This is a genomic window from Paenibacillus sp. LHD-38 (assembly GCF_031157315.1).
Taxonomy (GTDB): domain Bacteria; phylum Bacillota; class Bacilli; order Paenibacillales; family Paenibacillaceae; genus Pristimantibacillus.
The window spans coordinates 1-57,671 of sequence record NZ_JAVIFU010000010.1 but is presented as its reverse complement, the minus strand read 5'-3'; the positions used below and the strand labels follow the sequence as shown (position 1 = coordinate 57,671).

49 protein-coding genes and 4 pseudogenes (1 of these 53 running past the window's edge) are annotated in these 57,671 nt (G+C 48.8%); 26 read left to right on the top strand and 27 right to left on the bottom strand.

Annotation, left to right across the window (positions count from 1 at the left end; translation table 11 throughout):
• Both RCO25_RS10625 and RCO25_RS10620 read left to right on the top strand, forming a co-directional pair.
• Window positions 1-677, top strand: partial view of a FecCD family ABC transporter permease gene (locus RCO25_RS10625; protein WP_308996125.1) — the 3' portion only. It extends 352 nt beyond the left edge of the window; the window shows 677 of its 1,029 coding nt (coding positions 353-1,029); its start codon lies off the left edge, out of view; it ends in the stop codon at window positions 675-677.
• Window positions 670-1,650 carry a FecCD family ABC transporter permease gene (locus RCO25_RS10620; RefSeq protein WP_374992096.1) on the top strand — a complete coding sequence of 327 codons (981 nt, stop codon included), beginning with the start codon at window positions 670-672 and terminating at the stop codon, window positions 1,648-1,650. Before RCO25_RS10625 ends, RCO25_RS10620 begins: the two co-directional genes overlap by 8 nt.
• Before the next feature lie 29 nt (window positions 1,651-1,679).
• Here the strand turns inward: RCO25_RS10620 and RCO25_RS10615 are convergent, their stop codons facing one another.
• Window positions 1,680-2,105: a DUF4395 domain-containing protein gene (locus RCO25_RS10615; protein ID WP_308996123.1), complete on the bottom strand. Its 426-nt coding sequence runs from the start codon at window positions 2,103-2,105 to the stop codon at window positions 1,680-1,682.
• A 210-nt stretch (window positions 2,106-2,315) separates the two neighbouring features.
• Between RCO25_RS10615 and RCO25_RS10610 the strand changes: the two genes are divergently transcribed.
• Complete coding sequence (locus RCO25_RS10610) at window positions 2,316-3,137, top strand: class I SAM-dependent methyltransferase (RefSeq protein ID WP_308996122.1); 822 nt, start codon at window positions 2,316-2,318, stop codon at window positions 3,135-3,137.
• A 420-nt stretch (window positions 3,138-3,557) separates the two neighbouring features.
• Here the strand turns inward: RCO25_RS10610 and RCO25_RS10605 are convergent, their stop codons facing one another.
• Window positions 3,558-3,752, bottom strand: a complete 195-nt coding sequence (locus RCO25_RS10605) for a sporulation protein Cse60 (protein ID WP_308996121.1) — start codon at window positions 3,750-3,752, stop codon at window positions 3,558-3,560.
• A gap of 352 nt (window positions 3,753-4,104) precedes the next feature.
• On the opposite strand from RCO25_RS10605, the gene RCO25_RS10600 reads away from it, so the two are divergent.
• From RCO25_RS10600 to RCO25_RS10590, 3 genes and pseudogenes are all read left to right on the top strand, one after another.
• Complete coding sequence (locus RCO25_RS10600) at window positions 4,105-5,484, top strand: asparaginase (RefSeq protein WP_308996120.1); 1,380 nt, start codon at window positions 4,105-4,107, stop codon at window positions 5,482-5,484.
• A gap of 20 nt (window positions 5,485-5,504) precedes the next feature.
• Window positions 5,505-7,685, top strand: a complete 2,181-nt coding sequence (locus tag RCO25_RS10595; RefSeq protein WP_308996119.1) for an asparaginase domain-containing protein — start codon at window positions 5,505-5,507, stop codon at window positions 7,683-7,685.
• 191 nt (window positions 7,686-7,876) lie between these two features.
• Window positions 7,877-8,513 (top strand): annotated as a pseudogene (locus tag RCO25_RS10590) (transcriptional regulator).
• Window positions 8,514-8,877: 364 nt separating this feature from the next.
• Here the strand turns inward: RCO25_RS10590 and RCO25_RS10585 are convergent.
• The 3 genes from RCO25_RS10585 to RCO25_RS10575 are packed head-to-tail and all read right to left on the bottom strand — an operon-like array spanning window position 8,878 to window position 12,700.
• Complete coding sequence (locus tag RCO25_RS10585) at window positions 8,878-9,987, bottom strand: GerAB/ArcD/ProY family transporter (protein ID WP_308996118.1); 1,110 nt, start codon at window positions 9,985-9,987, stop codon at window positions 8,878-8,880.
• Window positions 9,984-11,174: a Ger(x)C family spore germination protein gene (locus RCO25_RS10580; RefSeq protein WP_308996117.1), complete on the bottom strand. Its 1,191-nt coding sequence runs from the start codon at window positions 11,172-11,174 to the stop codon at window positions 9,984-9,986. Before RCO25_RS10580 ends, RCO25_RS10585 begins: the two co-directional genes overlap by 4 nt.
• A 2-nt stretch (window positions 11,175-11,176) precedes the next feature.
• Window positions 11,177-12,700, bottom strand: a complete 1,524-nt coding sequence (locus tag RCO25_RS10575; protein WP_308996116.1) for a spore germination protein — start codon at window positions 12,698-12,700, stop codon at window positions 11,177-11,179.
• Window positions 12,701-12,797: 97 nt separating this feature from the next.
• On the opposite strand from RCO25_RS10575, the gene RCO25_RS10570 reads away from it, so the two are divergent.
• Both RCO25_RS10570 and RCO25_RS34835 read left to right on the top strand, forming a co-directional pair.
• Window positions 12,798-12,971: a hypothetical protein gene (locus RCO25_RS10570; RefSeq protein WP_308996115.1), complete on the top strand. Its 174-nt coding sequence runs from the start codon at window positions 12,798-12,800 to the stop codon at window positions 12,969-12,971.
• Between the two features lie 454 nt (window positions 12,972-13,425).
• Window positions 13,426-13,779 (top strand): annotated as a pseudogene (locus tag RCO25_RS34835) (transposase); the annotation flags it as partial.
• Window positions 13,780-13,844: 65 nt separating this feature from the next.
• Here RCO25_RS34835 and RCO25_RS10565 read toward each other — a convergent pair.
• The 5 genes and pseudogenes from RCO25_RS10565 to RCO25_RS10550 form a co-directional block, all read right to left on the bottom strand.
• The gene (locus RCO25_RS10565; protein WP_308996114.1) at window positions 13,845-14,117 is read right to left on the bottom strand and encodes a hypothetical protein; all 273 of its coding nucleotides are present in this window, start codon (window positions 14,115-14,117) and stop codon (window positions 13,845-13,847) included.
• 82 nt (window positions 14,118-14,199) lie between these two features.
• A pseudogene (locus tag RCO25_RS34830) lies at window positions 14,200-14,403 on the bottom strand (helix-turn-helix domain-containing protein); the annotation flags it as partial.
• A gap of 662 nt (window positions 14,404-15,065) precedes the next feature.
• Entirely contained in the window at window positions 15,066-15,599 is a 534-nt protein-coding gene (locus RCO25_RS10560) for a DUF6143 family protein (protein WP_308996113.1), read from the bottom strand.
• 105 nt (window positions 15,600-15,704) lie between these two features.
• Window positions 15,705-17,225: an arabinan endo-1,5-alpha-L-arabinosidase AbnB gene (abnB, locus tag RCO25_RS10555; protein ID WP_308996112.1), complete on the bottom strand. Its 1,521-nt coding sequence runs from the start codon at window positions 17,223-17,225 to the stop codon at window positions 15,705-15,707.
• Between the two features lie 113 nt (window positions 17,226-17,338).
• On the bottom strand, window positions 17,339-18,046 hold the full coding sequence (locus tag RCO25_RS10550; RefSeq protein ID WP_308996111.1) for a peptidylprolyl isomerase: 708 nt from the start codon (window positions 18,044-18,046) through the stop codon (window positions 17,339-17,341).
• A 607-nt stretch (window positions 18,047-18,653) separates the two neighbouring features.
• Here RCO25_RS10550 and RCO25_RS10545 point away from each other — a divergent pair.
• From RCO25_RS10545 to RCO25_RS10525, 5 genes are all read left to right on the top strand, one after another.
• Entirely contained in the window at window positions 18,654-22,790 is a 4,137-nt protein-coding gene (locus RCO25_RS10545; protein ID WP_308996110.1) for a glycosyl hydrolase, read from the top strand.
• A 208-nt stretch (window positions 22,791-22,998) separates the two neighbouring features.
• A complete protein-coding gene (locus RCO25_RS10540) occupies window positions 22,999-23,781 on the top strand; it encodes a CPBP family intramembrane glutamic endopeptidase (RefSeq protein ID WP_308996109.1) in 783 nt (260 codons plus the stop codon).
• A 272-nt stretch (window positions 23,782-24,053) separates the two neighbouring features.
• On the top strand, window positions 24,054-24,395 hold the full coding sequence (locus RCO25_RS10535; RefSeq protein ID WP_308996108.1) for a His/Gly/Thr/Pro-type tRNA ligase C-terminal domain-containing protein: 342 nt from the start codon (window positions 24,054-24,056) through the stop codon (window positions 24,393-24,395).
• Window positions 24,396-24,490: 95 nt separating this feature from the next.
• Window positions 24,491-24,835, top strand: a complete 345-nt coding sequence (locus RCO25_RS10530; protein ID WP_308996107.1) for a MerR family transcriptional regulator — start codon at window positions 24,491-24,493, stop codon at window positions 24,833-24,835.
• The gene (locus RCO25_RS10525; protein WP_308996106.1) at window positions 24,832-25,281 is read left to right on the top strand and encodes an SRPBCC family protein; all 450 of its coding nucleotides are present in this window, start codon (window positions 24,832-24,834) and stop codon (window positions 25,279-25,281) included. The genes RCO25_RS10530 and RCO25_RS10525 overlap by 4 nt, the downstream gene beginning before the upstream one ends.
• A gap of 99 nt (window positions 25,282-25,380) precedes the next feature.
• Here RCO25_RS10525 and RCO25_RS10520 read toward each other — a convergent pair whose 3' ends face one another.
• From RCO25_RS10520 to RCO25_RS10505, 4 genes and pseudogenes are all read right to left on the bottom strand, one after another.
• Window positions 25,381-25,875, bottom strand: a complete 495-nt coding sequence (locus tag RCO25_RS10520) for a glutathione peroxidase (protein WP_308996105.1) — start codon at window positions 25,873-25,875, stop codon at window positions 25,381-25,383.
• A gap of 135 nt (window positions 25,876-26,010) precedes the next feature.
• Window positions 26,011-26,502, bottom strand: a complete 492-nt coding sequence (locus tag RCO25_RS10515) for a hypothetical protein (RefSeq protein ID WP_308996104.1) — start codon at window positions 26,500-26,502, stop codon at window positions 26,011-26,013.
• Window positions 26,503-26,638: 136 nt separating this feature from the next.
• Window positions 26,639-26,821 (bottom strand): annotated as a pseudogene (locus RCO25_RS10510) (aldo/keto reductase); the annotation flags it as partial.
• A gap of 66 nt (window positions 26,822-26,887) precedes the next feature.
• Window positions 26,888-27,337 carry a MarR family winged helix-turn-helix transcriptional regulator gene (locus RCO25_RS10505; protein ID WP_308996103.1) on the bottom strand — a complete coding sequence of 150 codons (450 nt, stop codon included), beginning with the start codon at window positions 27,335-27,337 and terminating at the stop codon, window positions 26,888-26,890.
• Between the two features lie 199 nt (window positions 27,338-27,536).
• Here RCO25_RS10505 and RCO25_RS10500 point away from each other — a divergent pair, with 199 nt between their 5' ends.
• On the top strand, window positions 27,537-27,773 hold the full coding sequence (locus RCO25_RS10500; RefSeq protein ID WP_308996102.1) for a DUF6953 family protein: 237 nt from the start codon (window positions 27,537-27,539) through the stop codon (window positions 27,771-27,773).
• Between the two features lie 106 nt (window positions 27,774-27,879).
• Here the strand turns inward: RCO25_RS10500 and RCO25_RS10495 are convergent, their stop codons facing one another.
• Complete coding sequence (locus RCO25_RS10495) at window positions 27,880-28,287, bottom strand: DUF1761 domain-containing protein (RefSeq protein ID WP_308996101.1); 408 nt, start codon at window positions 28,285-28,287, stop codon at window positions 27,880-27,882.
• A gap of 259 nt (window positions 28,288-28,546) precedes the next feature.
• On the opposite strand from RCO25_RS10495, the gene RCO25_RS10490 reads away from it, so the two are divergent.
• Window positions 28,547-28,912: a hypothetical protein gene (locus RCO25_RS10490; protein ID WP_308996100.1), complete on the top strand. Its 366-nt coding sequence runs from the start codon at window positions 28,547-28,549 to the stop codon at window positions 28,910-28,912.
• A gap of 118 nt (window positions 28,913-29,030) precedes the next feature.
• Here the strand turns inward: RCO25_RS10490 and RCO25_RS10485 are convergent, their stop codons facing one another.
• From RCO25_RS10485 to RCO25_RS10475, 3 genes are read right to left on the bottom strand one after another with little or no spacing between them, the layout of a single operon-like run.
• A complete protein-coding gene (locus RCO25_RS10485; protein ID WP_308996250.1) occupies window positions 29,031-30,014 on the bottom strand; it encodes a 2,3-diaminopropionate biosynthesis protein SbnB in 984 nt (327 codons plus the stop codon).
• Between the two features lie 30 nt (window positions 30,015-30,044).
• The gene (gene sbnA, locus RCO25_RS10480; RefSeq protein ID WP_308996099.1) at window positions 30,045-30,992 is read right to left on the bottom strand and encodes a 2,3-diaminopropionate biosynthesis protein SbnA; all 948 of its coding nucleotides are present in this window, start codon (window positions 30,990-30,992) and stop codon (window positions 30,045-30,047) included.
• A 14-nt stretch (window positions 30,993-31,006) separates the two neighbouring features.
• Complete coding sequence (locus RCO25_RS10475; protein WP_308996098.1) at window positions 31,007-32,251, bottom strand: phenylacetate--CoA ligase family protein; 1,245 nt, start codon at window positions 32,249-32,251, stop codon at window positions 31,007-31,009.
• A 154-nt stretch (window positions 32,252-32,405) separates the two neighbouring features.
• Between RCO25_RS10475 and RCO25_RS10470 the strand changes: the two genes are divergently transcribed.
• Window positions 32,406-33,248: a YheC/YheD family protein gene (locus RCO25_RS10470; RefSeq protein ID WP_308996097.1), complete on the top strand. Its 843-nt coding sequence runs from the start codon at window positions 32,406-32,408 to the stop codon at window positions 33,246-33,248.
• A gap of 103 nt (window positions 33,249-33,351) precedes the next feature.
• On the opposite strand, the gene RCO25_RS10465 is transcribed toward RCO25_RS10470, so the two are convergent.
• Complete coding sequence (locus RCO25_RS10465) at window positions 33,352-35,022, bottom strand: PucR family transcriptional regulator (RefSeq protein WP_308996096.1); 1,671 nt, start codon at window positions 35,020-35,022, stop codon at window positions 33,352-33,354.
• Between the two features lie 223 nt (window positions 35,023-35,245).
• Here RCO25_RS10465 and RCO25_RS10460 point away from each other — a divergent pair, with 223 nt between their 5' ends.
• From RCO25_RS10460 to RCO25_RS10425, 8 genes are all read left to right on the top strand, one after another.
• Window positions 35,246-36,007: an ABC transporter ATP-binding protein gene (locus tag RCO25_RS10460; protein ID WP_308996095.1), complete on the top strand. Its 762-nt coding sequence runs from the start codon at window positions 35,246-35,248 to the stop codon at window positions 36,005-36,007.
• The gene (locus RCO25_RS10455) at window positions 36,007-36,909 is read left to right on the top strand and encodes an ABC transporter permease (RefSeq protein WP_308996094.1); all 903 of its coding nucleotides are present in this window, start codon (window positions 36,007-36,009) and stop codon (window positions 36,907-36,909) included. Before RCO25_RS10460 ends, RCO25_RS10455 begins: the two co-directional genes overlap by 1 nt.
• 104 nt (window positions 36,910-37,013) lie before the next feature.
• The gene (locus tag RCO25_RS10450; RefSeq protein ID WP_308996093.1) at window positions 37,014-38,099 is read left to right on the top strand and encodes an ABC transporter substrate-binding protein; all 1,086 of its coding nucleotides are present in this window, start codon (window positions 37,014-37,016) and stop codon (window positions 38,097-38,099) included.
• A 299-nt stretch (window positions 38,100-38,398) separates the two neighbouring features.
• Entirely contained in the window at window positions 38,399-39,817 is a 1,419-nt protein-coding gene (gene allB / locus RCO25_RS10445; RefSeq protein ID WP_308996092.1) for an allantoinase AllB, read from the top strand.
• 29 nt (window positions 39,818-39,846) lie between these two features.
• Window positions 39,847-41,133 (top strand): allantoate deiminase, encoded by a 1,287-nt coding sequence (gene allC, locus RCO25_RS10440; protein WP_308996091.1) that lies wholly within the window; start codon window positions 39,847-39,849, stop codon window positions 41,131-41,133.
• On the top strand, window positions 41,130-42,356 hold the full coding sequence (locus RCO25_RS10435; RefSeq protein WP_308996090.1) for a pyridoxal-phosphate-dependent aminotransferase family protein: 1,227 nt from the start codon (window positions 41,130-41,132) through the stop codon (window positions 42,354-42,356). The genes allC and RCO25_RS10435 overlap by 4 nt, the downstream gene beginning before the upstream one ends.
• Before the next feature lie 108 nt (window positions 42,357-42,464).
• Window positions 42,465-43,340 carry a hypothetical protein gene (locus RCO25_RS10430; RefSeq protein WP_308996089.1) on the top strand — a complete coding sequence of 292 codons (876 nt, stop codon included), beginning with the start codon at window positions 42,465-42,467 and terminating at the stop codon, window positions 43,338-43,340.
• A gap of 342 nt (window positions 43,341-43,682) precedes the next feature.
• The gene (locus RCO25_RS10425; protein WP_308996088.1) at window positions 43,683-45,689 is read left to right on the top strand and encodes a copper amine oxidase; all 2,007 of its coding nucleotides are present in this window, start codon (window positions 43,683-43,685) and stop codon (window positions 45,687-45,689) included.
• 115 nt (window positions 45,690-45,804) lie between these two features.
• Here RCO25_RS10425 and RCO25_RS10420 read toward each other — a convergent pair whose 3' ends face one another.
• The 4 genes from RCO25_RS10420 to RCO25_RS10405 form a co-directional block, all read right to left on the bottom strand.
• On the bottom strand, window positions 45,805-46,662 hold the full coding sequence (locus tag RCO25_RS10420; protein WP_308996087.1) for a hypothetical protein: 858 nt from the start codon (window positions 46,660-46,662) through the stop codon (window positions 45,805-45,807).
• A 288-nt stretch (window positions 46,663-46,950) separates the two neighbouring features.
• On the bottom strand, window positions 46,951-49,098 hold the full coding sequence (locus RCO25_RS10415; RefSeq protein WP_308996086.1) for a sensor histidine kinase: 2,148 nt from the start codon (window positions 49,096-49,098) through the stop codon (window positions 46,951-46,953).
• Complete coding sequence (locus RCO25_RS10410; protein ID WP_308996085.1) at window positions 49,076-49,792, bottom strand: winged helix-turn-helix domain-containing protein; 717 nt, start codon at window positions 49,790-49,792, stop codon at window positions 49,076-49,078. The genes RCO25_RS10415 and RCO25_RS10410 overlap by 23 nt, the downstream gene beginning before the upstream one ends.
• A 185-nt stretch (window positions 49,793-49,977) precedes the next feature.
• The gene (locus RCO25_RS10405; RefSeq protein WP_308996084.1) at window positions 49,978-50,592 is read right to left on the bottom strand and encodes a PH domain-containing protein; all 615 of its coding nucleotides are present in this window, start codon (window positions 50,590-50,592) and stop codon (window positions 49,978-49,980) included.
• Window positions 50,593-50,766: 174 nt separating this feature from the next.
• Here RCO25_RS10405 and RCO25_RS10400 point away from each other — a divergent pair, with 174 nt between their 5' ends.
• Window positions 50,767-52,221, top strand: a complete 1,455-nt coding sequence (locus tag RCO25_RS10400; protein WP_308996083.1) for an amino acid permease — start codon at window positions 50,767-50,769, stop codon at window positions 52,219-52,221.
• Window positions 52,222-52,396: 175 nt separating this feature from the next.
• Here the strand turns inward: RCO25_RS10400 and RCO25_RS10395 are convergent, their stop codons facing one another.
• The 4 genes from RCO25_RS10395 to ytxJ form a co-directional block, all read right to left on the bottom strand.
• Window positions 52,397-53,314, bottom strand: coding sequence for a nucleoside hydrolase (locus RCO25_RS10395; RefSeq protein ID WP_308996082.1), 918 nt, complete (start codon window positions 53,312-53,314; stop codon window positions 52,397-52,399).
• Window positions 53,315-53,671: 357 nt separating this feature from the next.
• Window positions 53,672-54,790: a stalk domain-containing protein gene (locus tag RCO25_RS10390; protein WP_308996081.1), complete on the bottom strand. Its 1,119-nt coding sequence runs from the start codon at window positions 54,788-54,790 to the stop codon at window positions 53,672-53,674.
• A 136-nt stretch (window positions 54,791-54,926) separates the two neighbouring features.
• A complete protein-coding gene (locus tag RCO25_RS10385) occupies window positions 54,927-56,174 on the bottom strand; it encodes an S-layer homology domain-containing protein (protein WP_308996080.1) in 1,248 nt (415 codons plus the stop codon).
• A 489-nt stretch (window positions 56,175-56,663) separates the two neighbouring features.
• Window positions 56,664-57,002: a bacillithiol system redox-active protein YtxJ gene (ytxJ, locus tag RCO25_RS10380; RefSeq protein ID WP_308996079.1), complete on the bottom strand. Its 339-nt coding sequence runs from the start codon at window positions 57,000-57,002 to the stop codon at window positions 56,664-56,666.
• 415 nt (window positions 57,003-57,417) lie between these two features.
• Here ytxJ and tnpA point away from each other — a divergent pair.
• On the top strand, window positions 57,418-57,671 hold a 254-nt coding region (tnpA, locus tag RCO25_RS10375), incomplete at its 3' end, for an IS200/IS605 family transposase (protein ID WP_308996078.1).

Here is a 57,671-nt window from a genome sequence, read left to right as displayed (position 1 = left end):
CATTTTCCAGCTTTTCATTGGCCCATTCGGTCTTATTTGGTTTTATCGGCGCTGCATGCGGAACGTTTCTAGTGTGGCTGCTAGCAGGGACGCAGCAGAAGCAGCATGTTCAGCTCACCCTCGCAGGCATTGCAGTATCGGTTCTGCTCTCCTCCTTAACGGAGGGACTCACGATTTTGAACCAGCATTCCACAGACAGTATGCTGTTCTGGCTCGTTGGCTCCGTCGACCATGCCTCCTGGGCAGAGGTGCGGATGATTATGCCCTTCTCCTTGGCTGGCTTTGCCGTATTTATGCTCATAATTCCATCCATTAAGCTGCTGGCCATGGATGATGCTGTCGCCATCGGCCTTGGGGGGCGCGTTGCCGTGATTAAAGCGGTCTGTATGCTGCTAGTTATAGTACTGGCCGGCTCGGCTGTTGCGATTTGCGGACCCATCGGCTTTGTCGGGTTGATCATTCCGCATATTGCGCGCGCATTGGTGGGCGGGAAGCTTGTGCTGCTCATTCCCCTAACGGCGCTGCTTGGCGGCAGCCTGCTGCTATATGCAGATTTCATCAGCCGATTTATTGCATTTCCCTACGAGTCGCCGGTAGGCATCGTAACGGCTGCGATCGGCGGTCCGTTTTTTATTTATTTAGCCCGCAGAAAAAGAGGTGCAGAACATGCTGCGTAAAAGTATGCCGCTCTTCATCGCCTTTGCTCTGCTTATTGTGCTTGCCGTGCTGTCCGTACGGGTCGGCGCTGTTTCGGTTCCTTTTCAAGAGCTGTGGGAGAGTCTGGTGACGAAGGACGGTTCATTCTCGTTCATTGTGCGCGAATATCGAATGCCCAGAATTGTTGTAGGCATCTTGGCCGGCTTCGGACTGGCGGTGGCAGGGGTAATCCTGCAAAGTATCATACGCAACCCGCTGGCCAGTCCCGATGTCATTGGCATTACCAAAGGGGCAGGCTTCGCCGCAACACTGGTCATCTTTGTTTTTCCCGGAGCTCCCAGCTATGCGCTTCCGATAGCCGCATTTGCCGGAGCGTTGTTCGCGTTTCTCCTGCTGCTGTTATTAAGCAGAAGAATGACATTGACGCCGGCTTCCTTTGCTTTGGTCGGCATTGCAATCGGCGCGGTATTTCAAGCGGGGATTCAGTATTTACTCGTTAAAAATCCATCGGACATTAATATGGCGCTTTTATGGATGTCGGGCAGCCTGTGGGGAAGAAGCTGGGATGAGGCATTTATGCTGCTGCCGTGGATCATTGTCCTGCTTCCAGTCGCGTGGTGGAATTTTGCTAAGTTAAATGTATTTCAGCTCGGGGATGAATGGAGTGTGGCGCTGGGGCTCAATCTTGTGCGGGAACGGCTCTGGCTGCTGCTGCTTGCCGTTGCGCTTACGGCCATTTCGGTAGCGGCAGTCGGAGCAATCGGCTTTATCGGCTTGATTGCTCCGCATACCGCAAGGCTGTTGGTTGGAGGGAGACATCAATGGCTGATTCCGCTTGCGGCGCTCCTTGGTGCGGATATGATGCTCCTTGGGGATTGTTTAGGCCGCGTGCTAATTATTCCGCGAGAGGTATCGGTCGGTATTATGACCGCGATTATTGGCGCACCCTACTTTGTATATCTGCTTCGCCGTGCAAGGGTGCGCAGCGAATAAACGGGTTAACGGAGCGGCGGACGAAGGCGTCAGCCTTTTTTTGAGCGGCGGCGAGCGCGAAATTGATTGAATTGAAAATAGATGGTGCAGCCAATGCAAAAGCCGAGGATGGCAGCAAGAGCAGCAGCGCCCATCATGCCTGCGAATATATAGCCCGCTGTAGCCCAGCCGAGTGCAAAGCTTAGCAACGACAAGGTGAGAAAGCCTACGCCGAGGGCGTTGTTAAAGCGCTGCAGCTCGGCTGCTTCCGTTTGCGCGGAAGGAAGCCAGCGCGTTAGAAAAGGACGGGCAGCGAGAATGAATAGATTTGCCTTTGGACCCAATGCCAATCCGACGATCTGAATAATGAACAACGCCGCGATGAGCCAGGGCAGCTGCAGGCTTAATGCAAGGAGGAGAACGATAACGATACCCGTCTGATTGCTGCGAACGTAAGGAATCGGAATTTCCTTCATATTAAAAACCTACTTTCCTTATTGGATTTACTCAATTTAATAGTAGTGAATTACCGCGCAATTAGCAATATTGAAATCATTCTGCCCGAAAAAAAATCGGCTGACGCGGCTTCATTTTACCTTGCGCAAGATACTGAATTTAATGCTATCATTATGAGCAGTGGGCGATAATAAGCCTAACTCCTTTTAGTTGAAACGGGGGGCTGTGCAATGACTACAGGAAGCCATTCGCAAAACAATGTAGATCGTTTCTCCGGATTTGAAAATGATTATGATCAGCATCGTCCTAAGGCACCGAAAGCAGTTATCGATATTTTAACAAGTTACCTCGGCCGAAAACCCGATGTTGTGGCCGATGTCGGCTGCGGCACAGGCTTGTCCTCCTTTGTGTGGCTTGGACATGCAGGGCAAATAATAGGTTTTGAGCCTAACGACGATATGAGGAGCAAGGCGATTTCCCATTTATCGGAGTTGACCGATGCGGAGCCTATTTCTTTCGTCAAGGGCTATTCGGATAAGCTTGCCTTAGACCCGGAGAGCGTCGATGTGGTTACCTGCTCGCAATCCTTTCATTGGATGGAGCCAGTTAGCACGCTTCGCGAATTCGCGCGTGTTCTAAAGCCCGAAGGTATATTTGCAGCCTACGATTGCGATTGGCCTCCGACGCTGCATTGGTCTGTTGAAGCGGAATACAAACGGCTCATCGACCGTTCCGAGGAAATTATCGGAAAGTATATTGCGGAGAAGGACCGGGCAAGCAAACGTGACAAAGAGCAGCATTTAAACCATATCGCGGGCAGCGGATTGTTCCGCTTCTCGAAGGAAATCGTATTTCATAATTTAGAGTCCTGCGACGCACAGCGCTATATTGGCCTTGCGCTCAGTCAAGGCGGCGTTCAAACGGTGTTTAAGCTTGGTTCAACGGGGCTTGAGGAACAGCTGCGGCAATTCCGGAGCAGTGTAGAAAATTATTTTGCAGGCAGAATCTTAGATGTTAGGTTTAGCTATCGCATGAGAATCGGCGTAAAATAGACTCTTTCCAAATGAAAATTCGGTTATAAACCAAATAAGCAAGCTGTTAACGCCTTTAAGGCAATGACAGCTTGCTTATTTTTTTACTCCGTAGGGGATAGGGGGGACTATGGCTTAGTGAATATTCCGCTCTTCAACATAAACAATCGATTATACGTAAAATATTTCATGGCCAACCTCCGTGCTTAATCAGTGATATCGGTTTTAAGGCAGCTGCTCCTATTGCTTAATGAATAGGCAGACGGTATAACCGATGGCTGTGGCGATTAGACCGACAGCTGCCGTGCAAGACAGAATGCGGAAAAAAATTTCCCACTTATCTCTTTTTATGCCTCGAATGTCCTGTTCCTTGTTCCCCTGGCTCTCTTGTGTTTCAAAATGATCCTGACGGGGCTTAATGATGGATCACCTCTTTCTTTATTACTTTTGTTCATTTTGTTTATAGACGACTAAGATGGTGCTTCGTTGATAAGCGTTGCCGGATGTAGCTGTTTTGATCATGGAGCCGTAACAAATGTTAATGACTTGGTCGTCGTTTAGCTCCGCCAAAAACTCGTTTGCTCTCTTCTCAGCAAAAACCGTATCCGTATCGATAAATTCTTTCACCTGAATCATAATGAGGTCACCTCCCTTTAAAAATAAACAGATAGGCATCCCGCCGTAGTAGCGGAATGCCTGCTCACGTCCACCATAGCATTGGGGGCTAGGAGTGTCAACTTGAATAAATGAACATCTCATTTGCCTGAGCAGTGGGTATCATTAAGCCGAAATTCCATAACTTATGTAATTAAAACTAACATATAGAAACTTTAATATAGTAAGAAACTAAGTAAAAATCTAAGTAAAATTGAGTAAACATAAGTTGAATGCGCTTTTATGGCAGTTTTTTCGTTTGTTAGAATATATAACATGTAATAGACTGTTGAAGTGGTTAGAGAGAAATATATAACATAGGAGGAGAAAAAACATGACACAGATTGTAAAGAGAGAGTTAGCTAAAAAGGTACTTGTTCCGTTGCTAGTGATTTCACTGCTAGCGGCAATGGTTGGCGTATTGGCGAGTAATAGCTTTGTTCGGGCTGAGGAAGCGCCTCAGCTGCCAACCTTTAATATCCCGGCTCTCTCATCTGAGCATCAGGCATCCAGCCTGCCTAATGTTATTGTTGTAGCAACCGGAGGCACGCTTGCGGGAAAAGCGAGAAATGATGATCCTACCAATTTTCAGAACTATGCAGCGGGTACATATCTGATGTCGGATTTGGTTGCTCAGCTTCCTAAAAAAGATAAAATAGCAGATGTCTCTACCTTTCAATTCGGGAATAAGGGCTCAGGCGGTTATACCATTAAAGAGCTTTATGATTTATCGTTAGCTGTTGATGCTGCGCTCGAAATCTATGACAGCGCGGTTGTAACAACGGGTACCGATACCATGGAGGAAATTGCTTACTTCCTCGATCTCACGGTACGAAGCGAGAAACCAGTTGTTGTAACGGGTGCAATGAGACCATGGGATGTTATTGGTACGGATGGTCCTGCCAACCTTTATCAAGCCATTAAGGTTGCCGGCAGCAGCAAGACAAAATGGTTCGGTACTGTGGTTATGCTGAATGATGTCATTTATGCGGCTCGTGAGGTAACGAAAACAAATGCACACCGCAATGATACGTTTGACGCTCCTATGTTCGGCGCGCTAGGTTATGTGGATGATCCGGCTGTACGCATTTATCGCGCTCCCGCCAGAGCGGCTAAAGCAGGTACGCCAGCTTGGTCGTCACCGTTCGATCTGAAAACCATCTCTAAGGATAGTCTTCCCATCGTTGAGATCGTTTATAGCTACCAAGAGGCTGGCGGCGGTTCTATTCGCGGCTTGGTAGAGGATGGCGCAAAAGGAATAGTAACGGCAGGCACAGGGGCGGGCGGTATTTCTTCGCAGCTGGGTGCAGCCCGTACAGCAGCAATTAGGGATAAAGGCGTAGTTTTTGTATCAACGACGAGAACCGGTTCTGGCTCTATCTATGACAGCGGAAGCGGCAGTGTCATTGGAGGCGATAACCTCAATGCGGCACATGCCCGTATGATGCTGCTGCTATCCCTGGCATTTACAAATGATGTGAGCCAAATTAGAAGCTGGTTTACAACCTTCGGTACACAGGATGTTGAAATATCAGTGGATGAGAATACCGTGCTGAGCACTTCTGTTGAAGAGCCGATTGTTGAGCCTGTTGTAACGGAGCCTGTAGTTACCGAGCCTGCTCCGAGTACAGAGCCTGTGGTTACCGAGCCTACTTCGACTACAGAGCCTATTACTATAGAGCCTACGCCTGAAACAGCACCGGTGACGCCATAATTTTGGGGAGGAGTACGGTAATGACCATGATAAGCCAATCGAAATTATCGAAGAAGATTTTCGTTCCTCTCCTCATTACGGCGCTCCTCAGTACGCTTCTGGTCGGATATACCCGATCGGTTCGTGCAGAGGCAGCGGCGCCGGTGCTGCCGACCTTTGACATTCCGGCATTGTCTCAGGAGCATAAAGCATCGGCACTGCCCAATGTTATTGTAGTAGCAACGGGCGGTACATTAGCCGGGCAAGTGAGAAATAATGATCCTACCAACTTTCAAAGCTATGCAGCGGGCACTTATAAGATAGCGGATATGGTTGCCCAGCTTCCGAAAAAAGATAAAATAGCCGATGTCTCCACCTTTCAATTCGGGAACAAGGGATCAGGCGGCTACAGCATGAAAGAGCTTTATGATTTATCGCTTGCCGTAGACGCAGCTCTTGAAATTTATGACAGCGCAGTTGTGACGACGGGTACCGACACGATGGAGGAGATTGCGTACTTCCTCGATTTGACGGTTCAAAGCGAGAAGCCTGTCGTCGTCACGGGTGCAATGAGACCTTGGGATGCAATCGGTACAGATGGTCCGGCTAACCTTTATCAGGCTATTAAGGTAGCTGGGAGCGGCAAAACGAAATGGTATGGTACGGTCGTTATGCTAAATGACGTCATTCATGCGGCTCGCGAGGTAACAAAAAGTAATTCGCATCGCATGGATACGTTTGAGACGCCTATGTTTGGCGCTTTGGGCTACGTCGATGATCCGGCGGTACGCATTTATCGTTTGAATGCCCGTGCGTTAAAGGCGGGGGATGCCGACTGGGCTACGCCGTTTAACTTAAGGACGATTTCGAAGGAAAGCCTGCCGAAGGTTGAGATTGTGTACAGCTATCAAGAGGCTGGCGGCGGCGCAATTCGGGCATCGGTTGAGGACGGAGCAAAAGGAATCGTGACAGCGGGTACGGGGGCGGCTGGGATTTCTTCCAAAATGAGTGCAGCACGCTCCGCAGCCATTAAAGATCATGGCGTTACATTCGTATCGACGACAAGAACGGGCTCCGGTACCATTACCGGCGGCGGCAGCGGCATTATTGCCGGGGACAACCTGAACCCGCAGCATGCCAGAATTATGCTGATGCTGTCGCTCGCATTCTCAAATGATTTCAATACGGTAAAGAACTGGTTTGAGACAGTGGGCACGCAGGATATTACGTTAGATGTGGCTGAAACCCCTACCGTTCCTGGAGACGATGGCGGATCTGGCGATACGGGTACGAATTCGGGCCATGTTACTATTGGAGCCGGCAGTGCGGGCACCTTGGGCTTGGATGACATCGTCACGGTATCTGTTCCGGCAGGAGCGACAAAAGAACAAATGCAGCTGTCCATTACGAAGCTGACAGGTACAGGCGGTATTGTAGAGTCAACAAGCCAGCTGGTATCGCCGATTTTTGAAATAATCAAAACGATATCGTCAAACTTCTTGGTTCCTGTCACGCTAACCTTTAAATTTGATCCGGCACTCATTAAGGAAGGCAAAGTGGCCTCTATATTCTATTATGATGATGCGAAGAAACAGTGGATCGAAATGGGCGGAACTGTGAGCGGCAGCACCATTGCTGTGAAAACAGATCATTTTACAAAGTTTGCAGTGTTTGCAGTGGATAAAGCGGGTACAGCCTTTACGGATATTTCCGGTCACTGGGCGGAGGCTGCTATTAAAGAGGCAATTGCTTCCGGAATTGTAAAAGGCTACACGGACGGAACCTTTAAGCCAAACAACACCGTTACGCGTGCGGAATTTTCCGTAATGCTGATGGGTGCATTAAAAGCAGAGGGCGAGGGTGCGGCGCTTACCTTTACCGATCAAGCTAAAATTGCTGCTTGGGCGAAGGAAGCCGTCGCGCATGCGGTCAAAGCGGAAATTATTAGCGGATATCCAGACGGAACCTTCCGTCCCGGCGCTAATATCTTGAGGATGGAAATGGTGTCAATGATTGCAAAAGGAGCGGGGTTAACCTTGGATCCGAACGCAGCAACAAGCTTTGCCGATAATGAAGATATTCCGGCATGGGCGATGGGAGCTGTTAAAGCAGTTAGTGATAAAGGTATTATTCAAGGGCGCACAGGCAATGTATTTACGCCAAAAGCTACGGCGTCGAGAGCGGATGCCATTACGGTAATTATGAACATGCTCAAAAAGTAAATAAGAACGAAATAAAGCTTGAAAAGGACGGTTCCTTAAGGTCGATGATGACCTGTTGGAGCCGCCTTTTTCTATGCTGCAGCTATTTTATTGAAAAGGATAGCTCTGCTTGCCGTATCAGCTCGGCTGTTTCGGCCGGATGTGAAATGGGGAAATGTTTTTTTTCAAAAAAGAGGAGCGTGTGAATCAATATGTCTCGTTTTGAGCATAAATATGCGGAATGGTTACATAAAAATATCGAAATGGAGAGCAATCACAGAAGAAAGGAATTGCTTATCATGGGGTTAGGTCATGGAATGATTGAATTCCTTCTGTCTATCTGGTTTCCCGCTGTCGGCAATTTTGATCACTTGTTTCCTGAATGGGAAGTACGCGACTTTAATAACGGTTACCGTTACCTGGACCTTGCGTATATGCCATTGGCCGCGAAAGGTGGAATAGAAATTCAAGGATTTGCTTCCCACGCCAGAGACCTTGATGTTAGGCGCTTTAAGGATCTATGCAGACGACATTGCTTGTTATCGCTTGATGGTTGGATGCTTCTTCCCATAGCCTATCCGTCCATTACAGATGAACCCCAACAATGTCAGCAGCTTGTACTCGCATTTATTGGAAAGTTTATTGCTACTGATGCTCACTCCCAGTTATCATGCATGAAAGCTGAAACGGTTCGGATAGCACGCAGAATTCTGCGTCCATTTTACCCCTATGGAACTCGCTAACCACTTGAGAGTTAGTGATCGGCACTCTAGGCGAATTTTGAAGAAATTAGTTGATCTGCAAATACTGCACGTAGCCAGCGGCCAATTACGCTCGCGGACATTTTAGCTTCGGTTGTAACCACCGTAGTTTGCTTGATGCGCCGAAGGCGGCGGACATAGGTTCCGCTATTTGCTCGAACTTGACTTATTTGAGCTACTCTAACCCGAATAGTGGAACGTATGTCCATAAGGCTCCCCAGTAACCCTCATTTTCAAAAATAGCGGAACTACGGTCCGTTAGCACAGCACAGATTAGTCCAGGTATAGCAAGTCGCGAAAACATACGTTATTTGGGAACTGCATCGATCCTGTGGACATAGGTTCCGCTAATTGCAAATAACCGCGCACTACGCAGATGTTCCGGACCCTAGTTCCGCTATTTGCTGCAATTGAGACCTCGATAGCTGCAGCTTAGCTCAGCTATCGAGGTCTTATCCCTGCCCCGTTTTCTTAAGCTTCTTGCCGAGCATCATCTGCAGCCCGAGCAAGATGAGCGGCAATCCAACAGCAATTGGAAGCGCGATATACGGCCAATAGTTCTCAAGGTAGTCCAGTGCGCGAAAATGATCCTCGACCACCCAGTAGCCGAATAGGCCCAGGACGATGCAGACTGGAAGAATCATCGCTTTATTGCTTTTTAGGCGAAAAATTTTCGAGATGCTAACGGATGTTCCGTATACGCAGAACATCACCTCGAACAAAACGGATAAGGAATAGAGAGCGATCATGATCATCTCGTACCTTTGCAGGAAATTGCCGACATGGGCGTTGCGGGCAAGCTTCATACAGGACAGCGTATATTGGCCAGTTACTTCCGCAGACAATACAGCGCCCTCAAGAATCGCCCAAATGCCGATCATTAAGCCGCTAGCCAGAATACCGATCATGCCAATTTGTCCGCCGCGCCGCTTCACCTCCTTAACAAACGGCATAACGAGTGCCGCCAGCATTGTCGCTAGCGCCCAATCCGCATCATAGTGAATGCTGGCGGCCAGCGTCCGGGGAAATCCGTGCTCCATCACCGGAAGCAAATTCCGAATATCGAATTCATTCGTAGAACCGATGATGATCAGCGTATTGAGCAGGAAAAGAAACAGAAGTCCCACCAGCGCAATTCGCGCCATAACCTCCAGACCGTAATAGCAGCCGATAGCGCCAACGAGCAGTGACCCAACAATGAACAGAAAAATCGGCGCTTCCGGCAGGAAATAATCATGCAGATGATAGACGAACGTAATCATGACCGGACCGAATGCTGCCAGGAAGAACACAAATATGAGCATGGCTATGATTTTCCCGAACCATTTGCCGAGCAAGGCCTCGCCCGCCGCCATGAAATCCCGATCGGGCATTCTCCGAATGACGAGATAAGTAACATACATGATAACAATGCCTTGAAGCGTGCCGAGCAGCGTAGCAATCCACATATCTTGACCGATGATGCGCGCCAGCACGCCTTGCGTCACTCCGATCGCCTTGACGAAGATGAGATTGACGATCATCGCAATGAACATGCCGTTCGAGATCCGAATTTTGTTCATTTGACACCTCCGTCTGGCGCTTTGACGACCGTATTCTTAATGGTTGCCTTGACTTGAACGGTCGTCACCGCCTCAGAGAACACAGAATTCCACCGCTGACTTAATGTCCGCCATTCCGCCGGATACTTATTGCGGAACACATCCCCGAACTTTAAGATATCAGAACCGTACTGCTTCTGCGCTTTGCCCAGCACACTTTCTATCTCCGATTGCAGCCGATTGCCGAGCTTTCCCTCTAGTTCCTGACGGATCTTCTTTAAAGAAACACCGCAGCCGCTCTCAACAACGTCAGCGCTCGTCGTCAGTTGAATTTGGAATTGCGGCTCCTTATTCCGGTACGAAGGCGTGACCTTAAGGCTCGCGTTTTTGAACTCGAGCGAAGCTGTTTTCTCACTGTTATTCGGGCAGGAGACAACCTCGATGCCGCTCTGCAAATCTTCTATAAAAAACATCAATCCCCGTGTCTCCTTGACAGAGAGCCATCCGACCATTTTATCCTCCATGAACGCAGCCGCTCCCGCCAGCTTGACTTGCTTGATCGAACCGTGTTCTTCCGGCTTTTTGTTTGATATGCCTCTCGGAGTCAATTGAAGTCTGGCGAGCACCGGCTCCGTGGAACGGCTTAAGAACGCTTCCTCTAGCCTCATCATGTTGGTGCCCGGGGCCTGACCTACGACATCGTTTTCTCGGAACAGCCGATCCACCGCTTCACCGGGTACAACCTCGATCCCCGTTATAGTAGAGATGAGTTCCTCTGGTTGGTCCGGCGTAACCGCCACCCAGGTATTCATGCGCAACTCATGGTTGCGTGTGAAAAAATCGACCATATCTGTGATGCCGTTTCTAGCATACTGCTCTTGCATGACGATGAGGAAATTATGAGCCCAATATACGCGCCGCGACGAGAATTGTCCAAGATTGCGGATCGCTTCGAAGATGGTCTTCCCATCGGCGCTGACCGAATAGATTGGCTCGCCGGTGCCGCCCGATGGAGCGCCGGTCTGTCCCCGTGCATCAGCCGGACGAATAATTTGTACGGACAGTCTGACCGTTCCGGGCTTTTCACCGATTCCTAATCCAACTGCCGTCACGATTGCCATTTCGTTAATTTGCCGTACGCCAAGACAAGAGGTGGTAAGCGGCATCAGACCGATCAAGACAAGAAACAGAACAAAATTTCGTTTCATCGTCATCCCTCCCTTGGCGGTTCAGGTTTTTGTTCATTTCCCGCTCGTTTGCTATCCTGCGCGAATCCTGGCCGTTGATCCATCATCCACAGCGGCGTCCGCAGCAGCATGTCGCGCTGATCGGACGGTCGGAACGGACTTGCCGGAGACAGATACGATTCGCCGAAAGATCTGAGCGAGAGGGCGTGCAGCAGAAGCACGAAAAACATCGTGGTGAATCCAAGCAAGCCCATTGTCCCAGAGGCAATTAATAACGGAAACCGAAAAATACGTATGGCTAGCGACGATGAGTAACTAGGAATCGCGAATGACGAAATCCCCGTAATGGCCACGATTATGACCATGAACGGCGACACTAGGCCAGCCTGTACGGATGCTTGTCCGATGATGAGCGAGCCGACGATACTAACCGCTTGGCCGATCGGCTTCGGCATTCGCAGCCCCGCTTCGCGCATAAGCTCGAAGGCCAGCTCCATCAGCACCGCCTCCAGCAGCACAGGAAACGGCACGACCTCCCGTCCAGATGCAATCGTGAGCGCCAAGGCAGTAGGTATCATTTCATGATGGAACGAAACCAACATCACATATACGGACGGCAGTATAAGACTAATCATGAAAGCGATATAACGAACAATGCGAAAGAAAGTGCCGACCCAATATCGATTGTAATAATCGTCAGGTGCTTGGAGAAATTGCCAGAAAAAAGTCGGAACGATAAGGACAAACGGTGTGTTGTCGATAAAGATCGCGACTCTGCCTTCGAGCAGCGCGGATGCGACTTTATCCGGCCGTTCCGTGTTCTGTACTGTATTGAAAGGGGAATACGGCGCATCTTCAATCAATTCCTCGATGTAGCCGCTCTCCAAGATGGCATCGATCTTAATGCGAGCAAGCCGTCGCTTGACCTCTTCGACAAGCCCTTCTTTAACCAAATCCTGAATATAGGCAATATTAATGTTCGTCTGGGATCTGGTTCCGATCACCATCGCGTCGAGGCGCAGCTGCGGATCCTTGATACGTCTGCGAATACGCACAGTGTTGGTGCGAATGCTTTCCGTAAAGCCGTCTCTCGGCCCACGGACATTATTTTCTGAGGAAGGCTCCTCAATACTTCGATCCTCCCACCCTTTGGAGCAAACGAGAATAGCTTGATCGATGCCCTCGATAATGACCAGCGTATCCCCGGACACGATTCCAGCGATACCTTCCCCAATCTTGTTGCATACTTTGACAGAAGCATCGGACAATAGCGTTGTCCGAATCCCTTCAGCCGTTGACAGCAGGGCTGGATCCAGGACCAACTCGCTGCGTGACACGACTAAGGCTCTCAGAATGGCGTTAGCAATCGAAGAGTCTGCCATACCATCTATGTAGTAGCACAAACCAGCGAAATCAGGTCTTCCGCATAACATGAAATCACGCTTCTGAATGTCCGCGCTCTGACCCAGAATCTCATCTATAATGGCAGCATTATCCCTCACACTTAGCTTATAATTCTCCTGCAGCTTTTCCTGTATAGGTGACATACGCTTTTCTCCTCTCTTCTTGGATGGTATGAGCCGTTGAACGATGGATCACAATAACAAGTATCTAATCGGACTACTATGAAAAGGAGAGATAGGTATGGATTTTTATCATTCATGGATTTACCAACATGTGATCAACACCGAATGGTTCATGTGGTCGGTTGTATATCTGGTGCTTGGGATAAATGTCCTTTCTCCCGTTCTCGTCTGGTACGCTATGAACGGAAAACATATCATAAAAAAATATCGTGAGCTCAAAAAGCAGCGTTAAGCGCTTGCTCTCTGACCTGAAATAGTTCTCTAAATTGGGTAAAAATGCGTCATGACTCGCTGTAGTTTCCCACAAGATCCCAATCATTATACAGTGATGCTCTTGCCCGCCCTGCTATACAGAGCGATACGGTTGCAACAAGACATTCAAACAACAACACAAAAAAATCCGCCCTTCAGTAACGAAGGACGGATTTCTATATAGGTTGAACGAAAGAAATTCATTCTAAATTAACTGAATGCAAGCTAATTGGCGTTTGCGTTCGCTGCAGCAATTCCATTTAACGGTTTCGCGGATAATAGAGCTAATTTCTAGCGCTATTCCGCCTGTCGAACCGCCGTATGTGCTCCTTTCGCCGCTGCGATTGTATATATGATCTTTCGTTCAACTTATATAGCAAATATGTCGAGGTTTTTATTCTTTGCTTCGAGAAGGCTGCCGATTTACAAAGTAAATGCTGAGGAGAATAAGAACAAGGCCTGCCAGCTCCACACGGACAGAGGTAGACTTTGTAACCCATATTAGTCAAGTTGTTGCTGAGGACCCACAAGCATCTTATTGGTTTGTCATGGATCAACTTAACACACATAAATCCGAGTCTCTGGTTCGATTTGTAGCCGAAAAGTGTGGGATCGACCCGGCTTCTCTCGGTGAAAAAGGGAAGTCTGGTATCCTTCAAAACATGGAGACACGGGCTGCATTTTTATCTGACGTGACGCATCGCATTCGTATTATTTACACGCCAAAACATTGTTCATGGTTAAACCAAATCGAGTGCTGGTTTAGAATATTGACGCGTCGTTTACTCAACAAGCGCTCCAGCTTTTCTTCGATTGCCTGCTTAGAGGCTCGCATTGTTCAATTTATAGTTCATTACAACGAATACTGCAGACTCTTTTTCATAAATAAATTCCAAACAGAATGTGCAATTGTGAGTGGTGCAACGACCTTTCCTGTCACAACATCACGAGACACAATCAGACCTGAGGTTCCATGACGAATATATTCAGGATCGATACCTATCACTTTTCCAGGTTTCATCAGTAATGAAGCATGCGCATGTTCCTTGGCTTGGATACCTGTTTTTTCATCGGTGCTTAAAACATGGACACCACGCTCGGCTGCTTCTTTCGCATCATGGTACAAGACACAAATCGTTTTAACTTCAGCCTCAAATTGTGTAGGATCGTCAATTTTGGGATTCAGCCAACAGCGGCTTTGGTGAGGCTTAAGATCCGTATCTTTTTAAAAATCGCCCTACCTGCCGTACAGAAATGGAAGCAATAATTCCACGAGAGATTGCTTCATGAGCTAGAGCGCCGGGCGTCCAATGGCTAAACGGCAATCCTAACCCTTCTGGTTGTTGGCATGCGAGCGTAATGATTTGCGCAACTTGTTCATCTGTAATTCGAGACGGGGCTCCTGGACGTGGTTCGTCACTAAGGGGCTATCTCAAAAGGTCTGAAGACCCGAGAGACAGCCCTTTTTTCATGAAAACAAATGGTTTATTGGTGATCTGGAGTTGTTACCGAGCGGCATGCGGAAGGTATCGATTTAAGTTTGAGCATGCGGCGATTGCTGCGGCAATGCGGACGATTTCTATCGGGTGTAATGGGGTTCTTGGTCTAAATGTTCTTTGAAAATTTTTGGACGTACGGTCTTGCAGAAGCTAAGAGTAATAAAAGTTTGGTCAGAGTTCTACGTTGTAGTTTCTGCAATGTATGGACAAAAAACGAGTTGGATCAAGGCGTACAATGCAGTTTCTGCAATGGGAGTACCTGTTTTCAGGCGGATAGGAACGTGTGGCGTCTATTCTGCTGTAGTAAATGCATTGTAGCTAAAAAATAGATGCGTATTCCGGCATTCTGCTGCAGAAACTGCAGTGTACCGGAGCGGCTGGCGGCTAAGAGGATGCCCTGGATTTGCGAGACTAAAATTAGGTAGGTTGGGATATTCACTAAGCGCATGAAAAACCCATGATCTTGGAATAAGATCATGGGTACCAAGCTTACAGCGGCAAGGTTTGTGACATCCCAAACGCCTCTTCGGCATCAGAAGAGCAGGTTACTGCAAGGGCGCTAGCTTATAACAAGGTTAATACACGCCATGAGCCTCTTCCCACCAGCCGACGGAGATGACCGCAGGGGCGGATCGGTTCATGGAGCTCGTTAACGTAAATAGTATGGCTTTGCCGGGTCCGATAATCCAGTGGCCTGCTTTCTCGCTGGAAATGCTGGAGTAAGAGGGGATAACTCTGGTAGACACGGGAACGGCGGCCAGCGCAGTCGTATCAAGTCCGCTGCCAAATTGTACTTGTCCCCGGGGAAGCGGCGCCGGGTGCAGGGCGAGATTGGCTGATGAGACCTCATGTGACTGCATTCCACGCGTGGGCAAATTTGAGCAGAAGCAAATTTGCGACACAAGATGATCATCCGACAGGTTGCTCAGTACATAAACATTCAAATAAAGATTAACGCCGGAATGAGGAGGGTTGATTAGCGCTCCCCAGGTCCGGTTCGAATCGTTCGGATTCAGCTGATCGGTCTCGCCCAAAAAATACTTTCCTTGCAATGACTTATTTAGCGGATTCGTTAAATTGACCACACTGACAGGGCCGTAGCCGTACATGGCTTCACCATCCTTTTTTTGCAGCAGGCTTATACTCCACCATATGATGATATTCCGGTAACATGCCTGCGAATCCAAGCGATGGCGCAGCTGCGCAAGAAATGGCTACTCCTTAGAGATGTGACTGCCCCAAATCAGAATGCCTTCTTGGGAGAGCGCGCTGAAAGTCATGACATAGCTAAGTGTGCCTTCATTCCACTGGCGCAGCAGCGAGCCTTTATATAACGTGCCGTCAATGGTTAGCTCAAGCGCAAAGTCCCCCGAGCTTTTCCAAGTGCCGCTAACGCTGCCGGAAATCGTGCCGTCTTTGCCAAGGGTAATGAGACTGGCTTGTTTCACATCCGTTGTAATGTCCTTCCCGTGATTCACGTATTTATATTCACCGATTATTTGCTCGGCTTTTACGGGCTCGGCCGTCTCACCCGCATAACGATGGGGAGCTATCACGGGCCAACCGTCCGTATTCATAAGCATTTGATGCACTCTCACCTCATGGCCTTCGCCGCGCGAAGGGAAGCGGGTATGGAAGATGATAAACATTTTGCCTGTCCCCGGATCGATATAAGTAGAGTTGTGGCCGGGTGATGCGTATCCCGTTCCGATATTCGCGATTTCACCATCCGCATTGTCCATCTGGAAGTTGCCCATGAGCTTCACTCCGAATGGTGCGATAGAAACATCGTCGAACAGTGTTCCGGCAGCGCCGAATGCGTTGATCATATCCTTGCCCTCGGAGTCGAGGAATGGACCGTCAGGCTTCTTCGAGCGTGCGACGCGGATATTATAGCCGCCAGTTGAATCAAGTCCGCCGTAGGAGAGGAACAGATAATAATAGTCGGTTTCTTTGCTGTACATCATATACGGCGCTTCGATGCGGCTGTGATTGTTGCCGAGCAGCCGTTTGCCGTAGCCTTGGCCGGGCTCGGGCAGTCCGGTTTTTGGATCCATTTTCATAATGAAAATCCCGCCTGAGTAAGAGCCGTAAACCATCCAGAGAATGCCGTCTTTATCGTAAAATAAATTAGGGTCAACCACGTTTGGATGAATCGTCGCATCGTATACGGTACCATCCTCGCTCGCTTCATTCCACATGCCGGATTTCAGAATCGTTCCCTTATTCGTATAAGGACCCTCTACCTTATCGGCGACAGCATAGCCGAGCACTGAACGCGGGGAATCGCCTTTGCACATGCTGTAATACATATAAAATTTGCCATCCGGCAGCTGGATGACGTCGCCCGCCCAGAAGGTATCGGTTTCGGCCCACGCAAGCTCCTCGCTCATTTCCGTCAATACATCAGGAATGATTGGATTTCCTTCATAAACACTTGAGTTGAGCTGCTCCCAGGACATCAGGTCCTTAGACTTTGCGACAGCCAAATGTGAACCAAAAATGTAAAAGGTATCGTCCACTTTAATAATCGATGGATCGTGTACGGAGGCATCTGCAAATGCGGGTTCTTCTATTGTAACCGCTTCCGAATTTGCGTGGCCGGAATTCTCGGTTGCCGCAGTAGGTTGTGCGATCTCTGTATTTGTCACTTGGTTTCCTGTATTGCCGCCGCTGCATGCGCTAATAAAGGTCATCATGCATACCGTGAGCAAAATAATCGTCGGTTTCCTCAATTTACTTAATCCCCCTTGGTTGCACCATATTAGTTATATAAATATTAACTGATTAACAAAATCATTATATACCAGGTCATAAAAAAAGAGAAGGGCTATCCCCTTCTCTCCTCTTACTTTGTTTTTGTAGGCTCTTCAAAAGTCATGCCCAACGTGTCCACCGTTACTTTTTTCATAGAAATCGGGTTCTCTGGTCTATCGTTAGCGCCTTTTGTTTGATTAACGATCTCGTCGACGGCTTCCATGCCTTCCGTTACTTTGCCGAAAGCGGCATATTCATTATCCAGCGATGGATATTCTGCTACCATAATGAAAAACTGCGAGCCGCCTGAATCGGGGTCGTTTGAGCGGGCCATAGAGAGCACTCCGCGCGTATGCTTCAGCTTGTTCTCGAAGCCGTTGCTGTTGAATTCGCCAGGAATGCTGTAGCCTGGTCCGCCCATGCCGGTTCCGTCAGGATCTCCGCCTTGAATCATAAAGTCTGGAATAACGCGGTGAAAAATGACACCGTCATAGAAGCCTTTGTTAATGAGAGAAATAAAGTTGTTTACGGAGTTCGGAGCAACCTCTGGGTAAAGCTCAAGCTTGATGATTTTGTCATTGCTCAGCTGAATCGTTACGACAGGATGCTTGTCCGGGCCCAGGAGCGCAGGACCATCCTCGGCAGGCGCTTCCGTAGGCGTTGTTGTGTTCGTATTGCCGCCGCCCGCGCCGGTCGTCTCGCCGTTATTCGGGGTTTTGGTTCCGCCGCAGCCTGCTACAATGACCAAGATAAGCATAAGGAGCAGCATCATTCCAAGGCGTTTGTTTATCAAAAGCATTTCAATATCCTCCTTATATTTGCGAATGAAAAAGAGCTTGTTGAGCTTGTGAAGGGCTCTGCATTCGCTATTATTAAAATTTTCACCGCGAAACGAGCTTATGCCGCCAAAGGATGGCGACAGCCGTTTACGCTTGATATATAAGGCTTTATACATTCACATATAAATGTGCTTATATATCTACGCGAAACGAGCTTTTGCCGCCAAAGGATGGCGACAGCCGTTTACGCTTGATATATAAGGCTTTATACATTCATATATAAATGTGCTTATATATCTACGCGAAACGAGCTTTTGCCACCATAGGACGGCGACAGCCGTTTACGCTTGTCCAACTTGTATAATATCATATTGCTTGATTTAATTGCGAATATCTTGCGATCTCATAGAGGGATAGCCTTCATTCGGATAGCAGCATTTCCGGTTAACAGGCCTAAATACTAACCTAACAAAATAACAAAATAATCAATGAAAAATCATTTTAAGCCTATAAAAGCTAGTGTAGACCATTTTTTTCTACAAAACCAGGCGATATACTAATAATTAAACGCTTACATAAACCAGTCATAAACAATAACAAAAATAACAAATTTACAGGAGGCTTAGAATGAAGAAAATACGTAAGTGGGTAGCAGCGGTCGTTGCGCCTGTACTTGTTTTATCGGTTGTCATGCCTGCTTTCGCTCAAGCAGCGACGACGGATGTGCAAGGGCACTGGGCTCAATCGGCAATTGAGAGATGGCAGGCTAACGGGGTCGTGAAGGGCTACTCCGACGGCTCCTTTAGTCCCAATAAGAACATTACGCGCGCAGAGCTCGTAACGATTATTAATGCAGTGCTTGGGTTCAAAGCACAATCCGGGCAGCTGTTTTCTGACGTGGAGGCATCGGCTTGGTACGCTAAATCCGTTTCCGCTGCTCGGGCGGCGGGCTACTATGAGGGATATCCTTCAAATAAGGCCAAGGCGCTGGATGCCGTTACCCGTCAAGACGCGGTAGTACTTCTGGCTAAGGCCTTTCAGCTGAAAGAAAATGGCAGCGTTTCCTTTAAAGACGAGGATGACATAGCCGGCTATGCGAAGACGGCTGTTGACGCTTTATCCGATGTGCTTAGCGGGTATGAGGACGGCTCCTTCAAACCGAAGGGGAAATTAACGAGAGCCGAGCTTGTATCAGTCATTGATAAGCTTGTCACAGGGTATTACCCGCAAGCAGGTGAATTTGCAGGTATATCCGCAGGGAGTAATGTTGTTGTCGGCGGCACCGATGTCGTGCTGAAGGACATGACGATCTCCGGTAATTTGTATTTGACCTCGGCCATTGGCGATGGCGATGCGAAGCTCGTGAATGTTACCGTGAAAGGTAAAACATTCGTATGGGGCGGGGGCGTAAACAGCGTTACGGTTGATCATTCTACGCTGGCGGATGTAGAGGTTGACCGGGAGGATGGTCCCGTTCGCGTCCTCTTCAGCAACGGCTCAACTGCGCAGCATTTAGCGGCGGACAGCGAATTTACGTTGGAGCTAAACGCAGGCACGCGCATTGACGGCCTTACGTTAAATGCAGGCGCAAGCGGTACGCTGCTTAAAGGCCAGGGCGATGTGAAAAAAGCTTCTATTTTAGCAGACGGCGTCAAGCTGAACGGGAGCGAGCTTAAAAAAGGTGAGGCAGCGATAAAAAACGGAGTTGTTGAAGCGGCTTCCGCTGGCTCCGGCTCAGGCAGCAGCGGAGGCGGCAGCACGGAGCGGGTAGAGAACCTGGTGGATCCGGATGCCACAGATTATACGAAATCCTTGTTTGCTTATTTGGATGATGTGCGCGGACAGCAGGTGTTGTTTGGTCATCAGCACACGACGACAGAGGGCTTGTCCTTTACGAACACGACAGCAACGCAGTCCGATGTCAAAAACGCGGTAGGTGATTATCCGGCGGTATTCGGTTGGGATACGCTTAGTCTTGAGGGCAAAGAAAAGCCGGGCGTGTTTAGTGATTACGAGCAAAGCAGAATCAATCTCATCGCCAAAATGAAAGAAGCGCATGAGCTCGGCGGTATCGTTACGCTAAGCGCCCATATGCCCAACTTCGTAACGGGCGGCAGCTTTAATGATACGGCAGGCTCGGTCGTTCAGCATATTTTGCCGGGCGGCGACAAGAATGGGGACTATAACGCCTTTCTCGATCAAATCGCTTTGCTTGCGGGCAATCTGAAGGATGATGACGGTAAGCTGATTCCGATTTTATTCCGTCCATTCCACGAGCAAAACGGAGGTTGGTTCTGGTGGGGCGCCAAAACGACCACAACGAGCGAGTACGTAGAAATATACCGCTATACGGTTGAATATTTACGCGACCAGAAAGATGTTCACAGCTTGCTGTACGTGTATTCGCCAAACGGTACATTTGCCGGCAGCGAAGACAACTATTTGACGACTTACCCCGGCGATGACTATGTGGACATCCTTGGCATGGATCAATACGACAATCAGCAAAACCCAGGGAGCGAGACATTTCTAAATCTATTGGTTGATGATTTGGCGATGATTTCGAAGCTGGCTGATTCAAAGGGGAAAATTGCGACGTTCTCCGAATTTGGCTACAGTCCGCAGGGTATGCTGCAGCAAGGGAATGCGGATACGGAGTGGTTTACGAGGGTGTTGAACGCGATTAAATCCGATCCCGATGCAAAGCGGATTTCTTACATGCAGACATGGGCGAATTTCAGTGCAAACGGCAACTTATTTGTTCCTTACCGCAACGCTCCGGCACTGGGCGACCATGAGCTGTTAAACGATTTGGTTGCTTACTATAATGACCCGTATACCGCATTTGCGGCTGAGGTCGGGGATGTTTACAGCAAACAAATCAAAGCAGCAGCAGAGCAGCCTTACCTGCATATTGTAACTCCTGTTCATCAAGGAACTCTAAAAGACAATGAGACACTTGTTCGTGCGAGAGTTCTGAACGCGTCGCCTTCCAAGGTCGTGTATGTAGCAGAGGGTGGATCGGCTGAAGTGCCGATGAGCTTGGACGGTGAGGGTTTTTATTCGGCAAGCTGGTCTCCTGCAGGGGAGCAAAACGGGAAGACTGCAGCCATTACCGTGAAAGTTTACAAACAAAACGACGTAGTATTGGAGCAGTCGATTTCAACGTTTATCAAAGCCGATGAGATTGCATTGAAGTCATATACCTTTGACGATCAAATAAACGGCATTCAAAATAACGGAACATGGCCGGATACGATGACCCTCGCGCTTGCGCATGAGAGCTTTAACGAGAGCGGCACGCTTAAACTAAACGTGACCGGTGCCGTGCAAAGCGACAGCTGGCAGGAATTTAAGCTGGAGCTGACAGATGCTGCAAGCTCCGTGCCTCTTGCTTCCGTTAATCGAGTGAAATTGGACGCATGGATTCCGGTGTCGGCAGGCTCAGTCAATGCGAATGCGAGTTTGCGTACGGTCGTTATGCTCCCTCCGGACTGGTCGGATGAGGGTAAATACGGCATGCTGACAACGGAAGAAAAGCTGGCAGAGTTAGAAAAAGTAACGGTTAACGGCGTAGAATACGCACGTTACTCCGCGACCGTTGATATGAATGACGCAGACAAGTCGGCTGCGGCAACGGGACTTGCGGTATCGATCATCGGAAACGGGCTGCAGTTGGACGGCCCGATTTATATCGATAATATTCAGTTGATTAACAGTTACTTTGAACCGCCTGTTATCCCTTCATTAGTGGATGATTTTGAGGGATATCAAGGCGTAAACGCTGCGCTGCAGGCGAAGTTCGTAAAAGCTGGAGGGGACTCGGTTGCAGTCGGCCTTGATCCCGCACATGAGAGCGGCGGCAATTACGCCATGAAATTCGACTATACGCTGGCAGGTTCTGGCTATGCCGGCATTACAAAAGGGCTTGGCGGCGTGGATTGGTCTGCCTTTAACAAGCTGAAGTTCTGGATCGTACCGGATGGCTCGAATCAAAAGCTTGTAATTCAGCTTCGGATCGACGGTGTTTCATATGAGGCGTACCCGTCTCTGACAGGCACCACCGGAGAATGGGTGAGCCTTCACTTTAATGAATTTGCGGTTGCGCCTTGGGATACAGGCAACGCCGGCAAAAAAATCAATAAGGTTAGCCTTAAGAACGTGCAGGATTTCTCTATCTATGTAAACGCGGTATCGGGTGCAGCGCTCAGCAGCAGCTTGTATTTCGATGATATTGAGGCCATTAATGATGGGACTGGCGGAGTGCCGAATGGAGGCGGCGGAGCGGGAAGTTCGCCTTCACCTGCCGGAACCCTGTACGACTTTGAAAGCGATGCTTCGGGTTTTATCGTAGAAGCTAACGAAGCAAGCGCTGCTGCTCCGATTATTACGACGGATGCAGCGGCAAGCGGTACGCATTCGTTGAGCTCTTCCTTTAGCTTAACGGGAACAGGCTTCGAGCTTACAAAAGTATCGGCGCTTGATGTATCGGCAGTAGATGCTATCAGCGTCAAGGTGAAGCTGTCTGCAGGATCAGCCAACGTGCGGTTATATATAAAGACCGGCACGAACTGGGCCTGGTACGATAGCGGCGCAGCGGTCAGTGTCGATTCATCCGGATTCAAGACCTTAACGATTTCGTTAAGCGGCGTAGCAGACCGTGATGCCGTGAAGTCAATCGGCATTAAGATTGAGCCGACTAGCGGCTCCGGTACCGCAGCTGTCTATGTGGATGATATCACGCTCAGCGTGAATGAAGCCTAACTAAAGTGATACCTAGCAAAAACCCCGGAGGAGATGGGCAAAAGCCCATCTCCTCCGGGGTTTTGACATGCGCTAGTAATTATAGCGCTGGAACGTTGCGTATCGGAAGGTAAACAGGTGAAAGTGAGAAAATAAGAAGGGGATAATCGGAAAAGAGCGAATATATTTTGGAAGTTACTATCCATCATGCATAGGAAGTGTTCATCATATGAGCATGTTATTTGCGATTATTGGTTTTATGATTATCGATTTATATTTTAATGTGGTTCCGTTGTTATACCCTCTTAATACCTTTCTATGGCTGACGTATGCGTGCTTCTTTTTTGTATTAGCCCATCACGTAGCTAAGCTCACGGGTCTGGGGGGAATAAGCGATTTGGGCATCAGGGCTCATTACGGTTGGAAAAGAAACCTGCGAATCGGTTTTTTATTCGGTGCAGGCATTTGGGCAGCGATGTATTTGCTTTTATGGGCTTTTGGGGATTTTCATGTCGATGGAATAAAGAAAGCGCCGCAAGCGATTGTTTTTATTTTAGAAGTGTTCGCGGGCATGTTTCTTGGTTCGCTAATTAATGATCTCATTGTAAGAGGATATGTGTTCGCCCATCTCAAGGGGAAAATACGAAATGTTTATTTATTGTTTATATCTGCATTTATTTATGCACTGGATGATGTTTGGTTAGTAGGCTTTAGCGTTCAGAATACGATTTTCTCAATTGTATTGGGCTTGACTCTCGGTTATGTACTTTTAAGATCGGGCTCAATTTGGATGAATACGGGGATCCATATGGGCTTAAATGTGATGTATTGTCTCGTTTACGGTATTCCAGGCCGTGAAGCTGCGCAGGGTCTGTTCTTGATCGTGCCTGGGAATGACCATTCGTTTTTGCTCGAAAATGCCCATATCTTTGCGGCTATCCTCTTGCTGCTGGTCATTGTGCTGGCCTATGGCCGTTTGCGGATAAACTCGACAAACAGAAACGAGTTTTGAGACACACTAAAATCCGTTCTTTTACCGGCAGGTATTGCGCGTTTAGCTTTGATTCGCTATAATCACTTTAATTCAGTCGAAGGGATTGGGTATCATGTACAAATTCCAATTGAATCAGCTTCATCATTTCATTAGGCGTTAGCACCCCTGAACAACATTCAGGGTGGGCTAGCGCTTCTCGCGTTGGCCTCCCTGCAGCATACGATGCGCGCAGGACCAAGAGGTCCTGCGCGTTTTTTTTATTCCATGAATTCGAGAGGGGATTGATCGTGATGCAAAATGTGAAGGGGATCTATGATTATGTTGTTGTTCTCATTCCTATTGGAGTAACCGCGGCGAAACTGCTGCAGACGGCTGACGAGCTGCGCGCTAACGGTGTACGGGTGAAGCTGGATACGAGCGGGCGAAAGTTGGAAAACATTCTAGCATCGTTATCCGGCAGCGGAATTCGTTATGCGCTGCTGGTGGGAGAAACGGAATGGAAAGCGGGGCGGGTGCGTTTGAAGGATATGGAGGAACGGCTGGAGAGAGAAGTGAGCGTTGATGAAGCGATCTTCGTCATAGAGAAGCAATTAGGGCTGCCGTATGAGCAATATTCGACCAAGTTGTCTTAATCCTCCAAGCAAATGGAAATAAAAGAATGATACAGAAAGAACGGGTTGACCTTGTGGTGCACCCCACGGTTTATGATAGGGGCAGGAGGACTAAAATGTATAAGGTTAGTGATTTTTCAGAGTTGACCGGAATAAGCAAAGAAACGTTGCGCTATTATGCGGAAGTTAAATTGCTCGAGCCTGCTTACATTGATCCGAAAAACAGCTATCGCTACTATGATGATGGAAGTTACTTTCTTGCTATTCTTTTAGTTAAATTAAGAGGGTTTGGTTTTACGATACAAGAAATGATTGCTGTGATGGAGGACGAGTCATTCGCGCATTTAGAAGACATGTTGCTATTAAAGAGGGAAAAGATACAGAAGCAAATCGAAGATCTTCGTCTTCGGGCTGAAGAGATCGAACAATTTCTTGCATCAGGGAAGGAGAATAACGAGTGATCCAGTGGAAAGAAGAAACGACGATTGAGGCAAATATTGAAAAAGTGTGGGAGCTATTTTTGGATAAAAACATTAAGAAAATTATGCCGAAAGTAGAAGAGCACCGATTGATTGAGAAGGAGGAATGGGAAGTCGGGGCAAAGCATCAGCAGAAATACCGCGAAGGCAAACGCGTGGAAACCTATATGGTTGAAACATTGGCATATGAAGACGGCGAGAACAAGAAGCGAAAGGAAATCAGCTTTGTGTTAGGAAAGGCTTTCGAAATAACTCTTGCTTTTACGTTAATTAAAATCGATGCTTCGCATACGAAATTTATTTATGAGGGCCAAAATCGAGGCGTTAATTTTGTCGGAAGGGCGATGATGAAGCTTAGCAGCAGCAAAAGCAATAATACGGTCGTTCAACAATTTTTGAAAAAGGTAGAACAAGAGGCATTGAAGTGAGAAGACGTAAACGGAGGGAGTTTTCTAAAACGGGCATCTCATATCAACAAAATACCAGCCTAGCACTTAAGTAAAAGGTTCTAGGCTGTTCGTTTTGTCTTAAGCGTGCGTAGGCACCTTAAGCAGCTTCTGAATATAGCTTTCAATTTTCTCCGGCGTATCTTTGGAGCCGAAGCGTTTCAATACTTTACCGTTCTGATCGACGAGAAATTTGGTGAAATTCCATTTGATCGACCTTGAGCCAAGAAAACCGCGCGCTTCATTCGTGAGGCGCTGGAACAGCGGATGCGCAGTGCTGCCGTTTACATCAATTTTTGCGTAAAGCGGAAACGATACGCCAAAATTAATTTCACAGGCTTCGGCGACCTGGCTGTTATCGCTGAGCTCTTGATTGGCGAACTGAGAGGATGGAAAGCCTAGTACCGCGAAGCCTTGTTTGCTATACGTATCATGAAGCTTTTGGAGACCCTTGAACTGACCCGCGAAGCCGCATTTCGTTGCCGTGTTTACGATCAGCATGACCTTTCCTTTGTAAGGGGCGAGGGTCTGTGCTTCTCCTCTGATCGTCTTCACTTCAATATCGTACAAGGACATGATGAAAACCTCCAATAACCGAATTATATATTTTTTATAATTTAATTGTACACAATTTAAATTATGCTGTCAATCACGCAAAAAAAAGAGGCCGTCCTATAACACGGACAACCCCTTCGTTCCATTTTATATCGATTAATAAATCACATCGAAAGCGCCAGCTTGGATAAGCAAACGTTTGGTTTCTTCCTTGTCATCCGTGTCGGCTGCCAGCAGAAAACGTCCCTGCTCAATGGAGTCGACTGCCGTCTCGGCATGCTTACCTTGAATGCCGATATCCAGCAGGACGTTTTTGGTGCGGGTATTATGATCCAGATCGCCCGTCCCTGTTACAATGCCGGTCGGGTTTCCGCCGACTACGCCTGCGCCTCCGGCGACATACCCATCGGATACAAGCGGTGCCGCTCCGATAGGAGACACGATTCTGTCGCCGCCCCGTTCCTGAGCTTCCCTAATATCATAGACTTCATCAACGGGAATATCGGTTTGACCGGCCAGCAGCGGAGCAGCCTCCTTGTTTTTTACGACAATTTGCAGGCTTTGTTTATCCGTTCCTGCTGCCTGAAACATTTTGATTGCTTCCAAGACGCTTTCTTCCTTCTCGAAAATACCGATGGTCACCGTCATGGTGAGCCCTCCTCTCGTTTCTTAGCCAATATGAGGTTACATTCTCATATACCCTTTCCTCACGGCTTTGAATCGAGAAGCGGACGGACGACGCAATAAGACATTTCCATTGGTTATACCATTTGTTCAGTTGAGCTTAGCGTGACGCGGCAAAGCGTGAAACCTCGTTGATCTCGCTTAGCTCATCCGCTGTCAGCTGAAAACGCATTGCCTTCACGTTTTGCTCGGCATGATGGATTTTCGAAGCTCCCGGGATAGCAAAAACCGTCTCGCCATGAGCATGAATGAGCCGATTAAGCGCGACTTGCGTCGCGGTAGCATTGTCTAATTCCTCCCGGGTAGGTGATGACGGCTGTTCATTTGTTCAACTTTATGAATTTGCTTGTTACTCCTTGGCCGTGCTTTGCTGCATCTTATGAAGAAACTGATGCATGAGCGTAAGCAGGGCAGCCCCATCTTCCGGTGTGCCGTCAAGCTTGCAGGCCAGCTGATAAGGGAAATCGAGAGCTTGCTCCTTCAGGGCTCTGCCTTGCTCCGTCAGCTCGACCAGCACGCTTCGTTCGTCATTGCGATCCCGTGTGCGCGTAAGATGACCGGCCGCTTCAAGCTTCTTGAGCAGGGGCGTTAACGTGCCTGAATCGAGATACAGCTTATTGCCGAGCGCGGTTACCGTTACGTGATCCTGCTCCCATAATGCGAGCATCGTAACATACTGCGTGTAGGTAAGGTCTATTTTCTCCAGCATGGGCCGGTACAGCTTCGTGATTTCACGAGAGCAGGCGTAAAAGGCGAAGCAGAGTTGGTTGTCCAGCTTTAAAATGTCGTTGCTATCCATGTTGTTATCCTCCGTTTGGAAGGTGAATTTTTGAGGCTTCTGGCTTGATCGCTAAGTTTAACAAAATTAAATTGTGATAAATATAATATAGTGGAATGGACAACGGGCTGTCAATGAGCGGGGAATTCGTCTTATATTGTAGAAAGACGCCTAAATGTGCTATAGTTACAGCGTTTATTCGAGTGGAGGAGTGAGAGCAATGTCCCATACTGCTGAAGAGGTTGCGGATTGGATGCTGAATGAATTGAAGGAAAAAGGCATTCTGCATCAAAGCGCTGCCGTGGAGCATATTAGAAGCCATTTTGGCGAATCGTTTATCTATGTGAATGAACACGGCAATCAATCGATCGATAAAGAAGTGAAGAAGGTATTCCGCAAGCTTCATAAGGGAAAGGCTGCTTGGGAGAGAGACGGCTTCTTTTGGGGCTGGAGCTAATTTTGCTTCAAAATAAATAGAAGGGCGTTATGTCGCTGATTAGGCTGAAGCTGCTTGTCTTTAGCTTTGGCTAATAACGCCTCGTTCTATTGAATAGCCTAATCGATTACTGCATACATCCAATAATAAGACCGGCAATCGCGTAAGCGATCAGGTGATAACCTATCGTAATCAGGTAAAGGCCGAGCTTATGGCCCTCGAATAAGTAATTCATCCCGATTTTCAGAGCTACGCTAATCCCGATCAGCAGCCCGACGACAAGACCCGTCCCTATGGTTGGTTCGTCTGTCAGTGTCAGCACTAATGCCAGGATAAACGAGCCGCCGAGCGCTGTTAAAGCCGTTAACACATAAGTCATTGCTCCGCCGCCTGACATTTCGTTCATGGATAGGCCCCGATGTTTCATCCACGCATTGCCAAGTAAAACAGGCGAATACCATAAGAAACCAAGCACCATTGTCGTGACTGTCGCAATCAAAACTCCCCAGTAATTAATTTCGGCTAAATTGACCATTTCTTTTTTCCCCCTCTATGTATCGGACTTCATCATTTTATCAGAAAAACCGCCTTACGAAGAGAAGTGTCTAATTTTTGGCGAAGAACTTGACAAATGTAACTGTAACTATTAAACTTACAGTATGGAATCGAGAACAAAGATGTCATACGGAATCAAACGTAAGGCCGGCGAAAGCCGTTTACGCTTACCGTAAATGTATTAAAAAACGTTACAGTTAACGGGTGATCTTACTAATCGAGATAGGTGGTGTTGGAAGATGAAATTCAACATAAGCGACTGGGTACAAGGTAAAACGAAAGATGGCGAGCTAATTCATGGATTTGTTGAAACGGTCGATATTTTGCAAGGGTTCGTGACCGTAAATGTTGTGAAATCGGATAATGAGGAAGTCATTGGTAAGATCGTTGCCGTAAGATCGTCTTGGCTCAAAAACGTTTCCGACATTACTTTAGATGATGCCCAGGTTTTTCAAAATTCAATCGACTTGGCATTAGATACATGGGATGAGGAATGGTTCATGGACCTGACAAACTCACTGAAAGCAAGCGATGCTGCGGGTAAGGCTGGAGACCGTTCGAGAGTGTATCCATTCCCTAAAAACCGACTGGGACAATCCGCTTAAGCGTTAAGCAGGTTTACCGAGTCTTCATAATAGCATGAACGCAAAAAGGATGATGCCTGCTTCTAAGCGGCATCATCCTTTTTGTCGTATTAGCTAACTTTTGAGCGGAGGAGCGGCGTCATCTGAGCTGTAATCCGATTTGGAGCGTTTTTGCGCGTCTTACGAAATGCTCAGCCAGTGCCATGTCGAATACGGCCATCCCCATCGGGCAAAATAATACGGGTTCATCGCTTGGCATGGCCGTCAAGGCACTGCGGCATACCACATCAGTCAAAGACATGGTTTGGTCTTTGGTTAAACCGCGCTGAAGGTGCAGCAGCTCGATATCGGTATTTTCACGGCAAACCTCATCCCAATCATCGACGACAATCGCTTGGATACCGCCTATAGCCTCTGATTTGAAATCCCGTAAGGATACGTCAAGCAGAAGGCTGCCCGCTGATGGCGGGCAATCAATATAACGTTCTTTGCTCACCGTGCAGGTAATAACGAGGTCGCACTCCTTATAAACATGCTGCCAGCTGTCGGCGAGATGCGTACGGCTGCGAAGCTCGGCATCCGCGCTGCTGAGATCGGAGCTTTCCAGATCGCAGCCCCTTATATCGTAAAGATAAACGTTTGCGAGACGTTCACCGAATAATCGGCAGCACATCTCATAGTGAAGCCTGCCTACAGGCCCAAACCCGATAATGCCCAGCGTCATTTTCCGTTCATTGCTTTGCGCTTGCAAGTAATGACGGATGAGCAGGCCGCTGACGGCTGCGGTTCGGGCGGCGCTTGGCAGCGTCGTATTCAGCATCGCGTAAGGAATGCCGGTTTTGGCGTCGTTTAGCAGGGTGATGCTGTGCGCGCGCGGCAAGCCGGCATCGATATTGCCCGGGAAGCTGGCGATCCATTTGATGCCGGCGGTTTGCACGCTGCCGCCGACGTAAGCGGGCATGGCTATGATTCGGTTAGCTGGATGATGGTACCGCAGGTAAGGTTTAATTGGCTGCGTATAGTCCCCCGAATCCATAATTCTTACGGCCGCCTCCATGCTGTCAACAAGCTCTTTCCAGTTCAGACCAATCGCACGAATATGTTCATCGCCGAGATATAACACAGACATTGTCCTTTCTGAGCTTAATGTACTTTATTTAAATTGCTGATCTACCCATTCATCGGAATAAACGGTATCCATGTACCGTTCGCCGCGATCATGCAAAATAACAACGCATACGGAGCCGTCCGGCAGCTGATGTTCTATTGATTTCAAAGCGTGAATGACCGCTCCGGACGATGGGCCGGCGAGTAGGGATTCTTTCGCAACGAGCAGTCTGCAGCCGGCAACCATATCGCGATCAGCTACCTTGACGGCAAGGTCCATAAATTTCGTTTGCCCAAAAGGCGGGATAATCCCTGTTCCGAGGCCGGGAAACCGTCGCTTGCTGTTAGCTCCGCCAAAAATAACGCTGCCCTCCGCATCAACCGCGACCACCTTGGTCGACAACTTGTGGTCGCGTGCATATTTAGCGCATCCAAGCATCGTGCCGCAGGTGCTGACTCCGCCGACTATGTAATCGACGTGGCCCAGCTCCTCGATCACCTCATGCATGGTTCCCTCATAGTGGGACATGTAGTTGTTTTCATTTGCATATTGATTCGGCCAAAAGCTATTCGGAGTGCGTTCGATGAGCTGCTGCACCCTATTTAATCTTGCTGGCAGAAACTCTCCCGTCGCGGGATCGGTTTCAGTCACGAGCTCGATATCGGCACCATAGGTGCGCATGATCCGAATGTTCTGCTGCGTCGTCTTTGGATCAATGACGCTAATGAACCTCATGCCGAGGTAGGAGCAAATAGCGGCAAGGCTGATGGCCATATTCCCGGAGCTGGACTCGATGATGACGGAGCCGGGGCCGATTAGACCGTCTTCCAAAGCTTTTTGAATAATGCGCGCGGCGGAGCGGTCTTTGGCGCTGCCTCCGGGATTAAGCAATTCGAGCTTGGCAAAAACCGTGATCCCGCGATCGTTCGCGAACAGCTTCGAGAGCTGCACAAGCGGTGTGTTCCCGATAATCGACAACAAGCTTTTTTCCATAGGATGAGTACCCCTTAAAAATAAATTTTTTTGGATTTTACCGCCCCTCGTTCGAGCTGTTCGTTCTCCGCTGCGCGTGTGACTGAAATGCCTTCCAGAATTCGGTTTTGAATCATGAGCCCAATATCACCGATTTTATGCTCGATAGCATGCTGAATATGAACAAGCATCTCGTCTTTTAGAGATTTGCTTCGAATATGGACGGACAGCTTATTTTGAATGAGCTTTACGCGAAGCTCGGCATCATGGACAAATTGGTGCACGACGCTTTCGATATCGTACAAGCTAATTTTCTCGCCATGCTTCAAATCCGTGCCGATTCGTTTTGCGATACAGCTGAAGCATTGCCGCTCCTTGCCATTGATTGTAACGGTTCGAAAATCGCGTACGACATCGTAAGTCACGTATCGTATGGCTGGGAATAAGGTGCGTACGTAGGAGGTCAGTACGAGAACGGCTTCATTGGCTTGAAGAGGCTCGAACCGCTCGTCAATCAACTCGGCAGGCAAAGCCTCGGCGTGAATGCCGCTGTCGATGACATATTGGCCGAGCTCATGCGAGTAAGCGGCGATAGCGCCGATCTCAATAGAGCCGTAGGTGTCCAAAATATCCTGTGGTTCGATGCCAAAGCGGGCCGCGATGTTGCTTTGCCATTCAGGCGGCGCGATCTCGCCGACGAGAATGATTTTTTGTATGCCCAGCAGATGCGGTTCTCCCGAAGCGGAGACGATAGCATCCAAGATTGAAGGCATCGTATAAAGCAGCTCCGGCCGAAAGGCTTCGAGCTTCGCGATATGCTGTTCGATGGGCAGCTCGAAGGACAGTGATTCCGCTTGCCAGCCCAGCTGCTTGAATATGGTGAGCGCAGTGCTGGCGGCGTGACCGGTTCCCATGTCTGCTAACGCTTTTTTGATAACGGCAGGACGGCAATTAGGACCTGCGCTGTCGGTCGCCGCGAGCCATTCGCGGAAGGATTCCGCTTTTGCTGCGATATACTTTTCGTCATCTTCTTCGGAGTAATAGATCGCTTTCCGGACGCCTGTCGAGGTGCCGGAAGTTTTGAATACCGACAATCCGGCTTCTTGACGCGCTTGCTGCGCATAGTAATGCTTTTCGAGCAGCGCAGAGGTCATAAGCGGCAGCTCAGATATTTCGCAGGCATGCGGCTGTATTTCGCTTTGCGCCAGCAAATCGCCGTACCAGGCGTGAAGCTGGCATATACGCATGATTTGCCGCTGCAGCGGGGATGAGGATGACATTCGTTAGCCTCCTATGGATAAATCCCTCGTATATTTACTTACCAAAGCATATGTCGCGATTTCGTGCAGGTTCGGCTTATGACGACAAATGCCTACATCCAATTTGCGGAAGAACCGTATGCTAATAGGAGCGAGTATCTGGGAGGGGAATTTTGTGAATAAAAAGCAAGCCAAGGCGGCGCCTGTGAAAAAAGTACACAGCACCGTTGCGAGCAAGTGGACGAAGACAGTTGTCCTGCAGGTTGATCCGCAGGTTAGAAAATACCTGCCCCCGGCGCGGATGATGACCGAAAAAGGCCTGCGGGAGATGCTGCTGAAGTGGAAAATGGTATACGTGAAACCGACGCTTGGATCACTAGGGAACGGCGTTATGAAGGTGGAGCTGAATGAGGGAAAGGGATCTGGCCGAGCGGCGCACAGCTATTCGTACCAGCTTGGGGAGACGCGGTTAACCTTTCGTACTTACAAAGAGGCTTACCTATCCATTCTGAAAAGCACGAAGGGGAAGGAATATCTTGTGCAAAAGGGCATTCATTTGCTTAAACACAAAGGCAGGCCTTTTGACATTCGCCTCGTTATACAGCAATCGCCTCGCGGTATTTGGGAAGCGACCGGCACTTTAGGCAGAGCGGCTCATCCTCGCAAAATCGTGACGAACGGAAGCCAAGGCGGGACCATTTATCCAACCGACTATTTGCTGAAGCCCTATACGAGCAAGGTGAAGCGGGCCCAAATGCTGGAGCAAATGAATAAGCTGGCAGTCAATACGGCAAAGCGGCTCCAAAAAGTTTATCCGGGAATCAAGGAGCTGGGACTTGATCTTGCGATTGACAGGCAGTTGAAGCCTTGGATCCTTGAGGTGAATACGCGGCCGGATCCCTGTCCGTTTACGCTGCTCGATGACCAATCGATGCTGCGAAAGATCGTCCGTTATGCCAAAGCATACGGCAAGACCTACCGGCTAAACTGTAAAAAGGCAAAACGAGGAATCGGGTAGAGAGTGCAGCTGAAAAACCCTCGCTGTAAGCACACCTAGGTGTGCTTACAGCGAGGGTTTAGTGTTAGTCATACTTGGTAATACCTGCGATGCTTCAGTGGGTTCAATCGGCCATGAACAACGATTCCATGGAGAATGCAGTGCGGAAGCGGAGGCTCTCGACAGGATCCCGCAGATCCCGGCCGGTGAGCCTTTCGCATTTTTCAAGGCGATAAGTTACTGTGTTGCGGTGGACAAACAGCTGTTTCGCGGTTTCCGCCAGTTGGCAATGCGTATTGTAAAAGGTGCTGAGCGTTTTGAGCAAATCGCTGCGCTCTTTACCTTCGATGCTCAGCAAATCCTTAAAGGTTTCTTCGTAATATTCCTTTAGTTCCTCCTTCGGAATCAAACGAAGCAGGTTATTGAAGTTTTTGGCGCGGTAGGGCTGAACGAACTGCTTTTTGCGGGCATCATAGCCTGTTTGCAAGGCTTCGACTGCTTCTTTGTAGGACAAGGGGATATGGGGCAGCTGCGATACCGGATTGCCGACACCGATAGAAATGGGAATGCCGTGAAGCTCGCCTAACGTGCTGACCATATGCTTCAGCTGCTCGATAAACTTGCTTTCCTTGCCTTCCGTCACGTGCTGGCTTGCATGCAGGGCGATAAGGAAGCAAAAATATTCGTTTTTGGTGAACATCACAAAACGCAGATCCAGCTTCGAAAATTCGCTTTTCAACAGGTTGTAATGGCGATCGCGCTCCGATATGAAGCGGCCGTCCGACTCGAGCGTGCTGGAGGAGCGAAGCAAATCGAAGGAAGTATCGCGTTTGGCGACAACACTAATATAGACGGGATGGCCAAGCAGGTCATAGTTTTTGCTGCGGTGCATAAGTTCCTGCTCCGAAGTGATCAATCCATCAAAGAAGTCGGAAAAAAACTCGTTTTTGTACCGCCGTGACCGCTCTTTTACCGCTTGCTTTTTCATAAGCTCAAGCCCAATGACGTTAGCGGCTTGTTCCATGGCATGCTTCGTCAGATTGCTGAAATGCTTGCTGATATCGCTCGTCAGGGCGATTAAGTAGCCTTCGAGCTGGAAGGTTACGATCGGATGGAGCTCAGCTGTCGAATAGAACGTTCCGCTGGATTGCTGCAGGGAAAGCGGGATGGTGAAGGAACCGTGCGGCGAGAGTGATGCCAGCTCGGCTTGAAGCTCGGATGAGAGCTTGTGATACAGCTCCTCTGTCATGGAATTCGAACGGAAGAGCAGCCCCGCTTGCGCGTTCATAAGCATGACCGGCGAATCAATCAGGAGAGCGAGCGCTTCTATGACATCCTCGGTGCTCTTGCCCTGCATAATCATCTGCGAAAATTGCTTATGCGTCGTTAACGCATAATGAAGCTCATCGGTCCGCTTTTCCAAAATGTGACTGAGCGAGTAGTTGGAGATATCGCCGAGCGATTGCTCCAGCGACAGCTCGATAATCGGGAATTGCAGCCTCTCCGCACATTTCAGCACATCCTCCGGAACCTCTTGCAAAAAACGTTTTGTCTTAATCGCAAGCCCGGCACAGCCGACCTTGGCCATACTCGTTACGAGAGACAGAAGCGCTTCGGGATGGTCCTTCATCGCATAACCTGTCGTAAGCAGCAGCTCTTGCGGTTTTAAATAATTAATAATATCAGGAGCGTCCATGATGTTGACCGATTGGACGCTGTTTGTCATGCCGTCATGTCCGGCAACCACCTTCGCATTCGCATAGATAGGGAGAGAGATAAGTTCTTTAAGAAGCATGACCGCATGCACCACCAATGAATTTTATGTTAGATTTTATGACATCAATATATCACTTATGCCGCGAGGTGTAAATGTATGATTGTGTGTAGTATTCAATGAATCTGCGATATTTTTAGCTATTGTGCACAATGACAAGGGGGGCGATACGAATTATGATGTAGTTATACATCACCGATACATGTAATATAAGCTAACAACAAAATGGATTGGGGTTGGGGAAATGAAGTTGGTAGTGAATCAGGTTGGAAAGAGCTTTGGATCAAGAACGATTTTGAAAAATGTAGATCTTACGGTTAACTCACATGAGTTTATTTGCATACTTGGCCATAGCGGATGCGGCAAATCGACGCTCTTGAATATGATTGCAGGTTACCTTTTGCCGGCTGACGGTTCGATTACGGTAGATGGAGAAGAGATTAAAGGACCCTCGAAATCAAGAGGGATGGTATTTCAGGATCATGCTTTATTTCCCTGGATGACCATAAAGGACAATATTGCCTTTGGTCCCGAAGTGCAGAAGATGCCGAAAGCGCAGGCGAAGGAAACAGCCATGGCGTTTCTGAAGCTGGTCGGCCTCGAGCAATATGCCTCTCATTATCCCGGAGAGCTGTCGGGAGGGATGAAGCAGCGTGTAGGGATTGCAAGGGCACTTGCGAGCAAACCGGATATTTTGCTTATGGATGAGCCGTTTGGCGCACTGGATGTCCTGACGCGGGAAACGATGCGCGTCGAGCTTCAAAAGATTTGCAGTCAGCTCAAGCCGACCATCCTATTCGTCACGCACAGTATCAGTGAAGCGGTTTATCTCGCGGATCGGGTCGTTGTGATGAAGCATGGCGAGATTGCGGAAATTTTCGAGGTGGGTATCAAGCATCCCCGTTCTTCTCATTCCGCTGGATTTGGCGAGATGATGAGCCGGATTGAACGGGTTCTCATGGATGAAGAGCATGTGGAGCTAGCGCAAGCAAAGGTGGGATCGTAATGAACGGAGCAAAATCAAAATTATCTACGGTAAAGGATGCAGGGACGGGCGTATCGGCTTTGTCGGGGGCGCCCGTCATCAGCAAGCGGGAGAGGGGCAAGCGTCCCTCTGCATTCAGCCGATTTTTCCAGAAATATAATATCCTCCCCTCCATTCTGTTTTTTGTGTTTTGGGAGTTGTTCTCCAGAGTGAATGAAACCGCCAAGTTTTTTAACCCAAACTTCCTTCCGGCTCCAACCGTGCTGCTGTCGGAGGGCTGGGAGCTGGCGAAGACAGGAATGATTACAGACAGTCTCCTTTCAAGCACGATCCGAATCGCATTAGGCTTTGTGATCGGAAGCGCAGTGGCAGTAGGGCTCGGCGTCATCATGAGCAAGTTCAAAACCGTCGAGCGGTGGTTCTCGCCGATCCTCAATCTGGTTGGTCCTATCCCTACCTTGGCGCTGCTGCCTTTGTTCATTATCTGGTTCGGCATCGGAGAGTTTCCGAAGGTGCTGCTCATTGCATGGACGACTTTTATCCCGGTGCTCGTTTACACGCTGGATGGCTTCAAGTCCGTGCCTTCCACCCTGATTCGTTCAGCGCTTAGTCTGGGGGCGACAGAACGCCAAATCTTTACAAGAGTCATGCTGCCTTCGGCGATTCCGAATTTTCTCGTCGGCGCGCAGGTAAGTCTTGGGCTATCCTTCTCCGCTCTTATCGTCTCTGAGATGATGGGTGCAAAATCGGGTCTAGGCTACATTATCGTAGATGCCAGAAACTATTTCAAAATCACGAACATGTTCATTGCCATCATTTTGATCGGCTTGGAATATAGCTTGTTCTCTTACCTTCTGAAGCTTGTAGAGAAAAGGGTTATGGTTTGGCGCAAAGGCGGGCTTCGAGATGCCATCGAGAAGTGACGCTGTATACCCGGACTAGAGGGAAGCAAGTGAAACCTGCAAGTGATACAAGGGAAATGGCGTGGCAAATTGTAACTACAAAGAGAAAAGTGGAGGGAATACCTATGAAGAAATCCGGGAATTGGTTCAAATCTGCAATCGTACTTACGTCGTTAACCTTTGTGCTTGCTGCCTGCGGCGGCAATAACAATGCGCCGGCAGCCGTGAACGAAGGAGCGGCATCGAATGCGCCAGCCTCCGCGGAGCTGGAGACGGTGGATCTGACATTGGTCGGTGTCCGTGATGCTCAAATCTCCTCGCAGCAAATCATTGCAGATAAGCTTGGTTACTTCAAGGAAGAAGGGCTTAACGTAACGAGTCAGCTGATCGAAAGCGGCCCGGATATCGGTCCGATGGTAGCCGGCGGCAGCGCTCCTGTAAGCATTCAAACGAACTTTATGGATATTATTTTGAAATCGACGGATATTCCGGTCAAAATCATTGCCCCGCTCGCTCAAATTGCCGGTACGCAGGCGGTTGTCGGTTCAAGTAAGCTGGAGCTGAAGAGCGCGAAGGATCTTGAGGGCAAAACGATCGGTATCCCGAGCGGTGCTGACGTTACCATTGCCATCAATAACATGGCCAAAGAGCTTGGCGTAGACGCTAGCAAAATCAAATACGTGAACCTTGCGCCAAGCGATGCGGTAGTCGCTTTGGAGAAAGGGGATATCGATGCGCTGGCTGCTTGGGAGCCGTTCATTACGAAGGCGATCCAAGGCGGCGGCCAGTTCCTCTTCAGCGGAACGAAGAGTGAACTGCCTGACAAGCAGGGGGATGTGAATTGGATGAGCGTACATACGACCATTCAAGTATCCGATGATTTTCTGGCGAAAAACCCGAACACGCTGAAGGCTGTGCTCCGCGCTTTGAAGAAAGCAACAGATTACATTAATGACAACCGTGAAGAAGCGATCAAGACACTGGCTCCCGAGCTTCACTTGACGGAAGAAGAGCTGACGCAAATTATGTCCCGCAACGTGTATTCCATGGAGGTTGGCGATACTTACGTAAACGGAAGCAACGGCCCGGCTGTCGGTGAGTATCTGAAGTCGGTTGGCAACATCAAATCTATTCCGGCAGCGGCATCTTACCATGATCTTAGCTTGTTGAAGGAAGTAGACGCAAGCTTGGTCGTAACTGAGCTGAAGTAGAAAAAAAGGATAACAAAACGCAGGCCGACAGCAGGCTTGCTCCCTCATAATCGATGGTAGCTAATCGGGCCGCGGACCTCGTTGTCCGCGGCCTGCTTGTTTAAAATATAGGAAAATATAAGTTTGAAACTTATACCAAGCCTATATTTCGCCGCGAAACGAGCTTGTGCCGCCAGAGGACGGCGACAGCCGTTTGCGCTTGGCGGTTAGGGGCTGCGCAGCGGTTGAAAATTTAGTAGAGACTGCTTCACTATTTGGCTGAATTTGCTCATAAACTGCAACAGAGGATGGATTTAGGTGTGGGGTTCGCAGAGTTAACCCCTGCGCCGAGAAAGGCGGAGAGTGAGATGGCGGGAATGGATAAGCTCGATTTAATCATAAAAAACGGCAGCGTGGTATTGAAGAATGAGGTCCGAGTGCTTGATATCGGCATTAAAGCGGGGCGGATTGTTCAGCTGGGCGAAGCGCTTGACGCAGGACATGCCGCTCAGATCGCGGATGCATCCGGGCTAACGGTCATGGCGGGCATGATTGATGTCCACGTCCACTTAAACGAGCCTGGCTTAGGTGATTGGGAAGGCTTTGAGACAGGCTCCGCCGCGCTCGCAGCCGGCGGATGCACGACTTATGTCGATATGCCGTTGAATGGCATTCCGCCTACCGTTACGGTGAGCGCGATGGAGCAAAAGCTTGCCGCGGCAAAGGATAGGTCTTATGTGGATTACGCCATTTGGGGCGGATTGGTGCCCGGCAAGCTGCATGAGCTTATTCCGCTGCATGAGGCGGGAGTCGTTGGGTTCAAGGCGTTCATGTCATCGCCGGGCGATCCGAGCGAGGATGCGTTCCGCGAGGTAGATGATTACACGCTGCTCGAAGGCATGAAAATCATTGCGGGCGTAAACAAGGTGCTCGCCCTGCACGCCGAGAGCGAGCCGATCGTGTCGAAGCTTGGCCGGGACATGCGGCAGGCAGGACGGTTGACACCGGCTGATTATGTGGCCTCGCGGCCCGTTATAGCCGAGCTTGAAGCGATTAACCGGGCTCTCTTTTATGCGGAGCAGTCGGGCTGTGCGCTTCATTTCGTGCATATAAGCAGCGAGGCGGGCGTTCGCTCTATTTTGCAGGCGCGTGAACGCGGTATCAATGTGACGGTGGAGACTTGTCCCCACTATTTGATGTTGACTTCGGCGGATTTGGATGACAAGGGAGCGGTTGCCAAATGCTCGCCGCCGCTGCGGGATTATGCGGAGCGGGAGAAACTTTGGGGAGTCATTGCGGAGGGTGCGGTCGATATGATCTCGTCGGATCATTCGCCGTGTCCCGCCTCCATGAAGGAAGCGGACAACTTCTTTGATGCTTGGGGCGGCATTGCCGGTGCGCAAAGCTCGGTAGAGCTCATTATTGGAGAAGGCCATGTCAAGCGCGGCTTGCCGCTTACGCTGCTCAGCGACTTGCTCTCGGGCGGGCCTGCAAGGCGATTTGGTCTTCAAGATTCTAAAGGTGAGATACGGATAGGCGCAGATGCCGATCTCGTGCTGATTGATTTAAACAAGTCTTATATATTGGAGAAGGAGCATTTGTATCAGAAGCATAAGCACAGTCCGTATATTGGAGAAGAGCTGCATTGCCGGATAAAAGAAACTTATTTGCGCGGACATAAGGTATACGGAGAAGCTGACGGTTTAGTTGAAGTGAAGCGAGGCCGATGGGTGAGGTAGATTCTGCAGGCGAGACAGGAGGAACAGCTATGGAGCGAGGTTTGCGTCTCTCACCGCAAGAGAAGGAGCGGATGTTATCGCATTTTGAAACGCAGGTTATGCAGGTTTTGAACTGGCTGGCCTCGTTTAGCCCGGATGAGGAAGGCGGCATTACGCGGCTGCTTTATACGGAGGGATGGCTGGAGACGCAGCAGGCGCTTTCCGCTAAAATGGCGAGCTATGGGTTATCCACGGAATTTGATAACGTAGGCAACTTATTTGGGAAATTACAAGGCGAGGATTTGGATGCGCCTTCTATTATAACGGGCTCTCATATCGATACCGTCGTGCAGGGCGGGATTTATGACGGGGCCTATGGTATTGCGGCGGGCATGCTCGCGCTGGATTATTTGCAGAAGACTTACGGTAAGCCGAAGCGAACGCTAGAAATCGTGTCGCTCTGCGAAGAGGAAGGAAGCCGGTTTCCGATGGCTTATTGGGGCTCAGGAAGCGTTGTCGGCAAACGGAATTTTGAGCAAATTGTCCATCTTCAGGATTTGAATGAAGTGTTTTTTGCGGATGCGATGCATCGCTGCGGCTTTGGCGAAGGGACGGCCAGGGACAGCCGCCGCCATGATATCGGCGCCTTTATCGAGGTTCATATTGAGCAAGGGGCTGTGCTCGAGAAAGAGGGAATCGCGATCGGTGTGGTCGACACGATTGCCGGTCAGCGCAGGCTGAAGTTTGAGGTGATCGGCGAATCCAATCATGCGGGAACGACCCCGATGCATATGCGAAGAGATGCGCTTGAGGGTGTGAGCATGATGATTCAAGCGCTCCGCCAGGAGACGATTCGTCTGGGCTCACCGCTTGTGGCAACGGTCGGCAGACTGCAGGTGCAGCCTAATGTGCCGAATGTCGTGCCGGGCAAAGTGATTTTTACGGTGGATGCGCGTCATGCCAACGAGCAAGCGCTGGATAGCTTTTGCCGCTGGGTGCTTCAGGAATTTGCGTCAATTGCGGGTGAGCGCCAGCTGGAGCTTCAGGGTACGGAATGGTTTCGGGAAGAACCGGTGCCGATGAATGAAAGTCTTAAAGGACATCTGGATGATGTATGCGGAAGCCTGTCTATTTCCTCCAAACGCATGATCAGCGGTGCAGGGCATGATGCCCAGATGTTCGAACATATTTGTCCGACTGCCATGCTGTTCGTGCCGAGCAGGCGCGGAATTTCGCATTCGCCCGAGGAATATACGGAGCCGCAAGAGCTTGCGGTTGGGGTGCTTGTTCTGACGGAGCTGCTTTATCGACTAGGCTATGAGGGGGAAGAATTATGAAGACTTATAAGGATCTAGCGCCATCGCCGCGCACGATTATGACGCCGGGGCCGGTTGAAGTAGATCCGCGCGTGCTGCGGGCGATGTCTTATCCGATACTTGGACAATTTGATCCGGAATTCACGGCCTTAATGAATGAAACGATGGGCATGCTGCGGCTGCTTTTCAAGACGGAGAACGAGTGGGCATTTCCGGTGGACGGGACGTCGAGGTCTGGCATCGAAGCCGTACTCGTTGGATTAATTGAGCCGGGGGATAAGGTGCTTGTGCCGATTTACGGCAGATTCGGGCATTTATTGACGGAAATCGCTAAACGCTGCGGAGCGGTCGTTGTAACGCTGGAAAAGGAATGGGGCAGCGTGTTCTCGGCGGAGGAAATCGTGAGTGCGATAAGGGAGCATCAGCCTAAGCTGGTGGCTCTTGTTCATGGCGAGACATCGACCGGACGCATGCAGCCGCTCGAGGGAATTGGGCAGGCATGCAGAGAGGCGGATGCGTTGTTCGTCGTGGATGCTGTTGCCACGATTGGCGGAATTGAAGTAGCGACGGACCGGCTGCTTATTGATGCGATAATCGGCGGCACGCAGAAATGCTTGTCCGTACCGGCAGGCATGGCTCCGATTACGTACAATAAACGGGCGGAGGCCAAGCTGCAAAGCCGCAAAAGAATCGAGAGAGGGCTGCTGCTCGCTGATGGCGAGGATGATCCGCTGCTTCGCCCGATTCAGAGCAACTACCTCGATTTGAGCCAGCTTCAGGACTATTGGAGCCCGGCGCGGTTGAACCATCATACGGAAGCGACCTCGATGCTTTATGCGCTGCGCGAGGGTCTGCGCCTCGTGCTGGAAGAGGGACTTGAAACGCGTTTTGCCCGGCACCGCGAGCATGAAGGCGCGTTAATCGCCGGTTTAGAGGCGATGGGCCTGCAGTTATACGGCGACCCTTCCTGCAAAATGACCGTCGTTACCTGCATTGTAATACCTGCCGGCGTAGACGGAGAAACGGTTCGCTCCATGCTGCTGGACCATTACGGCATCGAAATCGCAAGCTCCTTCGGGCCCTTGAAGGGGAAAATATGGCGCATTGGCACAATGGGCTACAGCTGCAGCAAACGCAATGTGCTCCTAACGCTTGGCGCTCTGGAGGCCGTGCTGCTGCGCCACGGGCACAAGCTTGAAGCGGGCAAGGGGCTGCAAGCCGCAATGGATTTCTATGGCATGTAGGCATATTTCACAAAGACTTTACTTTAACTTTACTTTGCTGCTGCTTTACTTTTACCCGCGACCGCTACAATAACCTCATAGTGAATTTACGAGGGTGGGGGCATAGGTATGCTGGTAAAGTACAAGTGGACCATTATGATGACGCTATTGCTGCTTGCTTTAATGGCGGCGTTCCTGCTGCAAGGAGTGAACCGCTCGAATGCTTCAGGTGATTTGTCTGACCCTTTTCTTGATCCGTATGCCTTGTCACTTGCGCATCGGCATGCGGGTCCGGGAATGGAATCGGCGGCGGAGAAAGACGTGCGGATACAGCTGGCTTGGCCGCAAGGCGGGCCGGTCGCGGGTGCTCCGTCGCTGCTTTCCTTGACAGTTAGCAGCGGAAATGGCAAGTTGATCGAGGATTTTGAGGTCACAAACGAGAAGCTTCTTCATCTCATTGTCGTAAGCGGGGATCTGCAGCAGTTCCAGCATGTTCACCCCGTGTATAAAGGCCAGGGAATATTCGAGCTTCCGATTGTCTTTCCTGCAGGTGGTGCGTATAAGCTGTATGCGGATTTTTTGCCTAAAGGGATGAACGAGCTGACGCGCATAGGCGAGGTAAGTGTACGGGGCGAGCTGCCTGCACCGTCGATCTTGATGCCGAGTGAAACATTGGTTGCCCAGGTTAACGGCATGCAGGTGGAGCTTACATTCGCCGAAGAGCCGTTGCCGCAGACGCAGCTAAGCATGGCCTATACGTTTACCGATGTGAAAACGGGGGAGCCGATAGACGATTTGGAGCTGTACCTCGGCGCAGTTGGGCATGTCGTTGCAATTGATCAATCAATGCAGCAGTTTATTCACATCCATCCGCTTAATTGGGCGTCTAAGGGGCCGCAAGCGGTATTTGGCGTAAGCTTCCCGTCGAGCGGGCTGTATAAAATTTGGGGACAATTTCAGCGCAAGGGTGAGACGGTTGTGGTGCCGTTTGTCGTTAAAATCTAATTTAATAAGCGATTGGCGAATGCCTATCTGCGAAAGTGAGTCTCGGGTTCCTTGGGGAAGCGGGGGACCCAGCTTTCTCGGGTAGGCTTTTTTTAATACATATGAATTTATAAGTTTACCCACAAATCGGGGTTCAAATATTTCGCCGCGAAACGAGCTTATGCCGCCAAAAGTCAACGATAGCCGTTTACGCTAGAACCGATAAAAAGCTTTACCCAAAACAGGGAAATATATTAATTTGCCTTTACCTTTTCGGCCTTATTTCATTACCTTCGCATGTTAGAGTATGTAACATCACTAAGGGAAAATGACTTAGAGAGAAATTATAATTGGAGGGAAACTATGAGAAAGAAAAAGCTGATCGTATCCGTTATTGCAGCATCCGTCGTTATCGCTTCAATTAATATTTTTCCGGGTGCGCTTGGGCTAGGCCGATTGAGCGCGGCAGAGATCGACAAGATCGTATACCATCCGCTTAATCCGTTAAGCCCGCAAGAGATCGAAGAAGCAGCCGCTATTATCCGCAAATCGCAATATGGCAGCAAGGAAATGTACTTCTCTGAAATTAAGCTGGAGGAGCCGGATAAGCAGAAGGTATGGGCTTGGGATGATGCGGGCGGAGCTAAGCTAATTAGGGAAGCGACTTTCACGCTCATTAAAGGAAACAAGCCGTACGAAGGAACGGTGAATCTGGATACGGATAAAGTGGTGTATTGGAAAGAAGTGAAGGAGGGCTGGCCTTTCTATACGGAATGGGGCCAATCGGAAGCGATCGTTGAAAAAGATAAGGAGGCGGTAGCCGCTCTCGCAAGGCATGGCATTACGGACCTCAGCAAAGTGTCCTTTGCGGATGGACCGCTAGGCGACTACGGCCCAGAGCTGACCCCGCCGGGATCACGGCTTGCCATGTCGGTTCCGCGTCCGAAGATTGAGGGTGCGGTTAACAGCTTCGCGCATCCCATGGACGGTCTAGCCTTCCTAGTAGATCTGAATGCCAAAAAAGTAGTTAAAATTTACGAATCCGGCAATCCTCCGGTTCCAACCGATCCGAATGATTATACGAAGGTGATCAAGACGAAGCGGACGGACGAGATTAAGCCGCTTATCATCAGCCAGCCGAAGGGCGCAAGCTTCTCGGTAAAAGGAACCATGGTTGATTGGCAAAACTGGAAGTTCCACTTCCGCCTTGATCCCCGCGTAGGGCCGATGGTTTCGACCGTTTCCTATACGGAGAACGGGAACAAACGCAAAATCATGTATGAAGGCGGTCTCGGCGGCATGATGGTTCCATATGGCGACCCGGACGCTGCTTGGCTGTACAAAATATTTATGGATGCCGGCGAGTACGGCGTCGGTTTATCGACTCGGCCGCTTAATATCGGGTCCGATGTGCCGAAGAACGCGACTTTATTCGATGCAGCCATCAATAACACGGAAGGCAAGGCGCAGGTCATTAAAAATTCATTTGCTTTGTTCGAGCGTTACGCGGATCCGGAATGGTCGCATAACGGCGAAGCGAGAGAGCGCCGCGAGCTGGTGCTGCGCGCAATCGCTACAATCGGCAACTATGATTACGTGCTTGACTGGGTATTCCTGCAGAACGGTTCGATTAAGCTTATGGCGGGAGCAACGGGTCTTGCTCAGGTCAAAGCCGTCAACACGAAGACGATGGATGATAAGACAGCAGTAAGTGATACCCGCAATGGCAAGCTGGTGGATGCAAACATTGTCGCACCGACGCATCAGCATATTTTCAGCTACAGGCTGGATTTGGACGTGGACGGCGAGTCCAACTCTGTCGGGGAGATTTTGCCGAAGGCCATATCGGTTAAAAATCCGGAATTTGCCCGCAGCGAAATGATTACGGTGGAGAAGACCTACAAGCTGGAGCAAGAGGCCATTCAGAAGTTTGATCCGGATAAAATAGTTCTCGTGACGAATACGAGCAAGGAAAACAAGCTGGGCTACGCAACGGGCTACCAGGTTATGCCTTATGCAGGCGGCACTCATCCCTTTATGGAGGAGCCGCTGTTTACCAAAACGGATTATGTCCTAAAGCGTGCGGAATTTATTAATCATCATATTTGGGTAACGCCTTACAAGAAGGAAGAACAGTATTCCGAAGGCAAGTATACGACACATAATAAAGATACCGGGCTTGGGCTCTGGACGCAGCAAAACCGCAGCATCGAGAACAAGGATACGGTCGTGTGGCTGACGACAGGAACGACGCATGTCATGAGGGCAGAGGAATTCCCGATTATGCCTACGGAGTGGGTCACGGCCATGATTAAACCGTTCAATTTCTTTAACGAGACGCCGACGCTGGATTTGAATAAGGTAGAGTAAAAAAAATAGCTAAAAAAACAGTCCCTTTATTTGCCGCTGTGGCAGATGAACGGACTGTTTTTCCGATTTGAAACCATCCTGGTTGTTATTGCGATGTTACATAGAAGTCGTTATCTCATTGATCTGAAGCCCAGTCGTCTGTGATTGTCGATGTATCGGCATCCACTTGAATACGGTGAGAGCTTTCCTTTTTATCCTGAAAGTCGATTAGAAATAGCTTCTTTTCCTCATTATAATTTACAGGTATGGCCTTCGTAGTCGTTAGGTCCAATTGCTCTCCATAAGCTTTAAGCAAGTTGCGAACTGTGGCTTTGTCTTCCTCTGTTTGATTATATAAACCCAGATGCAAAATTAAACTCTCCGCATCTTCCTGGAGTATGGCTTGTAAGTACCTTTCCGTTTCACTAATGACATGAGGGTACTGATCGATCAGTGGAGAAACGTACAAAGGCTCGCGATGATCATCATCTTGTGCAGCAGGGGTTCCGTTACTCTTGGAGTACTTTATTTGAAAAGGAACGGAACGTACTTCCCCTTTCTTCATGCCGGTAATCAAGAAATTTTCTATAAAATAATCTTCATTCTGCTCATTGGATTCAAAAGATAGCCTCAGGTCCGTCAACGTGTCGAAATGCAGCCGAAATCCTTCGATGCTGATCTTCATCGTTTCAGGGGTATATTCATTTTCCGCGTGCGCCATTAAGCTGGACAATAACTGTAAATCTTCCTTCTTCAGCGCATCGAGGTAGTTCTCTGCATCCTTGGTGGCGATGCTCTCCAGCGATGGATCTTCGTTGGTTGACGCCTCCTCCAATGATGTTGTTTCCTTCGGTTCATCAGCAACCTTCTGCGGTTCAGTGCTCTCGGGCGTAATTGATGGTCTCGGAGTTTCCTCTTTGCTGCATGCTGCAGTCGTCGCGACCACAATCGAGATGGAGAGGGCAAGACTTATCGATTTTTTAATTATATTCATAACACTCACTCCCTTATGGATATTCTTCAATCCCAACCGCATAGTATATGCTTAGACGCGTTAATTCAGGGAAAAGTTTCCATAATTTAAAATTAGATGATAACGTGTTTTCTTCATTCCCGACCAATATTAGCGTTAAGAGTCTATTACTACGCCGATCACTGACTTCAACAGCCCGACAGTTACCGAGCTTCATCTCAGCGGTTCGGTTATTGACCGAAACTAAGCTTATTTCATTAAATCTTTGATCAGACATCCGCCCGCGGCTATTACGTATTAGATATAGCATTAATGTAAATCATCCAATAGCGGCAATGTTAGCGAAAAAATACAGCCGCGGCCGCTCTGATCATTAGGTATAACCGTAAGCTGGCCGCCATGAATGTCGGCAATTTCCTTGGCGATCGATAAGCCGAGTCCGCTCCCTGGTATGCCGCTGTTTCTTGACTTATCTACTCGATAAAAGGAGTTGAATACATAAGGTAGCGCATCCTCCGGTATGCCTGCTCCGCTATCCATGACGCGGAAGACCGCATCATGATTTGTGAGTTCAAGGGTAAAGGCGATGGGGCTGCCAGCCTCTGAATATTTCATGGCATTATCAATTAGGTTGTCGATAATTCGGCTGATGAGATGGGGATCGCCCCGTAATCGGCCGCCGTTTGTGAGCTGCCTCGTCTGGAAGGGACGCTGTCCCAGCTTCATGTAAGCCTCCCATTTCTTGACCATGTCCTGGAAGAAAGCATCCGCTGCAAAAACGGTAAATTTGGCTTCCAGCTGCCGGGTCTCCAATAAGCTCAGTTCGTTTAGGTTGCGAACGAACTGATTAATGGTTTGGATGTCCTCATAGATTCTGCGCAAAAAGATACCCGTATCCTCTCCGCTAATCGTCCCGTCATTTATCGCCTCTATATAACCGCGGATTAATGTAATCGGTGTCTTCAAATCATGCGAAATATTCATGAACAGCTCCTTGCGCCAATGCTCTAATCGCAGGAGTTCATCTACGCGCGCTTCCAGTTCGTTATTCATGTCACGCAGCTCTTCCGTGCGCAGCTCGACCTTATGCTCGAGCTGTTGGTTAAGCTCGGTCTGCTGCTCCATGAGCTCGCGAATTTTGTGCGACATACGATTGAAGGAACGCAGCAGCTGATTGAATTCCAACGTCCGTGTATCGTTGAGGGCAGAAGTGAACTGGCCCTCGCCCATTTCGGCGAATGCGCCAGCGAGCAGATTGACGGGTCTTGAAACCTTTGAGCGCAAATAGAAAGAAAGCAGAATGCATAGAGCGACGGCGACGAAACCAAGCAGGGACAACTGAATGATGAGCTGCTTGCCTGTTTGAGAAGAGAGTTGCTCCGTAGCGGAATGAATCGGCTCAAGGAGCTTGTTTTCCGGAATGATATAGCCGAGTATCCAATTCGTAGACGGGATAGCGCGGCTGAATACGACCTTCTGCTGCCCGCTGAGCTGCATGCTGCGGAAGCTGTTTAATGTTTCCTTGCTGAAGAGGGCGGCTAGGTCGAGCTGCTCAATTTCACTTTCGCCATGCCGCTGGGCGGCAATGAGCTCATGATCGGTATCGAGCAGCAGCGCGATGCCGTCCTCGTCTCCGAATCTCGTATTGAGCACGTTATTTACGAAACGTTCAATCGTCACATCGGCGGCAACCACGCCTCTGAGTACGCGGTTCTCATCATAAACAGGCGTTGTCGCGGTAAACATCCAGCCTCTTGGCGTGATATCGAGGTATGGTTTCGTCCATGCCACCTGATTCTTTTTTGGCCTGACGTTCAGGGCGTCGGAATAGAAGTTATACGATGTGAGCTCGTTGATAGGTTTTGGCAGCGCGTCGGAATCCTGACCTGTATATTCCGGATAATAAAAGGAACCGGATTTCGGATGGATATAATACATCGATACGATATTTTGCTTCCGCGAGGATTCCGATTGGAACAGCGGGAACAAAGCCTTGCTCAGCGCCAGGTCGTAAGCCTGCTCCGGCGATGGATACTGGAGCGGGTTATCTGTTCGAATGGAAATGACCCCCATGCCATCGGAATGCGCATCGGTAAACCTTTTCTTCTCCGGGTCATAGCTAAAGGCAATGGGCTGTACATCTTTGCTGCTATCTGCTGAAAATATAGATTCGGCGAGCGCTTTGGAGAGCAGGACTGCATCCTCGACAAGCCGAAGCTCGGTATCGATGGCACGGACCTGCTCTTCAATATTGGCTTCGTACATGCTTATGTAATTTTTTTCGATTAAAGCGGTATTCAGCTCATTGAAGTGATTGAGCTGTGAGGTTACCGTTTGTCCGGCGAATACGGATAATAGCAAAAGCGGGATAAGGGAGACGGTCAGCATGGCTGCAAGCATCTGAAAAGCAAAGGTGCGCGGCCGAAGAAGTGCTCTAATGCTCTTTAATGGGTTCATCGAACTTGTATCCAATGCCGCGTATGGTTTTGATGCGCAATGGAGATGAGGGGTTTATCTCGATTTTTTTACGTAAATGCCCGATGTGCACTTGAAGGGTTTTGGTGTCAAGGTTGCTTTCGTATCCCCAAATATGAGTCAGTAAGCGCTCGGCTGTAAGCACTTGGCGTGCGTTTTGCATGAGGTAAGCGAGAAGCTGGAACTCCTTCGCGGAAAGCTCGATTCGTTTGCCATCCACATAAACCTCATGCGCGTCGATGCGCAGCTGGACATGCGCGGACGAAATGATCGTTGAGGGGATGGCTTCGGATTGCCGTTTATAGACGATTCGGTTGCGGCGCAGCTGTGCTTTAATTCGAGCGACCAGCTCGATCGGGCTGAAGGGCTTGCTGACATAATCATCCGCGCCTACGCTTAGCCCGACCACCTTGTCGATTTCAGTGTCCTTGCAGGTGAGAAATACAATGGGGACATCCGTCGTTTGGCGCAGCCTGGCGCAAAGCTCATAACCTTCCATATCGGGCAATAAAACATCGAGTACGATGAGCGCGGGTTCCTCGTTTTCAATCAACTCGATCGCTTGTTTTCCGCTTGTTGCATTCAAATGGCGAAAGCCGTCCTTGGACAAATACATGCCGACCAGCTCGCCGATTCTAACTTCATCGTCTACGGTTAATATGAGTTCTCCTGGCAAGTCGGTTCACCTCTTTGCATGGGATATAAACGTCACTCTTTCATTTAATATATACGTGAAAGTAAGGTTTGTGCAATATTAATGTAAGGTTATATAACATAAAACGCTGCCATGCCCAAATAAAAAAGCAGACCAGCTTATAACAGCTGATCTGCTTCGATCGTAATCCTAATTCGCATTCGAAATTAATTGTTAATATAACGCTCGAAAATCGCGCCAAAGTCCTTCACGCGATATTGCTTATGCGTGTTGACCAGCCAGTTGAAAGCGGATTTGTTCAGGCCGTCGAATTGCTCGACAACATTGAAATCGCCTTTATGGATTTGCTGCAGCGTAGTGGATGCGAGATCAAGACTGCGTCTTGCGTATTCAAGTGAGATTTCATTCTCGCGGGTAATTTCGGAAATTTTGATAAGAGCTTTGTACAGGTCTTTAAGCTCTTCGATATGCTTCTTGTTTACGTCGATTGAGAAAGGTACGGAGCCGATCGTGAACTTGATTTCAACGTCAAGATCTACGGTGCCTGCTGTTTCGAGCGCAACCTGCGAAATCTGATTAGCGCTGTATGAATAACGCTTGAGCGTGCGCTTCTTGCTCAGTGCGCTTGTGCCGTCCAAATGGATGAGAGCGAGATTCGTAAAGCAATATTCATCGGTTTTCGATTTGATCAGAAAATAGATCTTCTCGTTATCCTCATGCATGACATAGTCGTCAGAATCGGCCTTGCTGAAATCTTCAGGCTTAATAATCGCGCCAATATCGCTTAATCCGAGCGCATCTGCAGCTAATTTTCCAAACATCGTACCATTCCTTTCATAATCGCATCGATTTCATACTTACTCATTATATATTAGAATTTGGCATTTATGTTAGTTCGATTGTAGGATTTCGATTGGAACAAATGGATAAAAAACGGAAATTTCAGCAAACTGTGGAAAGGATAAATATGCTTACGATTCGAATCATGGTGGAGAATGGAGTGTTGCGCTCTGAGTAAACAAAAGGAAGGTTCGAGCTCGCTGCGCAGGGGGCTGAAGGCTCGGCATATGACGATGATATCGCTGGGAGGCTCTATCGGTACGGGGCTCTTCCTCGCAAGCGGCGGTGCTATTCACTCCGCGGGGCCGGGAGGCGCGCTGCTTGCCTATGCGCTGATTGGAGTCATGGTTTATTTTCTCATGACGAGCTTGGGGGAAATGGCTACCTATATGCCGGTGTCGGGGACCTTCAGTACTTATGCGACCCGGTTTGTCGACCCCTCGCTCGGCTTTGCGCTGGGGTGGAACTATTGGTACAACTGGGCGATTACGATCGCCGCGGAGCTGTCGGCTGCTACGCTTATTATGAAATTTTGGTTTCCGAACAGTCCCTCTATTTTGTGGAGCGCTCTGTTTCTGCTACTAATGCTGGGCCTTAACCTCCTATCTGTTAAGGGCTATGGAGAGTCGGAATATTGGTTCGCGATGATCAAGATCATCACGGTTATTATCTTTATCGCGATAGGCTTATTGATGGTGATCGGCATTTGGAACGGACAAGCCGTAGGCATAAGCAATCTGACGGATAATCCGTTTCCCGCAGGTTCTCTAGCCACGTTAGGCGTGTTTATGGCGGCGGGCTTCTCGTTTCAAGGGACGGAGCTGATCGGGGTGACGGCCGGGGAAAGCGAGAATCCGCGCGAAAATATTCCCCGTGCGATCCGTTCAATTTTTTGGCGCATCCTCTTATTCTACATCTTGGCGATCCTGCTGATCGGCATGCTGATCCCGTATTCGAACGAACAGCTGGCGAGCGGGGATATTTCGACTAGCCCGTTTACGATTATTTTCGAGAAAGCGGGGCTTGCGGTTGCCGCCTCCATTATGAATGCGGTGATTCTGACGTCTGTTTTGTCCGCAGGCAATTCAGGTATGTATGCTTCCACGCGCATGCTATGGGTGCTTGCGAAGGAAGGCAAGGCGCCGCGTATTCTCGCGCGGCTGAATGAACGCGGGGTACCGGTTGCTTCGCTGATCGCCACAGGAGCGCTGGGCATGCTTGCGTTTTTGGCTTCTTTTTTCGGCGACGGGGTTGTATATGTGTGGCTGCTTAATGCTTCAGGGATGTCCGGCTTTATCGTCTGGCTCGGTATTGCGATTAGTCACTATCGCTTTCGCAAAGCGTACATCTACCAAGGACGGAAGTTGGAGGATTTGGCTTATCTCGCCAAATGGTTTCCTTTTGGACCGATCCTTGCTATGCTTCTTTGCATTGTGGTGATCGGTGGGCAATTCATTGGGGCGCTGCATGACGGACGAATCGATTGGGCCTATATTATTGCGTCTTATGTCGGCATTCCGCTGTTTCTTGCTATATTCATCGGACACAAATGGAAGCATCGCACCCGAATGCTCACGCTGGCAGAATGCGAGCTGGAACCGGAGGAATAGGGGCGCCTTACAAACAAACAAAACCCAGCAGGCGATTGGTCAAGCCCCAATATTGTAGACAATGAAAAAAGCCCTATGAACTGAACTATTTAATGAAAGCGGCAGACCAGAATTGGTTTGCTGCTTCAATGATTGAACTAACGTTCCTCGTTAGCTTAATTTACTTCATTAGATTTTACTGCATAACTTCACCTTGATTAAAGTTTATAAATAATTCCAATTTTGCGTAGAAGTCCTCTAATATAAAACGCGAATCCACACTCCGGTATACCCGTATCTTGCGATTTCCCGGTTTGTGCCTATATCCCATTTCTGAAGTTATTTCAGGCGCTTCAATGAGATCATAGTCGAATACTTGATCGTCAAGTAGTAAAGAGACTGCAGGGGAGTCGCCAAGAACCCATATTTCCCCTTTCGGCCACTGAGGTCGATTGCCGTTTTTTATATTGTGCTGAATGAGATATTCATATAAGTAGCGGCCAATTTCTCCATGCGGTCTAACCTTGACGGCCAATTCTGCCAAACCAACACGAACCATATCGTAAACGTTTTTCGGGACCTGCCACAACGGTATTGGCGAGTCGAATACGACTTTGGCTGCTTCGATGTCATTAGATAAGTTAAATTCAGTATCACCATTCGGATAAGTTCCACCGCCAATCCAAACGGCAGTTAAGCGATTTGCGATTCGCGGTTCTTGCAAATAAGCCGATGCTAGATCGGTTAATGGCCCTTGGAATGTTACAAATAGGGGAAGTGAATCATCCTTCATCGCTTCTTTTATGATCAAATTAGCGCCCTCAGAAGGCACAGGTGTTAGTATATTCGGTATTTTATGGTTAGCTCCTTTGACAACTTTATACTTCTCGCTCAAACCCATTAGATCTAGCACATGTAGGATTTCCTGATAGGAATCTTCCGCACCTGTTGCACTTCGTGTACCGAAATGTGCTCCGATTAATCCTTTTATTTGCAGACGCGGGGATAAAATTGCGTGCACGATTGCATATTGATCATCGGCCTCACATTTAGCATCCGAATTAATGATAACACGAATTTGTTTCTTTTCTGGTACTTCAAACGGCATCTTCATTTTATCCACACCTTATTCGTTTTCTAAAAAATATCATGTAATTGAAAACATATAAATGAATATTTTTCAGCTTTATGTGTAGTTTTTTTTAGAATTTTTATTTCAACTATCCTGCCCGTTAGCTTAATGAAGTCCAATTCTAACATTTGATTTTTGTCTAACACTCATGCTGTAAATTGTAGTCGATACTCAATTGGCGTCTGCTTTTTTAATTTAATTTGGATTCGTTCATTATTGTAAAATCGAATTACCCTTATAGTACCATCGGTTTCCCACATGGGTTTTTCCAATGTCTACTATAAGGGGTGCACTTCAGATCGCCAGCTGGGTTTATTTTGCTATTAACTGATGCGCTCGCTATTCAAACGCCCTGAAAGGTATCGTGAATTCCGGCATACCCAGTGCGTAAGCGGTATACTCATATTGCTCGAAGGTGATGACGATCGCGCCATGTCTGAGGTAGAAGGGGCGATCCGGCTTGATGCCCTCGAATGGACTGATCAGATCAAGCTTTCTCGCCTTAATTTGCGCATTAATCGATTGATTGATTATGGTTACGTAATCGGCATTGCCGCCAGCGGCCTCCTTCAGAGACACCGTCTCGCCTGTTTTTAAATCGAATGTATAGGGAACGCGTACGGTTGTGCCGTGTGCGCCGCCGAGGTCGATATAATAATCGACATAGAGGCTGAGCTTATCCTGTTCGTTATAGGTGATGGTGTAATTCCCTTCATAGGCTACCGGCGGGTAATCGATATCGGGATTATCCGATTGTAATTTTTCACTCTCCTGCGCAGCTTGGGTAAGGGACTGCTGTCCGGAGACCGCGAAGGCTTCAGCTTCTCTTTTTAAGAAGGCATTGACCTTGCTCTGGGCTTCGTCGTTCTCATACCCGGAGATGACGGGGTAATGAATAAGCAGCGATTGTTTCTCCGTTACTTTGCTGATCGTTTTTGTAGCAAAGTTAAGTTTGTTCTCTTTGATGGTCTGAATGGCTACCGTGCGCGTTTTGGCGTCATAGGAAATGACATAGCCCATTCGTTCCAGCAGAAAGCGAAGCGGCAGAAAGGTCGAGCCGTTATTCAAAATCGCTTGGCTGCCGTATACGCGCTGGCCGTTAAGCTCATAGCTGCCATTGACCGGAGACGCTATGAGAACACGGTTGCGTCCGGTGACAACGGCCGATCTTGTCTTGGCATCCCAGCTTGTTGAAAGGCCCAGCTTTTCATTAAGCGCACGCAGGCTGATGTAGGTCTCACCATCGACGATCGCTGTGGGCACGTCTGTGCGCATACCGTCAATTAAGAATGGCTGGGAGACGACATTTAACATGGCTGCAGCGGCTGCAGCGGATCCTGCCCCGGGGAGCAAGCCTGCCGCTGGCGCCGTTGAAAGAAGCATGGAAGCAGCAAGTGCTGCTGCAAGCCTTCTTTTTCGTTTCAAGCTCTTATTTTGTTTGATTTGGATTGGTGTCATACCGTATTCCTCCTCTTCATATTGTCGATAGCTGCATAGACGCACCCGCGAATCGAATGTTGCAGAAGGATTGCTAAATAAACAAGCTGCTCCTAGTCATTAACCGAGGAGCAGCCTGTTTAAACATGGGATTGCTTTATTTTTTTGTTGCGATCGAGAAAATCACCGTCTTTGCTGCTGTGTCTACTTGAATATTGACATTATCGGTGCCGATTAGTTTTTGCTGGGATGCTACCTTGGCGCCTGCTTCAACACGCTTGCAAATATCGTTGAAGAGCTCTTTGAACGCAGATGCGTTATAGCCGAACAGTTGGTTGGTGAATTGCTCGACCACCTCTTTGTTGCGGGCGAGCGTGCCATCGCGAAGCCTAACAGTGATGCCGTAGGTGTTGTACTGCGGATCGAGCCAGACAGCCGCCTCTTCATTGATGGAAGAAGAACCGGACGTCCGGTTAAGGACGCTGTCCTTCTCGGCTTGATCTTTGAACAGACGCAGCGTTGTTTCGTATAGATCATGATTCGAGCCGCGCAGCTGTCCCGCGAGCAGGAGGGATTCATAGGCATCCCACATCCGTTTGTCCGGGAAAACAATGATTTTTTTGCCTCCGCCAACGGTTGGGACGATTCGCTCCAGCTTCTCAGGTGATACTTTTATGGCTAAACGCTTCGATTTATCGGTGAGGCGGTTAAGGATGACCAGCGATTCTGCACGAGTTACCTTATCCCCGACGCCGAAGAAGCCGTTCGGATACCCCTGCATGATGCCCTTCACAAGCGTCTCGGCAATGAATTTCTGTTCACGCTCGGAGGCGCCCATAAGGTCGCCGTAGGCTTGGGCCATCTTCTGGCCGAACAAGCCGTCTTCAAGAAATTCCGTTTCTTGAAGCGTATAATAAATAATCTCAGCCACGTTCTCACGCGTCATATCGGCTTGAAAATCGTTGTATCTACTCTTATTAAGGAAATGAAGATCGCTTGCTACGTCAATATAAAGCTTGGCCCAGTACCCGGCCGAACTTGGTTTAAAGTCGAAATATCGGTAATCCTGCTTCAGAATCGCTTGATTTTCCTCAGTAAGCGATTGAAGGAACTGCGAGTTCCAGCTCCGTGAACCGTTTTGATGCAGGTCGGTGTACGAAAGCACGAGCATTTTGATAAATTGGTCTACTTTCACCGGCTCCTGTGGGCGGAAGGTCCCGTCCGGATATCCGTCTAAAATCCCTTGTTTTACCATATCGCCGATCGTTTTCTCCGCCCAATGACCTTTAATATCTTTGAATATCGGCGCTGAGGCTGCAGCCGTTACGTGATCATTTGCGGGCGATCCCGAAAGTGCTGCCCAAAAAACGGTGATGACCATTGTGATAAGCGCGAAACGCTTCATAAAATATCCCCCTAAATTATAAAAAACGATATATTCCGACATTCTCTAGATAACCATATTTATGCGTTATTGAGAATGGGCTAAATGGCATGACGTTTTTCTGGAATGTAGTTCTAAATGCCGGGAGTCTTTGTGCGGATGGTTTTTTTGACGCGGAATTAGCATTTGCGGTGGCGAAGATTAACTGCAGTTGAAACACAAAAAGGCTGCCGGGAGGCAGCCTTTTGTTCAAATATAAGAGAGTATAAATTTCGGTTACTAAGTGACCAAACTGAATAAGCGTCAAGTTAATTCTTAAATATTTTTATGAAAATGGTAACCGGCGATAATAATTTTCTTGTTAAGATAGAAGCGATGCGCATCATGTCGTTGAACGCCGGAATCCAAGTGGAATTGTGGATTCCCCCTATTTAAAATGAAGAGGCTGTTCTGAAAGGCTATCAACCTTTAGAACAGCCTCCGCTTAGTACGGGAAATGCGGCTAGATGTCTAGTCGAGAACCGCTGTGATATGAGCTTTTGTAATGGACCAGTGGGAAGCGGACCATACCTTTTCTTTTTTCTCGATAAACATAATTTGCGGCGACTCATGCTTCACGGATGTATCTTCTGCGATTTGGTTAGATACAGGACGCGACTCAATGACCTTTACAAGCACATAATCAACGTCTTCTCTTGGTTTGCCCTCAAGGTATTGATTGAATTCTGTATAAGCGTTCGCGCTAACCGGGCATGTTGTGCTGTGCTTGAACACGACAAGCGGACGAGTAGCAGAAGCATCATAAACGTTGTTCCATTCTTCAATGGATGTGATTTCTTTGTATGACATAGGGGAACACTCCTTTTATTCTGCTGTGCAGATGATTGTTACAGCTGTATCTGTATTATAGCTCTTTTTCCGATGTAAAGTCATCTTTAGTCGAATTGCAGCGGGCACTTCTCGCGACCGTCGATGCGTAAAATATGAAACGGTACGATTACATGAATACGTCTAGGGGTACATTATCCAATAATAAAAAGGGATGGTGCTATGTCTATATGGGAAGACGCATAAGCAGGGAGTACGAACGATGAAGAAATGGATGATAGCTTTTATAATTTAGCGCCGAAAAACCCCTTGCTTTAGCTATGGGGATGTAAGGTGCTTCGGGTGAAGGGCAGCTAAAGCCGCCTTAATCACCCGACATTAGATCTACTGTTTTATGGTATAATTTTCTTGGAATGAATCGATATCACAGGGAGAAGTGGAAAGTAATCACAATGCAGCATTTGACTGTAAGTACCATGTTGTATTTTGTCCAAAATATAGACGCAAAGTTCTAACACCTCCTATTGATGCAAGATTAAAAGAACGGTTCCAGCTTAAATCAGAAGAACTTCGAGCTGAGATTGTGGAAATGGAAATCATGCCTGATCACGTCCATCTACTCATCAAGTGCGACCCGCAGTTCGGCATCCACCGTGTAGTTAAACACTTGAAAGGGTTCACTTCGCGCAT

Coding starts and splice junctions, on each gene's coding strand:
- RCO25_RS10615 (WP_308996123.1), bottom strand. CDS start 2,105: ATGAAGGAAATTCCGATTCCTTACGTTCGCAGCAATCAGACGGGTATC.
- RCO25_RS10610 (WP_308996122.1), top strand. CDS start 2,316: ATGACTACAGGAAGCCATTCGCAAAACAATGTAGATCGTTTCTCCGGA.
- RCO25_RS10605 (WP_308996121.1), bottom strand. CDS start 3,752: ATGATTCAGGTGAAAGAATTTATCGATACGGATACGGTTTTTGCTGAG.
- RCO25_RS10600 (WP_308996120.1), top strand. CDS start 4,105: ATGACACAGATTGTAAAGAGAGAGTTAGCTAAAAAGGTACTTGTTCCG.
- RCO25_RS10595 (WP_308996119.1), top strand. CDS start 5,505: ATGACCATGATAAGCCAATCGAAATTATCGAAGAAGATTTTCGTTCCT.
- RCO25_RS10585 (WP_308996118.1), bottom strand. CDS start 9,987: ATGAACAAAATTCGGATCTCGAACGGCATGTTCATTGCGATGATCGTC.
- RCO25_RS10580 (WP_308996117.1), bottom strand. CDS start 11,174: ATGAAACGAAATTTTGTTCTGTTTCTTGTCTTGATCGGTCTGATGCCG.
- RCO25_RS10575 (WP_308996116.1), bottom strand. CDS start 12,700: ATGTCACCTATACAGGAAAAGCTGCAGGAGAATTATAAGCTAAGTGTG.
- RCO25_RS10570 (WP_308996115.1), top strand. CDS start 12,798: ATGGATTTTTATCATTCATGGATTTACCAACATGTGATCAACACCGAA.
- RCO25_RS10560 (WP_308996113.1), bottom strand. CDS start 15,599: ATGTACGGCTACGGCCCTGTCAGTGTGGTCAATTTAACGAATCCGCTA.
- RCO25_RS10550 (WP_308996111.1), bottom strand. CDS start 18,046: ATGCTTTTGATAAACAAACGCCTTGGAATGATGCTGCTCCTTATGCTT.
- RCO25_RS10545 (WP_308996110.1), top strand. CDS start 18,654: ATGAAGAAAATACGTAAGTGGGTAGCAGCGGTCGTTGCGCCTGTACTT.
- RCO25_RS10540 (WP_308996109.1), top strand. CDS start 22,999: ATGAGCATGTTATTTGCGATTATTGGTTTTATGATTATCGATTTATAT.
- RCO25_RS10535 (WP_308996108.1), top strand. CDS start 24,054: ATGCAAAATGTGAAGGGGATCTATGATTATGTTGTTGTTCTCATTCCT.
- RCO25_RS10530 (WP_308996107.1), top strand. CDS start 24,491: ATGTATAAGGTTAGTGATTTTTCAGAGTTGACCGGAATAAGCAAAGAA.
- RCO25_RS10520 (WP_308996105.1), bottom strand. CDS start 25,875: ATGTCCTTGTACGATATTGAAGTGAAGACGATCAGAGGAGAAGCACAG.
- RCO25_RS10515 (WP_308996104.1), bottom strand. CDS start 26,502: ATGACGGTGACCATCGGTATTTTCGAGAAGGAAGAAAGCGTCTTGGAA.
- RCO25_RS10505 (WP_308996103.1), bottom strand. CDS start 27,337: ATGGATAGCAACGACATTTTAAAGCTGGACAACCAACTCTGCTTCGCC.
- RCO25_RS10500 (WP_308996102.1), top strand. CDS start 27,537: ATGTCCCATACTGCTGAAGAGGTTGCGGATTGGATGCTGAATGAATTG.
- RCO25_RS10495 (WP_308996101.1), bottom strand. CDS start 28,287: ATGGTCAATTTAGCCGAAATTAATTACTGGGGAGTTTTGATTGCGACA.
- RCO25_RS10490 (WP_308996100.1), top strand. CDS start 28,547: ATGAAATTCAACATAAGCGACTGGGTACAAGGTAAAACGAAAGATGGC.
- sbnA (WP_308996099.1), bottom strand. CDS start 30,992: ATGGAAAAAAGCTTGTTGTCGATTATCGGGAACACACCGCTTGTGCAG.
- RCO25_RS10475 (WP_308996098.1), bottom strand. CDS start 32,251: ATGTCATCCTCATCCCCGCTGCAGCGGCAAATCATGCGTATATGCCAG.
- RCO25_RS10465 (WP_308996096.1), bottom strand. CDS start 35,022: ATGCTTCTTAAAGAACTTATCTCTCTCCCTATCTATGCGAATGCGAAG.
- RCO25_RS10460 (WP_308996095.1), top strand. CDS start 35,246: ATGAAGTTGGTAGTGAATCAGGTTGGAAAGAGCTTTGGATCAAGAACG.
- RCO25_RS10455 (WP_308996094.1), top strand. CDS start 36,007: ATGAACGGAGCAAAATCAAAATTATCTACGGTAAAGGATGCAGGGACG.
- RCO25_RS10450 (WP_308996093.1), top strand. CDS start 37,014: ATGAAGAAATCCGGGAATTGGTTCAAATCTGCAATCGTACTTACGTCG.
- allC (WP_308996091.1), top strand. CDS start 39,847: ATGGAGCGAGGTTTGCGTCTCTCACCGCAAGAGAAGGAGCGGATGTTA.
- RCO25_RS10435 (WP_308996090.1), top strand. CDS start 41,130: ATGAAGACTTATAAGGATCTAGCGCCATCGCCGCGCACGATTATGACG.
- RCO25_RS10430 (WP_308996089.1), top strand. CDS start 42,465: ATGCTGGTAAAGTACAAGTGGACCATTATGATGACGCTATTGCTGCTT.
- RCO25_RS10425 (WP_308996088.1), top strand. CDS start 43,683: ATGAGAAAGAAAAAGCTGATCGTATCCGTTATTGCAGCATCCGTCGTT.
- RCO25_RS10420 (WP_308996087.1), bottom strand. CDS start 46,662: ATGAATATAATTAAAAAATCGATAAGTCTTGCCCTCTCCATCTCGATT.
- RCO25_RS10415 (WP_308996086.1), bottom strand. CDS start 49,098: ATGAACCCATTAAAGAGCATTAGAGCACTTCTTCGGCCGCGCACCTTT.
- RCO25_RS10405 (WP_308996084.1), bottom strand. CDS start 50,592: ATGTTTGGAAAATTAGCTGCAGATGCGCTCGGATTAAGCGATATTGGC.
- RCO25_RS10400 (WP_308996083.1), top strand. CDS start 50,767: ATGGAGTGTTGCGCTCTGAGTAAACAAAAGGAAGGTTCGAGCTCGCTG.
- RCO25_RS10395 (WP_308996082.1), bottom strand. CDS start 53,314: ATGAAGATGCCGTTTGAAGTACCAGAAAAGAAACAAATTCGTGTTATC.
- RCO25_RS10390 (WP_308996081.1), bottom strand. CDS start 54,790: ATGACACCAATCCAAATCAAACAAAATAAGAGCTTGAAACGAAAAAGA.
- RCO25_RS10385 (WP_308996080.1), bottom strand. CDS start 56,174: ATGAAGCGTTTCGCGCTTATCACAATGGTCATCACCGTTTTTTGGGCA.
- ytxJ (WP_308996079.1), bottom strand. CDS start 57,002: ATGTCATACAAAGAAATCACATCCATTGAAGAATGGAACAACGTTTAT.